Source organism: Streptomyces sp. NPDC048278 (assembly GCF_040652195.1).
Lineage (GTDB): Bacteria > Actinomycetota > Actinomycetes > Streptomycetales > Streptomycetaceae > Streptomyces.
Window position 1 is genome coordinate 57672 of sequence record NZ_JBEZLP010000007.1, and the last position, 55350, is coordinate 113021.

General features: G+C 72.3%; 54 protein-coding genes (1 of these 54 cut by a window edge). 30 read left to right on the forward strand and 24 right to left on the reverse strand.

What is annotated here, in order from left to right; all coding sequences use genetic code 11:
- Nucleotides 1-144: 144 nt before the first annotated feature.
- Nucleotides 145-885 carry a type II CAAX endopeptidase family protein gene (locus AB0D74_RS14805; RefSeq protein WP_362586007.1) on the forward strand — a complete coding sequence of 247 codons (741 nt, stop codon included), beginning with the start codon at nucleotides 145-147 and terminating at the stop codon, nucleotides 883-885.
- Here AB0D74_RS14805 and AB0D74_RS14810 read toward each other — a convergent pair.
- The 3 genes from AB0D74_RS14810 to AB0D74_RS14820 all read right to left on the reverse strand — a co-directional run bounded on the left by AB0D74_RS14810 (nucleotide 875) and on the right by AB0D74_RS14820 (nucleotide 4070).
- Nucleotides 875-1687, reverse strand: a complete 813-nt coding sequence (locus AB0D74_RS14810; protein WP_362585250.1) for a PhzF family phenazine biosynthesis protein — start codon at nucleotides 1685-1687, stop codon at nucleotides 875-877. The two genes, AB0D74_RS14805 and AB0D74_RS14810, sit on opposite strands and share 11 nt — an antisense overlap.
- A gap of 393 nt (nucleotides 1688-2080) precedes the next feature.
- A complete protein-coding gene (argG, locus tag AB0D74_RS14815) occupies nucleotides 2081-3529 on the reverse strand; it encodes an argininosuccinate synthase (protein WP_362585253.1) in 1449 nt (482 codons plus the stop codon).
- Between the two features lie 175 nt (nucleotides 3530-3704).
- The gene (locus AB0D74_RS14820; protein WP_362585256.1) at nucleotides 3705-4070 is read right to left on the reverse strand and encodes a VOC family protein; all 366 of its coding nucleotides are present in this window, start codon (nucleotides 4068-4070) and stop codon (nucleotides 3705-3707) included.
- A 93-nt stretch (nucleotides 4071-4163) separates the two neighbouring features.
- On the opposite strand from AB0D74_RS14820, the gene AB0D74_RS14825 reads away from it, so the two are divergent.
- Complete coding sequence (locus AB0D74_RS14825) at nucleotides 4164-5129, forward strand: WYL domain-containing protein (protein WP_362585259.1); 966 nt, start codon at nucleotides 4164-4166, stop codon at nucleotides 5127-5129.
- Nucleotides 5130-5265: 136 nt separating this feature from the next.
- Nucleotides 5266-5901 (forward strand): PadR family transcriptional regulator, encoded by a 636-nt coding sequence (locus AB0D74_RS14830; protein ID WP_362585262.1) that lies wholly within the window; start codon nucleotides 5266-5268, stop codon nucleotides 5899-5901.
- Nucleotides 5902-5968: 67 nt separating this feature from the next.
- Here AB0D74_RS14830 and AB0D74_RS14835 read toward each other — a convergent pair whose 3' ends face one another.
- Both AB0D74_RS14835 and AB0D74_RS14840 read right to left on the reverse strand, forming a co-directional pair.
- Entirely contained in the window at nucleotides 5969-6397 is a 429-nt protein-coding gene (locus AB0D74_RS14835) for an SRPBCC family protein (protein ID WP_362585265.1), read from the reverse strand.
- Nucleotides 6398-6533: 136 nt separating this feature from the next.
- A complete protein-coding gene (locus AB0D74_RS14840; RefSeq protein ID WP_177233345.1) occupies nucleotides 6534-6728 on the reverse strand; it encodes a hypothetical protein in 195 nt (64 codons plus the stop codon).
- A gap of 198 nt (nucleotides 6729-6926) precedes the next feature.
- Here AB0D74_RS14840 and AB0D74_RS14845 point away from each other — a divergent pair, with 198 nt between their 5' ends.
- Both AB0D74_RS14845 and AB0D74_RS14850 read left to right on the forward strand, forming a co-directional pair.
- On the forward strand, nucleotides 6927-7550 hold the full coding sequence (locus AB0D74_RS14845) for a Clp protease N-terminal domain-containing protein (protein ID WP_362585269.1): 624 nt from the start codon (nucleotides 6927-6929) through the stop codon (nucleotides 7548-7550).
- Between the two features lie 46 nt (nucleotides 7551-7596).
- On the forward strand, nucleotides 7597-8565 hold the full coding sequence (locus tag AB0D74_RS14850) for an EamA family transporter (RefSeq protein ID WP_362585272.1): 969 nt from the start codon (nucleotides 7597-7599) through the stop codon (nucleotides 8563-8565).
- A 119-nt stretch (nucleotides 8566-8684) separates the two neighbouring features.
- On the opposite strand, the gene AB0D74_RS14855 is transcribed toward AB0D74_RS14850, so the two are convergent.
- Nucleotides 8685-9374 (reverse strand): pyridoxamine 5'-phosphate oxidase family protein, encoded by a 690-nt coding sequence (locus AB0D74_RS14855; protein ID WP_362585275.1) that lies wholly within the window; start codon nucleotides 9372-9374, stop codon nucleotides 8685-8687.
- Between the two features lie 36 nt (nucleotides 9375-9410).
- On the opposite strand from AB0D74_RS14855, the gene AB0D74_RS14860 reads away from it, so the two are divergent.
- Nucleotides 9411-10739: an aminotransferase class I/II-fold pyridoxal phosphate-dependent enzyme gene (locus AB0D74_RS14860; protein WP_362585278.1), complete on the forward strand. Its 1329-nt coding sequence runs from the start codon at nucleotides 9411-9413 to the stop codon at nucleotides 10737-10739.
- Between the two features lie 179 nt (nucleotides 10740-10918).
- Here AB0D74_RS14860 and AB0D74_RS14865 read toward each other — a convergent pair whose 3' ends face one another.
- Entirely contained in the window at nucleotides 10919-11863 is a 945-nt protein-coding gene (locus tag AB0D74_RS14865; protein ID WP_362585281.1) for a DMT family transporter, read from the reverse strand.
- 74 nt (nucleotides 11864-11937) lie between these two features.
- Here AB0D74_RS14865 and AB0D74_RS14870 point away from each other — a divergent pair, with 74 nt between their 5' ends.
- Entirely contained in the window at nucleotides 11938-12861 is a 924-nt protein-coding gene (locus AB0D74_RS14870) for a LysR family transcriptional regulator (RefSeq protein ID WP_362585284.1), read from the forward strand.
- A gap of 6 nt (nucleotides 12862-12867) precedes the next feature.
- On the opposite strand, the gene AB0D74_RS14875 is transcribed toward AB0D74_RS14870, so the two are convergent.
- Nucleotides 12868-13335 (reverse strand): pyridoxamine 5'-phosphate oxidase family protein, encoded by a 468-nt coding sequence (locus AB0D74_RS14875; RefSeq protein WP_362585287.1) that lies wholly within the window; start codon nucleotides 13333-13335, stop codon nucleotides 12868-12870.
- A 101-nt stretch (nucleotides 13336-13436) separates the two neighbouring features.
- On the opposite strand from AB0D74_RS14875, the gene AB0D74_RS14880 reads away from it, so the two are divergent.
- A complete protein-coding gene (locus tag AB0D74_RS14880) occupies nucleotides 13437-14084 on the forward strand; it encodes a cysteine hydrolase (protein WP_362585290.1) in 648 nt (215 codons plus the stop codon).
- A gap of 3 nt (nucleotides 14085-14087) precedes the next feature.
- Here AB0D74_RS14880 and AB0D74_RS14885 read toward each other — a convergent pair whose 3' ends face one another.
- Nucleotides 14088-14588: a Rieske (2Fe-2S) protein gene (locus tag AB0D74_RS14885; protein ID WP_362585293.1), complete on the reverse strand. Its 501-nt coding sequence runs from the start codon at nucleotides 14586-14588 to the stop codon at nucleotides 14088-14090.
- A gap of 239 nt (nucleotides 14589-14827) precedes the next feature.
- The gene (locus tag AB0D74_RS14890; RefSeq protein ID WP_362585296.1) at nucleotides 14828-15667 is read right to left on the reverse strand and encodes a helix-turn-helix transcriptional regulator; all 840 of its coding nucleotides are present in this window, start codon (nucleotides 15665-15667) and stop codon (nucleotides 14828-14830) included.
- Between the two features lie 248 nt (nucleotides 15668-15915).
- On the opposite strand from AB0D74_RS14890, the gene AB0D74_RS14895 reads away from it, so the two are divergent.
- The 7 genes from AB0D74_RS14895 to AB0D74_RS14925 all read left to right on the forward strand — a co-directional run bounded on the left by AB0D74_RS14895 (nucleotide 15916) and on the right by AB0D74_RS14925 (nucleotide 22098).
- Complete coding sequence (locus AB0D74_RS14895) at nucleotides 15916-16680, forward strand: HipA family kinase (RefSeq protein WP_362585299.1); 765 nt, start codon at nucleotides 15916-15918, stop codon at nucleotides 16678-16680.
- A complete protein-coding gene (locus tag AB0D74_RS14900; RefSeq protein WP_362585302.1) occupies nucleotides 16677-17126 on the forward strand; it encodes a DUF3037 domain-containing protein in 450 nt (149 codons plus the stop codon). The genes AB0D74_RS14895 and AB0D74_RS14900 overlap by 4 nt, the downstream gene beginning before the upstream one ends.
- Before the next feature lie 158 nt (nucleotides 17127-17284).
- Entirely contained in the window at nucleotides 17285-18046 is a 762-nt protein-coding gene (gene fabG, locus AB0D74_RS14905; protein ID WP_362585305.1) for a 3-oxoacyl-ACP reductase FabG, read from the forward strand.
- A gap of 41 nt (nucleotides 18047-18087) precedes the next feature.
- Nucleotides 18088-18849, forward strand: coding sequence for an SDR family oxidoreductase (locus AB0D74_RS14910; protein ID WP_362585308.1), 762 nt, complete (start codon nucleotides 18088-18090; stop codon nucleotides 18847-18849).
- A 211-nt stretch (nucleotides 18850-19060) separates the two neighbouring features.
- On the forward strand, nucleotides 19061-20638 hold the full coding sequence (locus tag AB0D74_RS14915; RefSeq protein WP_362585311.1) for an ABC transporter substrate-binding protein: 1578 nt from the start codon (nucleotides 19061-19063) through the stop codon (nucleotides 20636-20638).
- Between the two features lie 93 nt (nucleotides 20639-20731).
- Complete coding sequence (gene ung / locus AB0D74_RS14920; protein ID WP_362586010.1) at nucleotides 20732-21427, forward strand: uracil-DNA glycosylase; 696 nt, start codon at nucleotides 20732-20734, stop codon at nucleotides 21425-21427.
- Between the two features lie 170 nt (nucleotides 21428-21597).
- Nucleotides 21598-22098 (forward strand): hypothetical protein, encoded by a 501-nt coding sequence (locus AB0D74_RS14925; protein ID WP_362585314.1) that lies wholly within the window; start codon nucleotides 21598-21600, stop codon nucleotides 22096-22098.
- 15 nt (nucleotides 22099-22113) lie between these two features.
- On the opposite strand, the gene AB0D74_RS14930 is transcribed toward AB0D74_RS14925, so the two are convergent.
- Entirely contained in the window at nucleotides 22114-22587 is a 474-nt protein-coding gene (locus AB0D74_RS14930) for a hypothetical protein (RefSeq protein ID WP_362585317.1), read from the reverse strand.
- 112 nt (nucleotides 22588-22699) lie between these two features.
- Complete coding sequence (locus tag AB0D74_RS14935; protein WP_362585320.1) at nucleotides 22700-23212, reverse strand: DinB family protein; 513 nt, start codon at nucleotides 23210-23212, stop codon at nucleotides 22700-22702.
- 117 nt (nucleotides 23213-23329) lie between these two features.
- Here AB0D74_RS14935 and AB0D74_RS14940 point away from each other — a divergent pair, with 117 nt between their 5' ends.
- The gene (locus AB0D74_RS14940) at nucleotides 23330-24241 is read left to right on the forward strand and encodes a Gfo/Idh/MocA family oxidoreductase (protein ID WP_362585323.1); all 912 of its coding nucleotides are present in this window, start codon (nucleotides 23330-23332) and stop codon (nucleotides 24239-24241) included.
- Here the strand turns inward: AB0D74_RS14940 and lnt are convergent.
- The gene (gene lnt / locus AB0D74_RS14945) at nucleotides 24159-25733 is read right to left on the reverse strand and encodes an apolipoprotein N-acyltransferase (RefSeq protein WP_362585326.1); all 1575 of its coding nucleotides are present in this window, start codon (nucleotides 25731-25733) and stop codon (nucleotides 24159-24161) included. The two genes, AB0D74_RS14940 and lnt, sit on opposite strands and share 83 nt — an antisense overlap.
- 76 nt (nucleotides 25734-25809) lie before the next feature.
- Nucleotides 25810-26295 (reverse strand): nuclear transport factor 2 family protein, encoded by a 486-nt coding sequence (locus AB0D74_RS14950; RefSeq protein WP_362585329.1) that lies wholly within the window; start codon nucleotides 26293-26295, stop codon nucleotides 25810-25812.
- Nucleotides 26296-26629: 334 nt separating this feature from the next.
- On the opposite strand from AB0D74_RS14950, the gene AB0D74_RS14955 reads away from it, so the two are divergent.
- Nucleotides 26630-27370 carry an SDR family oxidoreductase gene (locus AB0D74_RS14955; protein ID WP_362585331.1) on the forward strand — a complete coding sequence of 247 codons (741 nt, stop codon included), beginning with the start codon at nucleotides 26630-26632 and terminating at the stop codon, nucleotides 27368-27370.
- Nucleotides 27371-27392: 22 nt separating this feature from the next.
- Here AB0D74_RS14955 and AB0D74_RS14960 read toward each other — a convergent pair whose 3' ends face one another.
- Nucleotides 27393-27572: a hypothetical protein gene (locus AB0D74_RS14960; protein WP_362585333.1), complete on the reverse strand. Its 180-nt coding sequence runs from the start codon at nucleotides 27570-27572 to the stop codon at nucleotides 27393-27395.
- A gap of 336 nt (nucleotides 27573-27908) precedes the next feature.
- Nucleotides 27909-28733 (reverse strand): helix-turn-helix transcriptional regulator, encoded by an 825-nt coding sequence (locus tag AB0D74_RS14965; RefSeq protein WP_362585335.1) that lies wholly within the window; start codon nucleotides 28731-28733, stop codon nucleotides 27909-27911.
- 133 nt (nucleotides 28734-28866) lie between these two features.
- Between AB0D74_RS14965 and AB0D74_RS14970 the strand changes: the two genes are divergently transcribed.
- Nucleotides 28867-29574: an alpha/beta fold hydrolase gene (locus AB0D74_RS14970; protein WP_362585338.1), complete on the forward strand. Its 708-nt coding sequence runs from the start codon at nucleotides 28867-28869 to the stop codon at nucleotides 29572-29574.
- Between the two features lie 53 nt (nucleotides 29575-29627).
- Nucleotides 29628-30023 (forward strand): DUF4440 domain-containing protein, encoded by a 396-nt coding sequence (locus AB0D74_RS14975; protein WP_362585341.1) that lies wholly within the window; start codon nucleotides 29628-29630, stop codon nucleotides 30021-30023.
- 229 nt (nucleotides 30024-30252) lie between these two features.
- On the opposite strand, the gene AB0D74_RS14980 is transcribed toward AB0D74_RS14975, so the two are convergent.
- The gene (locus tag AB0D74_RS14980; protein ID WP_362585344.1) at nucleotides 30253-31128 is read right to left on the reverse strand and encodes an undecaprenyl-diphosphate phosphatase; all 876 of its coding nucleotides are present in this window, start codon (nucleotides 31126-31128) and stop codon (nucleotides 30253-30255) included.
- A gap of 332 nt (nucleotides 31129-31460) precedes the next feature.
- On the opposite strand from AB0D74_RS14980, the gene AB0D74_RS14985 reads away from it, so the two are divergent.
- Nucleotides 31461-31619: a hypothetical protein gene (locus AB0D74_RS14985; protein WP_362585347.1), complete on the forward strand. Its 159-nt coding sequence runs from the start codon at nucleotides 31461-31463 to the stop codon at nucleotides 31617-31619.
- Nucleotides 31616-32545 carry a PmoA family protein gene (locus AB0D74_RS14990; protein ID WP_362585350.1) on the forward strand — a complete coding sequence of 310 codons (930 nt, stop codon included), beginning with the start codon at nucleotides 31616-31618 and terminating at the stop codon, nucleotides 32543-32545. The genes AB0D74_RS14985 and AB0D74_RS14990 overlap by 4 nt, the downstream gene beginning before the upstream one ends.
- A 47-nt stretch (nucleotides 32546-32592) precedes the next feature.
- Here the strand turns inward: AB0D74_RS14990 and AB0D74_RS14995 are convergent, their stop codons facing one another.
- Nucleotides 32593-33063: a helix-turn-helix domain-containing protein gene (locus AB0D74_RS14995; RefSeq protein WP_362585353.1), complete on the reverse strand. Its 471-nt coding sequence runs from the start codon at nucleotides 33061-33063 to the stop codon at nucleotides 32593-32595.
- 103 nt (nucleotides 33064-33166) lie between these two features.
- On the opposite strand from AB0D74_RS14995, the gene AB0D74_RS15000 reads away from it, so the two are divergent.
- Complete coding sequence (locus tag AB0D74_RS15000; protein WP_362585356.1) at nucleotides 33167-34339, forward strand: thiolase family protein; 1173 nt, start codon at nucleotides 33167-33169, stop codon at nucleotides 34337-34339.
- A 105-nt stretch (nucleotides 34340-34444) separates the two neighbouring features.
- Here the strand turns inward: AB0D74_RS15000 and AB0D74_RS15005 are convergent, their stop codons facing one another.
- Nucleotides 34445-35209 carry a TVP38/TMEM64 family protein gene (locus AB0D74_RS15005; RefSeq protein ID WP_362585359.1) on the reverse strand — a complete coding sequence of 255 codons (765 nt, stop codon included), beginning with the start codon at nucleotides 35207-35209 and terminating at the stop codon, nucleotides 34445-34447.
- A 314-nt stretch (nucleotides 35210-35523) separates the two neighbouring features.
- On the opposite strand from AB0D74_RS15005, the gene tuf reads away from it, so the two are divergent.
- The gene (tuf, locus tag AB0D74_RS15010) at nucleotides 35524-36693 is read left to right on the forward strand and encodes an elongation factor Tu (RefSeq protein ID WP_362585362.1); all 1170 of its coding nucleotides are present in this window, start codon (nucleotides 35524-35526) and stop codon (nucleotides 36691-36693) included.
- Between the two features lie 137 nt (nucleotides 36694-36830).
- Nucleotides 36831-37676 carry a fused MFS/spermidine synthase gene (locus tag AB0D74_RS15015; protein ID WP_362585364.1) on the forward strand — a complete coding sequence of 282 codons (846 nt, stop codon included), beginning with the start codon at nucleotides 36831-36833 and terminating at the stop codon, nucleotides 37674-37676.
- Here the strand turns inward: AB0D74_RS15015 and AB0D74_RS15020 are convergent.
- Together AB0D74_RS15020 and AB0D74_RS15025 are read right to left on the reverse strand one after the other, a co-directional pair.
- On the reverse strand, nucleotides 37638-38966 hold the full coding sequence (locus AB0D74_RS15020) for an MFS transporter (protein WP_362585366.1): 1329 nt from the start codon (nucleotides 38964-38966) through the stop codon (nucleotides 37638-37640). The genes AB0D74_RS15015 and AB0D74_RS15020 overlap by 39 nt on opposite strands.
- 72 nt (nucleotides 38967-39038) lie before the next feature.
- Nucleotides 39039-40049, reverse strand: a complete 1011-nt coding sequence (locus AB0D74_RS15025; protein WP_362585369.1) for a hypothetical protein — start codon at nucleotides 40047-40049, stop codon at nucleotides 39039-39041.
- Nucleotides 40050-40182: 133 nt separating this feature from the next.
- Between AB0D74_RS15025 and AB0D74_RS15030 the strand changes: the two genes are divergently transcribed.
- Nucleotides 40183-40620 (forward strand): DUF4442 domain-containing protein, encoded by a 438-nt coding sequence (locus AB0D74_RS15030; RefSeq protein ID WP_362586013.1) that lies wholly within the window; start codon nucleotides 40183-40185, stop codon nucleotides 40618-40620.
- Between the two features lie 73 nt (nucleotides 40621-40693).
- On the opposite strand, the gene galU is transcribed toward AB0D74_RS15030, so the two are convergent.
- Nucleotides 40694-41644, reverse strand: a complete 951-nt coding sequence (gene galU, locus AB0D74_RS15035) for a UTP--glucose-1-phosphate uridylyltransferase GalU (RefSeq protein WP_362585371.1) — start codon at nucleotides 41642-41644, stop codon at nucleotides 40694-40696.
- Between the two features lie 413 nt (nucleotides 41645-42057).
- Between galU and AB0D74_RS15040 the strand changes: the two genes are divergently transcribed.
- Nucleotides 42058-43953: a ricin-type beta-trefoil lectin domain protein gene (locus AB0D74_RS15040; protein WP_362585374.1), complete on the forward strand. Its 1896-nt coding sequence runs from the start codon at nucleotides 42058-42060 to the stop codon at nucleotides 43951-43953.
- A 174-nt stretch (nucleotides 43954-44127) separates the two neighbouring features.
- A complete protein-coding gene (locus tag AB0D74_RS15045) occupies nucleotides 44128-44805 on the forward strand; it encodes a DUF1707 domain-containing protein (RefSeq protein WP_362585377.1) in 678 nt (225 codons plus the stop codon).
- 35 nt (nucleotides 44806-44840) lie between these two features.
- Here the strand turns inward: AB0D74_RS15045 and AB0D74_RS15050 are convergent, their stop codons facing one another.
- A complete protein-coding gene (locus AB0D74_RS15050; RefSeq protein ID WP_362585380.1) occupies nucleotides 44841-45830 on the reverse strand; it encodes a hypothetical protein in 990 nt (329 codons plus the stop codon).
- Nucleotides 45831-46059: 229 nt separating this feature from the next.
- The gene (locus tag AB0D74_RS15055) at nucleotides 46060-46785 is read right to left on the reverse strand and encodes a flavin reductase family protein (RefSeq protein ID WP_362585383.1); all 726 of its coding nucleotides are present in this window, start codon (nucleotides 46783-46785) and stop codon (nucleotides 46060-46062) included.
- A 234-nt stretch (nucleotides 46786-47019) separates the two neighbouring features.
- Between AB0D74_RS15055 and AB0D74_RS15060 the strand changes: the two genes are divergently transcribed.
- From AB0D74_RS15060 to AB0D74_RS15070, 3 genes are all read left to right on the forward strand, one after another.
- Nucleotides 47020-47718, forward strand: a complete 699-nt coding sequence (locus AB0D74_RS15060; RefSeq protein ID WP_362585386.1) for a CGNR zinc finger domain-containing protein — start codon at nucleotides 47020-47022, stop codon at nucleotides 47716-47718.
- 509 nt (nucleotides 47719-48227) lie between these two features.
- Nucleotides 48228-50708, forward strand: coding sequence for a glycoside hydrolase family 3 N-terminal domain-containing protein (locus AB0D74_RS15065; protein ID WP_362585389.1), 2481 nt, complete (start codon nucleotides 48228-48230; stop codon nucleotides 50706-50708).
- 528 nt (nucleotides 50709-51236) lie between these two features.
- Nucleotides 51237-55350, forward strand: partial view of an SDR family NAD(P)-dependent oxidoreductase gene (locus tag AB0D74_RS15070; protein WP_362585392.1) — the 5' portion only. Its footprint extends 2792 nt past the window's final position; 4114 of the gene's 6906 nt are visible here — the first part of the coding sequence; it begins with the start codon at nucleotides 51237-51239; its stop codon lies off the right edge, out of view.

Here is a 55350-nt window from a genome sequence, read left to right on the forward strand (position 1 = left end):
TCGGTCGTACCTGCCCCGGGTTGATCGGGCAAGCTGTGGTGTCCCATGGCATGGGGTGGTGGGTTTGCCCGACTGGAGGCAGGAGTGCAGGTGGAGGCGGATCAGGTGGCCGGTGCTTATCCACTGGAGCGGCCCTCGCAGCGCATGTTCAGGGACGAGACGCTGCTCGTGCTGGGGCTTTCGCTCGGGGCGAGCGGGGTGTCCGCCCTGATCAGCTTCATCGGATCGGTCACCAAACCGGGCGGCCTGAAGGACCAGGCGGCGACCCTCAACGCGTCGGCCGCGCCGGGCCGCCCCTGGCTGGACCTGGCCTGGCAGCTCTTCGGCATCGCGACGGCGCTCGTCCCCGTCCTCCTCGTCGCCCACCTCCTCCTGCGCGAGGGCGCGAGCCTGCGCACGCTCGGCTTCGACCGCACCCGCCCCTGGCCCGACCTCGGGCGCGGCGCCGGGATCGCCGCGGTGATCGGCAGCACCGGCATCGCCTTCTACCTCGCCGCACGCGGTCTCGGCTTCAACCTCACGGTGGTGCCGGAGGCGCTGCCCGGCGTGTGGTGGAAGTACCCCGTGCTGATCCTCTCCGCGATGCAGAACGCGATCCTCGAAGAGGTCATCGTCGTCGGCTACCTGCTGCGCCGGCTCGACCAGTTGGGCTGGACCGCCGGCACGGCGCTCGTGGCCAGTTCCGTCCTGCGCGGCTCCTACCACCTCTACCAGGGGATCGGCGGCTTCGTCGGCAACATGGTGATGGGCGTGGTCTTCGTCTACCTGTACCGGCGGTGGGGCCGGGTGGGCCCCCTGGTGGTGGCGCATTCGCTGCTCGACATCGGCGCGTTCGTCGGATACGCGCTGCTCGCCGGCAAGGTGGGCTGGCTGCCTACGGCGTGAGCAGTTCGCCGTCGACGACGGTGACGGCGCGTCCGGTCAGCAGGGTGCGGTCACCGCGCAGCGAGGTGCGGACGAGCCCGGTGCGCCGGGAGGCCTGCAGCCCCGTCAGATCGTCCCTGCCGAGCCGCCCGGCCCAGTGCGGCGCGAGCGCGGTGTGGGCACTGCCGGTCACCGGGTCCTCGTCGATCCCGACGTTCGGGAAGAAGCAGCGGGAGACGTAGTCGTACCCCTCGGCCGGGTCCTCGGCGCGGGCGGTGGCGATGATCCCGCGCGTGGAGTGGGCGGTGAGGGCCTTGTGGTCGGGGGAGAGGCCGCGCACGGTCTGCTCGTCGGCGAGTTCGAGGAGCAGGTCGCCGACGTTCGGGCCGGTGTCGAAAGCGGCGGCCGGTTCGGCGCCGAGTGCGCCGGCGACCCCGTCGGGTACGTCGACCCGGGTGAGCGGGGCGGTGGGGAAGTCGAGGGTGACCGATCCGTCGCCGCCCGGCGTCGCGACCAGCACCCCGCTCCGGCTGGCGAACCGCACGGGCCCGGTGTGCGCCCCCGTGGTGTGCAGCACGTGCGCGGTGGCCAGCGTGGCATGCCCGCACATCGCGACCTCGGTGACGGGCGTGAACCACCGCAACGCCCAGTCCGCGTCGCCGCCCCCGGGCAGCGGGTGCGCGAACGCGGTCTCGGCGTGGTTCACCTCCATGGCGACGTTCTGCATCCACCCGTCGTCAGGAAAGGAGTCGAGCAGCACGACCCCGGCCGGGTTCCCGGAGAACGCCCGCTCCGCAAAGGCATCGACAATCCGAATCCGCATGCCCCAGACGCTAGGACGCCCCCGCCGATCCCGACCAAGGCCAATCCCAGAACCCTGGCCCGATTTCCCCAGCCGGAGCCGAGTACCACCCACCAGCACTCGCCAGATGCCGCCCGCCCACCCGCGCCTCCCCACCGGCACGCCTGCCCGCACCTGGCCAGCCCCCCTCAGGGGCGCGGAGAACTGCGCGAAAACCCACGACGGCGCCGCACCGGCTCCCGATTGGCCGGCCCTCGACGGCGCGCCCCTCGGGGGCGCGGGGAACTGCGCGAGAACCCGCGACGGCGTCGCACTCGCCCCCGACCGGTCGTCCCACGGCGCGTAGGCGCCCGGCGCCCCCGGCAAGACGAAAGGGCCGACCCGTCACCAGGTCGGCCCTCCTGAGCGGAACGCTCAGTCCGTGCCGAGTTCCATCGCCGCCCGGTCCAGCAGCTCGTCCGCGTCCTGCGTGGCCTCCCCGCGGGACGCGATCGCCTCGGCGCCGCCCTCCGGCATGCTGCCGATCAGGCCCGTCGCCGCGGCCTGCGCCGCCCCGATCGCCGGGTTGGCGGAGCCGATCAGCCCCAGCCCCGCGTACTGCTCCAGCTTCGCGCGGGAGTCGGCGATGTCGAGGTTGCGCATGGTCAACTGCCCGATCCGGTCCACCGGACCGAACGCCGCGTCCTCGGTGCGCTCCATCGACAGCTTGTCGGGGTGGTAGCTGAAAGCAGGGCCGGTCGTGTCGAGGATCGAGTAGTCCTCGCCGCGCCGCAGCCGCAGCGTCACCTCACCGGTGACGGCCGCGCCGACCCACCGCTGCAGCGACTCCCGGATCATCAGCGCCTGCGGGTCCAGCCACCGGCCCTCGTACATCAGGCGTCCGAGCCGCCGGCCCTCGTTGTGGTACTGCGCGACCGTGTCCTCGTTGTGGATCGCGTTGACCAGCCGCTCGTAGGCCGCGTGCAGCAGCGCCATGCCCGGCGCCTCGTAGATGCCCCGGCTCTTCGCCTCGATGATCCGGTTCTCGATCTGGTCGGACATGCCGAGCCCGTGCCGACCGCCGATCGCGTTGGCCTCCATGACCAGTTCGACGGCGGACTCGAACTCCTTGCCGTTGACGGTCACCGGCCGGCCCTGGTCGAAGCCGATGGTGACGTCCTCGGGCAGGATCTCGACCTCGGGGTCCCAGAACCGCACGCCCATGATCGGCTCGACGGTCTCGATGCCGTTGTCCAGGTGCTCCAGGGTCTTCGCCTCGTGCGTGGCACCCCAGATGTTGGCGTCGGTGGAGTACGCCTTCTCGGTGCTGTCCCGGTACGGCAGCCCGTGGGCCACCAGCCACTCGGACATCTCCTTGCGGCCGCCGAGCTCGGTCACGAAGTCCGCGTCCAGCCAGGGCTTGTAGATCCGCAGGTGCGGGTTGGCAAGCAGCCCGTACCGGTAGAACCGCTCGATGTCGTTGCCCTTGAAGGTCGACCCGTCGCCCCAGATCTGGACGTCGTCCTCCAGCATCGCCCGCACCAGCAGCGTGCCGGTGACGGCACGGCCGAGCGGGGTGGTGTTGAAGTACGCCCTCCCGCCCGAGCGGATGTGGAACGCACCGCAGGTGAGCGCGGCGAGGCCCTCCTCGACCAGCGCGGCCCTGCAGTCCACCAGGCGGGCGATCTCGGCGCCGTAGGTGTGCGCACGGCCGGGCACCGAGGCGATGTCGGGCTCGTCGTACTGGCCGATGTCGGCGGTGTAGGTGCACGGGACGGCGCCCTTGTCGCGCATCCACGCGACCGCGACCGAGGTGTCGAGCCCGCCGGAGAAGGCGATGCCGACGCGCTCGCCGGCGGGAAGGGAGGTGAGGACCTTGGACATAGGAAGATTATGCATGAGACCGCATGGTCATGCAACGTCCCTGTTGGGCTCGCCCGAAGGCGACCTGTCTCGGCGGCGACGGGAGGTGTCCGGCACCGCTTCACGAGCTGCCTACGGGCCTCGATGCTCAGGGCGCATTCGCGTGGAGCACTCGCGCCTGCCGCTCCGCGGCCTTTCAGTCCCGCGGTGCCACGCGGATCCGGTTCCCGTCGGGATCTGCTGCGAGGAAGGTCGGCCCGAACCCCAGATCATGAGGCTCGCGCAGGATCGTGACGCCCTTGGACCGCCACTGCTCGAAGATCGCGTCGATCTCGTCGGGTCCGCTGTCGACGGCCAGGCACACCTCGCTGGTGCGCGGGACGTCCGGTGACAGGTCCTCGAACTGGCCGGACCACAGGGCGAGGCCGGCGCCGGGCCCGAGGTCGAAGGTGATGTAGCCCGGAGTCTCGAACGAGGGGCTCATGCCGAGAAGGCCGCCGTAGAAACGAGCCGCGGCGGGAGCGTCGTTCACGTAGACGATGGACAGGACGGATGTGGTCATGGTTGTTCCCTCGCGCAGGTCGTTGGTGGGCATCCATCAGCCTGGCCGGGATATACGCCGCATCGTGTCGCAATTCCTTGAAAAAATCGGCGTGTGACCCCAGACCGCTTCTTCTCCCTGATGCTGCTCCTCGCATCGAGGGATCCCGTGACCACGCAGGAACTTGCCTCGGCGCTCGGGGTGTCCCTTCGAACCGTCACCCGGGACCTGAACTGGCTCCGCGACGCCGGTCTGCCGGTGACCGCACACCGGGGCCGCCTCGGAGGCGTGACCATGCTGCCCGGGTCCGGGCTCGACCTCACGCGACTCACACCGGGCGAGCGTGATCATCTGTCCCTCACCGGGCTGGACGAGAAGCAACGCGCGGAGCTCGACGCATCCGCCGAAAGCCGACGGGCGCTCTCCAAGATCGCCGCTGCGCGGTCACGTCGGGTTCGTGAACTCCTGCCGCTCACCGACGTGGTGCACGTGGACAGCCGTCCCTGGCTCCAGGCGCCCACTTCCGGTACGACTCCGGCTTCGCTGATCGGCCCGGTACGGCGAGGCCGCCGGCTGCGGATCGAGTACGACAGCTCACGCGAGTCATGCTCACGCGCCCTGGTCGTGGATCCCTACGGGCTGTTCGCCAAGGCCGGCACCTGGTACCTCGTCGCCGACCGGGCCCGAGTGCCACGGATGTACCGACTCGAACGGATCACGGCGTGGAAGGAAGTCGACCAGCCGCGGCGGATCCGCGAGAGCCAGACCCTGGCCACCGTCGCCGCGGCGCTCGTTGATCAGTGGGAACAGCATCATGCGATAGAGGTCAGCGCCACCGTCGACGAGACCCAGATCGAGCGGGCGCGACGGATCTTCGGCCGACGCCTCGTCCGGGACGACCGTGAGGGATCCGCCACCGGCCACAAGGTGACGATCCGCTTCCTGCAACTGGAGGACGTCCGGGCGCTGCTGCCGTTCGGGAGCGCCATCACTGTGCACGGCCCCACCGAAGCCAGGGCTCACCTCCGCGACCTCGCCACCCACCTCGCCCACCACTATGCGCCGTCGCCACCGTCCTGACCCGCAACGACCGACAGGCGATCGGCCGCGGTCGAAGGGGCCTGTTCGGAGGGGCTTGTCATCCGAACGGTTCCGATATATCGTTGAGACATCGCGAAAGATACGCGACAGATCAACGATGGATGGAGTGATTGTTATGCGTTCCCACGGATTCGAGCGTGGACATGGACAGGCCGGCCCTCACCCGCAGGGGCGGGGCGGCTTCGGTGGGCGGGACGGTCGTCGTGCGGCGTTCGGGCCCTTCGGCCCGGGTGGGCCCGGCTTCGGTCCCGGCGGACCCGGTTTCGGACCGGGCCACTGGGGGCCGCGAGGGCGCGGTGGCCCGAGGGGAAGGGCGCGGCGCGGTGACGTGCGGGCCTCGATCCTGGCCCTGCTGAAGGACCGCCCGATGCACGGTTACGAGATGATCCAGGAGATCGCCGAGCGCAGCGGCGGCGCGTGGAAGCCCAGCCCCGGCTCGGTCTACCCGACGCTCCAGCTGCTGGAGGACGAGGGCCTGATCGCCAGCGAGAGCGAGGGCGGCAAGAAGCTGTTCTCCCTGACCGACAGCGGCCGTACCGCCGCCGACGAGGGCCCCGACGCCCCCTGGGAAGAGGCTTCCCGCGGGGTGGACTTCGAGGCCCTGAGCGAGATCCGCCAGGCCGGCTTCGGCCTGATGGAGGCCTTCGGGCAGGTCTGGAAGACCGGCAGCAAGGAGCAGCGCGAGAAGGCGCTGGCCGTCATCAACGAGACCCGCAAGAAGCTGTACCTCATCCTCGCCGACGAGGACTGACCCACGGCGCACAGGGCGCCCCCCGGACCACTCCGGGGGGCGCCCTTCCGTGTGCGGAGGAACGGGCTCAGGCCACCAGGCCGCCCAGCTTGCGCAGCGACTCGTTGAGGGCCGCCGTCGCCGAGTCCTTGAGCTTGCCCGCCATCAGCGACACGGCCGCGCCCGTGAACTCGCCGTCGATCCGCACGCCGGTCGCGTCCGCGTCCGGAGTGAGCGTGTAGCGCGTGGCGACGGTCACCGCCATCGGGCCCTTGCCACGGATCGCCAGCACCCGGGCCGGCTCCAGTTCCTCGATGGTCCACTCGACCTCCGCCGGGAAGCCCATCAGCTTCATGTTCTCCTGGAAGGTGCCGCCCACCGCCAGGGTCTCGGGGCCGCCCTTGGGAAAGTTGGTGTGGGTCGCGTTCCACTCGCCGTACGCCGACCAGTCGGTGAGCTGTGCCCACACCTTCTCGGCCGGTGCCTGGATGCGTGCCTCCGCGCTGACTTCGGCCATCGGGCCACCCCTTCGTGTCGGGCTACGGTGTCGCGGAACGTAGCCGCAGGGCCTCGAACATTCAATACTGATGAACCGTCAGGAAATGTGCGGATCCGTGAGCCGCCGCCCCGGCGGCCGGTCCCGCCCCGGCCGCTCAGCCGACCCGCCGTATCAGCGCCGCGTCGAAAAGGTCCCACGCGCGCGGCAGCGCGCTCTCGTCGTGGCAGTGCCAGGCGTCCCAGAACAGGTCCGCGAGCAGCGCGTCCGCCGGGGCGTAGACCCGGTACACGTACTGCCTGCCGTCGACCGCCGGCAGGGCGACCAGCCAGCAACAGCACCCGCTCTCCATGTCAGGGGGAGACGTACGGCGGGTGTGCGACGGTTGCGTAAGGGGCGCGCGGCAAGACGGCGCGCGCCTGTTGGCCGGAATCAGCCTGATCTCATCCGCAAGGAGGAGATTCCGGCCATCCGCGTCCACTCTGCGTGGGACGCGAAAATGCTTCCCCCTGCCGATGACTCAGGCCTGCGGGATTGATGGGGTAGGGGTGTGCAACCCCGTATTCCCCGCCAGCCCGCCCAGGACCAGGGCGGTATCCACGCGGACGACGATGCCGGGCTCGGTGCCGGGCCGGCAGCGGTGGTCGCCGGTGCCCGCCGCCGGGCCGTGCGGGACGGGGACCGCCAGGTCGACACCGCCCATCTGCTGCACTCGCTGATCGAGTCCGACCCCGACGTGCGCGCCGTCATCGGCGACGCCCCGCAACTCGCCCGCCTGCTCGGCTACCTCGTGCAGCGCAGCATCGGCTACGGCCTGCGCTGGCAGGGCGGGATCGAGGACTCCGGCGCGCTGCCCGCCCTCGCGCACGCCGAGCGCAGGGCCGAGGGCAAGGGCGACGGCGCCTGGTCGCCGGTGGCCGCCGCCGCCCTGGAGTACGCCCGCAGCCGCGCCCGGCGCCGCGGCGCGGCCCACTGCGACGGCATCGACCTGCTCGCGGGCCTGGTCCTCGACCCGGAGTCCCGGGCCGTGGAGGTGCTGGAGCGGGCCGGGGTGGCCGCCCGCGCGCTGGCCGTGCGGATAGACGGCGACGGGGCGGTCGGGCAGGCCGGGGCGGCCGGGCCGGTCGGCGCGGTCCCGGACGCCGAGGCGGAGCGCCGCACGTCCGGCCGTTGAGACAGGTGCCATTGGGGGTGACGGTCATGTCGCCTGCTGGCATCATGTGCCGGTGCACACCACTGACAGCAGCCATGGAAAGGGCCTCGGGCTCTCCCTCGCCGTCGGCTCGGCGCTCGCCTTCGGCGGCTCCGGCGTCGCCGCCAAGCCCCTGATCGAAGCCGGACTCGCGCCGCTGCACGTGGTGTGGCTGCGGGTGGCGGGCGCCGCGCTGGTGATGCTGCCGCTCGCCGTCCGCCACCGCGATCTGCCGCGCCGCCGCCCGGCGCTGCTCGCCGGGTTCGGCCTGCTCGCCGTGGCCGGCGTCCAGGCCTGCTACTTCGCCGCGATCTCCCGGATACCGGTGGGAGTGGCGCTGCTCGTGGAGTACCTCGCTCCCGCGCTGGTGCTCGGCTGGGTCCGGTTCGTGCAGCGGCGGCCGGTCACCCGCGCCGCCGCGCTCGGTGTGGTCCTCGCGGCGGGCGGCCTCGCGTGCGTGGTGGAGGTGTGGTCGGGGCTGCGGTTCGACGCGCTGGGGCTGGTGCTGGCGCTCGCCGCGGCCTGCTGCCAGGTGGGGTACTTCGTGCTCGCCGACCACGGCGGGGGCGAGGAGGCGGATCCGCTCGGGGTGATCGCGTACGGGCTGCTGGTCGGGGCCGGCCTGCTCACGGTGGTGGCCCGGCCGTGGGAGATGGACTGGTCGGTGCTGGGCGGCTCCGTGCGGATGAACGGGGGCACGGTGCCCGCGGGGGCGTTGCTGGCCTGGATCGTGCTGGTGGCGACCGTCATCGCCTACATCACCGGTGTGGTGTCGGTACGCCGGTTGTCTCCGCAGGTGGCGGGGGTGGTGGCCTGCCTGGAGGCGGTGGTGGCGACGGTGCTGGCCTGGGTGCTGCTGGGGGAGCATCTGTCGGCGCCGCAGGTGGTGGGGGGATCCGTGGTCCTGCTGGGCGCGTTCATCGCGCAGTCCTCGACTCCGGCGAAGGAGTCGGTGGTGAGCCGGAGCACGGCGAAGGAGCCGGTCGCCTCGGCCTGAGTGCTCCGCTGCGATGGCCGCGATGGGCCGCGGTTCGTCCGCGGCGCCGTCGTGGCCGGTCGGGCGGTTCCTCGCGTCCCTTCGGGGGTGCTGCCGGCGGGCCCTCGCCGGAACCCGCCTCAGGCACCCGTCAGGTACGGGGGCACCGGGACATCGGCCGCCAGGTCGCCGTTCGGGACCGGGGCCTCGTACCCCTTGCGCAGCGGCAGCACGCCCGCCCAGTGCGGGAGGTCCAGGTCCTCCGGATCGTCGTTCGCGCCGCCCGTACGGGTCTTGGCGGAGACCTCGGTCAGGTCGAGGCGGATCACCGCGGTCGCGGCCAGTTCCTTCTTGTCGGCGGGGCGGGAGTCGGCGGTCCGGCCCGGCACCACGTGGTCGACCAGGGCGTCCAGCGCGCGGCTCTTCTCGGCGGGGTCGGTGACCTGGTGGGCGATGCCGTGCACCACCACGGAGCGGTAGTTGACCGAGTGGTGGAAGGCCGAGCGGGCCAGCACGAGGCCGTCGACATGGGTGACCGTCACGCACACCGCGAGCCCGGGGTCGGCCTGGCCGGTCATCCGCAGCGGGCGCGAGCCCGTCGAACCGTGCAGGTACAGGACCTCGCCGACCCGGCCGTACAGCGTCGGCAGCACCACCGGCGCGCCGTCGCGCACGAATCCGAGGTGGCAGAGGTAGCCCTCGTCGAGGATCGCGTGCACCAGCTCCCTGTCGTACGACGCCCGCTCGGCGGAGCGGGTGGGAACGGTGCGGTCCGTCCTCGGGTAGGCGGCGGGCTGGGCCGGGACGGTCCCCGGTACGGCTGTCTCCATTGCGCATCTCCATTGCACTAGTGCATAATGTTGTTTGTGCTAGGAGAATATCCGATCGAAGGGCGCGGCGCAGCAGAGATTGCGGCCAGCGTCGAGCGCGCGGTGGGTTCCGGGGAGCTGGAGCCGGGGCAACTGCTGCCCCCGATGCGGGAGTTGGCGAGCAGGCTCGGGGTGAACCCCAATACGGTCGCAGCCGCGTACCGCACCCTGCGCGAACGCGGGGTCATCGAGACCGCCGGCCGGCGGGGCAGCCGGGTCCGGCCGAAGCCGGCCACCACCGGGCGGGACCAGCTTCCCGAGGTCCCGGCCGGGGTGCGCGACCTGTCCTCCGGCAACCCCGACCCCGCGCTGCTCCCCGCTCTCGCCCCGGCCCTGGCGGTGGTGGCGGCCGAGTGCGACCGTGCCCCGGTCCTCTACGGCGTCGACCCCGTCGAGCCCGAGCTGGAGCGGATGGCGCGCGCCGAACTGGCCGCGGACGGTGTGCCCGACGGGCCGTTCACCGTCACCTCGGGCTCCCTGGACGCCGCCGAACGCGTCCTGCTGGCGCACCTCAAGCCCGGTGACGCGGTGGCCGTCGAGGACCCCGGCTGGGGCCGCACCCTCGACCTGGTTCCCGCGCTGGGGCTGCGCACCGTCCCGGTGGCCGTCGACGACGAGGGGCCGCGTGCCGACGCCCTGCGCCGGGCGCTGGAGTCCGGGGCGCGCGCCCTGATCGTCACGGCCCGGGCGCACAACCCCACCGGCGCCGCGGTGAGCGCCGCACGCGCGCGTGCCCTGCGGGCCGTCCTGCGCGCCCACCCGCACACCCTGCTGATCGAGGACGACCACGGCCACGGCATCGTCGACCTCCCCCTGCACCCCCTGGCGGGCGTCACCCACCACTGGGCCTTCGTCCGCTCGGTCGCCAAGGCCTACGGCCCCGACCTGCGGCTGGCCACCCTGACCGGCGACGAGGTGACGGTCGACCGGGTGCGGGGGCGCCAGCGCCTGGGCCCGGGCTGGGTGAGCCGCCTGCTGCAACGCACGGTGGTCCGGATGTGGGCCGACGGCGCGGTGACCGGCCCGGAGGTGGCCGCCGCCTACCGGGCCCGTCGCGAGCTCCTGATCGACGCGCTCGCGGACCACGGCGTCGAGGCGCACGGGCGCAGCGGCATGAACGTCTGGGTCCCGGTGCCGGACGAGACGGCCGCGGTCTCCCGCCTGCTGCTCGAAGGGTGGGCGGTGGCGCCGGGGGCGCGTTATCGGCTGTCGACCCCGCCGGCCGTCCGCGTCACCGTCTCGACGCTGACACCCGGGGAGGCCGGTTCGCTGGCGGCGGCGGTGGCGAGAGCGGTGGCGCCGGCGAAGGGCCGGATCCAGGCGTGAGCGCTCCGCCGGGAGCGCCGTGATGTGCCGTGATGTGCCGTGATGTGCCGTCCGCGGCGCCGTTGTGGCTGGTCGCGCAGTTCCCCGCGCCCCTGAAGGGGCGCCTGGGCCGATGCCCCTGAAAGGGGCGCGGGGAACTGCGCGACCAACCCACCGCCACCCGCACCCACCCAGGTGCCTCAGGACGTGCGCCCCCTCGGCCGGACCTGCGTGAGCGCGGCCCCCGCCAGCACCACCGTCGCACCCACCGGCGTGCTCCAGCGCAGCGACTCGCCCAGCACCGCGACGCCCGCCGCCGCGGCGATGACCGGGATGAAGTAGGTGACCATCTGGGCGGTGGTCGGGCCCACCTCCGCCACCAGGCCGTACTGGACGAGGACCGCCAGCCCCGTCCCCAGCGCGCCGAGCGCGGCGATCGCCAGCAGCGGGACCGGGGCGAAGTGCGCCGGGAAGGACGTGAACAACGGGGTCACCACGGCGAGTTGCGCCGTCGCCAGCAGCAGCTGCGCGCCGGTCATCGCCAGATGGGAGTCCCCCGTCCCGGCCAGCGTCCGCCGGACGTAGATCCAACCGATCGGATAGCTCAGCGAGGCCAGCAGCGCCATGACGGTCCCCGTGACGTCCAGGCCGTGAAAGCCCTCCCAGGCGCCCAGCACCGTCAGTACACCGATTAACCCCAGGCCAAGCCCGGCGAACCGGACCCGCGTCGGCCGGTCCTCCGAGAGGGCCACCAGCGACAGCAGCATCCCCCACAGCGGCGAGGTCGCGTTGCAGATCCCGGCCAGGGTCGACGGGATCGTCAGCTCCGCGTAGGCGAAGAGGGAGAACGGCAGCGCGTTGAGCAGGAACGCGGCGACCGCCAGATGCCCCCAGGTACGGGCCCCGTGCGGCAGCCGCTGCCGCTTCACGGCCATCGCCGCCGCGAGGACCGCCGTACCGAACACCAGCCTGCCCAGCGTGACCTGGAACGGTGCGTAGCCCTCCGTCCCCACCTTGATGAAGAGGAAGCTGAAGCCCCAGATCAGCGACAGGGCGCCGAAGCGCAGCCGCCAGTCCAGACGGGGGCGGGAAGGGGCGGCGGCCGGTGCGGACTCGCTGGTCGCGGCGGTGGTCACGGTGCTCATGACCTCCACGATGCGGCAGGCGACCTCGTAGCACAATCGAGACTTCACACCGGGTACCTCTTAGAATCGCTTACATGTTGAACCTGGAGCGCCTGCGCACCCTCGACGCCCTCGCCCGGCACGGCTCGGTCAGCGGCGCCGCCGAGGCCCTGCACGTCACGACGTCGGCGGTGTCCCAGCAGATGGGCAAGCTGGAGCGCGAGGTGGACCAGCAGCTCCTGGCGAAGAACGGCCGGGGCATCCGGCTCACCGACGCCGGGCGGCTGCTCGCCGAGCACGCGGCCCGGATCCTCTCCCAGGTCGAGCTGGCCCAGTCCGACCTGGAGGCGCACCGGGGCCAGGTCGTCGGCGAACTCCGGCTGTCCGCGTTCCCGACGGCCGCCCGCGGCCTGTTCCCGACCGCACTGGCCGCCCTGCGCACCCGGCACCCGGCGCTGCGCGTCCGCTCCAGCGAACTGGAACCGGAGAACGGCGTCGCCGGGGTCGTCCGCGGCGATCTCGACCTCGCCGTCGTCCTGGACTGGTACAACAAGCCGATGCCGGTGCCCGACGGCCTCGTCAAGGCGCCCCTGCTGGACGATCCGGCCGAGGTGGCGCTCCCGGCCGGGCACCGGCTCGCCGGCCGCGAGGAGGTGGACCTCGGGGAGTTCGCCGACGACGAGTGGATCACCTGGGGCGAGGGCGAGTTCTGCCACGAATGGCTGATGTTCACGCTGCGCTCCCGCGGCATCGAGCCCATCGTCGGGCATCGCGCGGCCGAGACGCACACCCAGCTCAACCTGGTGGCAGCCGGGTTGGGGGTCTGCATCGCCCCGTTGCTGGGCCGTCACCCGGTGCCCGAGGGCGTGGTCATGGTGCCGCTGAAGCAGCGGGTGCGCCGCCATGTGTACGTCGTCTGGCGGGCCGACGCCGACCGCCGCCCCTCGATCCGGGCGGCGGTCCAGGCCCTGCGCGGCGCGGCCGACTCGGTCGGCCCGGTCGGCTCGACCGGCTCGTGAACTTCCCTACGCCGAGCCCAGCTTGCGGAAGTCCCAGGAGGCGGTCTTCGTCGGGGTGAGCCGTGCCCAGGCGTGCCGGCCGTCGTGCGGCATCTCGTCCAAACCGAAGTTCTTGCGGGCGAACACCGTCTCGATGTAATCGAGTTCGGCGACCAGTTCGCCGGTGCGCGGCACCTCGCCCACGAACTCGACGGTCCCGCGCAGCTCGACGCCGCGCAACTGGTCGTACTCCTCACCGGAGTCGACGACGACCGCGACCCGCGGATCGCGGCTGAGGTCCTTCCAGCGCTGGCTGCGCACCACCGAGTAGAGCCACAGCGACGTGCCGTCCCAGGCGAACCACAGGGCGCTCACGTGCGGGGCGCCGGACGCCGAGACGGTCGCGACCCGGCAGGTGCGCTGTGTGCTGAGGAATTCGTCCAGTTCGCCGGGCGTCATCATGATCTTCCGGCCCCGGCGCTGAGTGACGGTCATGCGGCCCCCCTTCTTCGGTCTCTCTTCTTCTGTCTCTTCTTCCGTTCCCGCGCGATGGCGGTTAGTGTCACCCGCCCCGCACCAAGGCGGAAGGGGGCGTCATGCCGTCGTCGTACGAACGGCTCGCTGAACTCCTCGACCCGGCGAGCACCGTGCTGCTCACCGTCGAGTGCCAGCAGGGCGTGGTGGGTCCGGAGAGCGCGCTGCCCGAACTCGCCCGTGAGGCACGGACGTCGGGTGCCCTCGGCAACATCGCCCGCCTCGTAGCCGCCGCGCACGACACCGGCGTCCAGGTGATCCACGCGGTCGCCGAACGCCGCCCCGACGGCCGCGGTGCGAACCGCAACGCCCGGCTGTTCCGCGCCGCCGAACGGCTGCCCGTCCAGCAGCTCTCCGGCACCGCGGCGGTCCGCGTCGCGCCCCCCATCGAGGTCTCGGAGGAGGACCTCGTCGTACGACGGCTGCACGGTCTGTCGCCGATCCAGGGCACCGACGTCGACCCGCTGCTGCGCAACCTCGGCTGCCGCACCCTGGTCGTCACCGGTGTCTCGGCCAACGTGGCCGTCCCGAACGCTGTGTTCGACGCGGTCAACCTGGGCTACACGGCCGTCGTCCCGGCCGACGCCATCGCGGGAGTGCCCCCCGAGTACACCCCCGCGATGGTCCGCAACACCCTCGCGTTGGTCGCCACGGTCGCGACCACGGACGAGGTGCTCGGCTGCCTCAAACAACCGCGCCGGCGGTCCTGAGGATCAGGCCAGCGAGATCTGGTCGCCGCTGACCGTGATGTTGGCCGCCGTCAGACCCGTGGTCGCCGGGCCCTGCTTCACGCTGCCGTCGGCTATGGCGAACTTGCTGCCGTGACAGGGGCAGACGATCTCGCCGTCGGCGATGCTGGCCACCGCGCAGCCGGCGTGCGGGCACTTCGTCGAGAACGCCTTGTACGTGCCGGACGTCGGCTGGGTGACGACCACGGCCTGGTCCTTGTAGATGGTGCCGCCGCCCTCGGGGATGTCCGTGGTCTTGGCGAGCGCGGTGCCACCGGCCGCTGCCGTGGAGCCGCCGGCCGAGCCGTTGCTGTCCTGGGTGGTGGAGCCACCGCCCGTGGTGCCGTTCGTGGTGGTCGTGCTCGACGAGTCGTCGTTCGACGACCCACAGGCGGTCAGCGCGGCGGCGAGCCCTGCCGCTCCGGCCGCCGCCATCACGGTGCGGCGAGCCGGGTTGGCCGAGGGGTTGAGCGGTGCGCTGGTCATGTGAGGGGTTCCCTTCCGCGGAGCTTCTCGTTGATCCGTCCAGGGGTACGGTCTTCGGGCACCACCTGTTCAGACGGCATCCAGATAGTGACCACCTGGACATGAGGCTTCGGTAAAAGGGCGCTGTCGGTTCGCTGTCGGTCCTGACCTGCGCCGGAGCGGAGCCGCCGGCTTCCCGCGGCGGCACGCCGGACGGGCCTGGCAGAAGGGCCGGCAGACGACAGCGGGGCCCTCTCCGCCTACTCGTCGCCCACCCGGAATTCTTTACCCGGATTTCCTTGTTCGGAGCCGTCCCTCTCCGCGGGCAGGAGGACGACGAGGGAGAGCTCCTCGTCCTGGGCGTCCGCCAGTCTCAGGCTGTCCACGTCGACGCGCCCGAGCCGCGGGTGCCGGAGTTCCTTCCGGGGGGAGGCGACCCCGCTGACGCTCCGCTCGTCCCACAGCGCGCGGAACGCGTCGGAGGAGTCCAGCAGCGACTCCAGGAGCGCGGGGCCGCGCGGATCGTCGGGGTAGCGGGCGAGGGCCACCCGCAACTGGCCGGCCAGGGAGCGTGCCTCGCCGAGCCAGTCGACGAACAGCCCGGAACCCCGTGACTCGGTGAAGGTGATCCAGAGGATGTTGCGCTCGTCCTCGGGGCGCTGGTCGAGGCCGCCGAGCAACTCGGCGTACGCGTCGTTGTACGCCAGCAGGTCCCACCAGGGGTTCATCACGTAGGCGGGCTTGGGTGACAGCTCCCGCACCAGCCGTTCGAGCAGCGGGTCGACCTTCACGGGTGCCGGACCCGTGGGCGGTGGCTCCAAGGCGGCCAGCGTGAACAGGTGCGTGCGCTGCGGCCCGGAGAGCCGCAGCGCACGGGCCAGGCTCTCGATGACCTGCCTGCTCACGCTGATGTCACGGCCCTGTTCGAGCCACGTGTACCAGGTGGCGCTCAGCCCGGCGAGCTGCGCCAGCTCCTCGCGGCGCAGCCCCGGGGTACGGCGCCGCGGCCCGGACCGGAAGCCTGCCGCCGCCGGGTCGGTCGCCTCCCGCCGGGCGCGGAGAAAGGCGCCGAGTTCGTCGCGCTGGACCAGGTCTGCCATGGGCCGGACTCCTCCTGGACGGTGGTTCCACACCTCACAGTAGGAGCCTCGATGACCATGACGCCAACGAGACTTGGGAACAGGTGGTATGCGCTGGAGTCATGGACGCCGTGTTCCCGTGACCGCCCCCGGTGCGGGGGTGGGGGCGCGCCGCGCCCGCTGTCACGCTCGGTTACTATGCTCACTTCGTGCCGGAGGTCACCCCCGGTCGCCGACTGCCTGGTTGAGAAGCTGGATGGCCTGGGAAAATGCTGCGAGAAGTCACCGCGACCCGCTACATCACGCCTCTGCGGGAGGGCGGCTCGCTACCGGGGCTCGTCGAGGGCGACGACCTCGGGACGTACGTCATGAAGTTCACCGGCGCCGGGCAGGGCCGCAAGACGCTGGTCGCCGAGGTCGTCTGCGGTGAACTCGCGCGCCGGCTCGGGTTCCGGATGCCCCGTCTGGTCACCGTCGCACTGGACCCGGTGCTGGGGCTCGGCGAACCCGAGCAGCAGGTGCAGGACCTGCTGCGGGGCAGCGGCGGCACCAACCTCGGCATGGACTTCCTGTCCGGCGCCCTCGGCTTCGACCCGCTCGCCTTCGCGGTGAGCCCCGAGGAGGCCGGGCGGATCGTCTGGTTCGACGCGCTGGTCAACAACGTCGACCGCTCCTGGCGCAACCCCAACCTGCTGGTCCACCACGGCGACCTGTGGCTCATCGACCACGGCGCCACCATGATCTGGCAGCACAACTGGCCGTCCGCCGAGGCGTCCGCCGCCCGCCCGTACGACGCCGCCGACCACGCGCTCAGCGGGTTCGGCCCCGATGTCCGGGCGGCAGCCGCGGACTTGGCGCCCCGGGTCACCGAGGACCTGCTCGCCGAGGTCACCGCCGAGATCCCGGACGTCTGGCTCATCGCCGAGCCCGGCTTCGACACCCCCGACGACCTGCGGCGCACCTACGCACGGCCGCTGCTCGCCCGGGCCGCCGTCATCCACGAGCGCATCACCGGCATCGAGGGGACCAAGTGAGCGAGACCCACATCAACGTGGCCGGGCAGATGACCGAGCGCCACATCACCCGGGCGGGCCAGGGCGGTGGCCGGGACGTCTTCGAGTACGCCCTGGTGCGCGTCGTACCCCGGGTGGAGCGCGGCGAGTGCATCAACGCCGGCGTGCTGGTGTACTGCCGGGCCAAGGGCTACGTCGGCGCCCGCACCCATCTCGACGAGGCGCGGCTGCTGGCCCTGGACCCGGAGGCGGACGTCGCCGGGGTGCGGGCCGCGCTCGGCGCGGTAGAGCGGGTCTGCGCGGGCGGCGCGGCGGCGGGGCACGCGGCCGGGGACGACCCGGGGCGGCGCTTCCGCTGGCTGGTGGCGCCCCGCTCCACCGTCGTACAGCCGGGACCCGTGCACACCGGGCTCACCCACGACCCGGCCGCCGAGACGGAACGGTTGCTGGGCCTCCTGGTGAGGTAATGGATCACACTGCGCGGCGTGACGTTGACACCGCGTGCCAGGGCTTCTAGCGTCACGTCTGTCGAAGGTACTAAGCGGTCGCTCACCACCGCGGCCGGGTTCTCGATCAGGTGTTCTCAGGTTGAGCCAAGAATTCTCAAGGGCGAGGAGAAACAGCAATGTCCAGCACTGAGCAGCGGGTAGCCGTCGTCACCGGTGCCGCGCGCGGCATCGGCGCCGCCACCGCCGTACGACTGGCCGCCGAGGGCCGCGCGGTCGCCGTGATCGACCTCGACGAGGCCGCCTGCAAGGACACCGTCGAGAAGATCACCGCCGCCGGCGGCAAGGCGATCGCGGTCGGTGCCGACGTCTCCGACGAGGCCCAGGTCGCCGCGGCGATCGCGCGCGTCGTCGAGGAGCTGGGCGCCCCGACCATCCTGGTCAACAACGCCGGCGTGCTCCGCGACAACCTGCTGTTCAAGATGTCCGCGTCCGACTGGGACACGGTCCTCAACGTGCACCTGCGCGGCTCCTTCCTGATGACCAAGGCCGTCCAGCAGCACATGGTCGAGGCCGGCTGGGGACGCGTGGTCAACCTGTCCTCCTCCTCTGCGCTCGGCAACCGCGGCCAGGCCAACTACTCCGCCGCCAAGGCCGGTCTGCAGGGCTTCACCAAGACCCTCGCCATCGAGCTCGGCAAGTTCGGCATCACCGCCAACGCCGTCGCCCCCGGCTTCATCGCCACCGAGATGACCAAGGCCACCGCCGACCGAGTCAAGATGGGCTTCGAGGAGTTCAAGGCCGCCGCGGCCACCCAGATCCCGGTGCAGCGCGTCGGCGAGCCCGAGGACATCGCCAACGCCATCGCCTTCTTCACGAACGAGGCCGCCGGCTTCGTCTCCGGCCAGGTGCTGTACGTGGCCGGCGGACCGCTCGACTAGCAGAACACCGCAGAACACCGGGGAACCTGGGGAACACTGACATGACTGAACTGCCCGAGCTGTCCGGCAAGGTCGCCGTCGTCACCGGCGCGAGCCGCGGCATCGGCTACGGCGTCGCCGAGGCGCTGATCGCCCGCGGCGACCGCGTCGCCATCACCGGCCGCAACGAGGACGCCCTCAAGGAGGCCGTCGAGCGCCTCGGCGCCGAGCGCGTCATCGGCATCGCAGGCAAGGCGCACGACCTGGCCCACCAGACCGAGGTCGTCGAGCGCACCATGGCGGCCTTCGGCCGCGTCGACTACCTGGTCAACAACGCGGGAACCAACCCGGTGTTCGGCCCGATCGCCGACGTCGACCTGGACGTGGCCCGCAAGGTGTTCGAGACCAACGTGGTCTCCGCCCTCGGCTTCGCCCAGAAGACCTGGCACGCCTGGCAGAAGGAGAACGGCGGCGCCATCGTCAACATCGCCTCCGTCGCCGGGCTCTCGGCCTCGCCGTTCATCGGCGCGTACGGCATCAGCAAGGCCGCGATGATCAACCTGACGCAGCAGCTGGCGCACGAGTTCGCCCCCGGCGTCCGGGTGAACGCGATCGCCCCCGCGGTCGTCAAGACCAAGTTCGCGCAGGCCCTTTACGAGGGCCGGGAGGCGGAGGCCGCCGCGGGCTACCCGCTCAAGCGGCTCGGCGTGCCCTCCGACATCGGCGGCGCCGCCGCGTTCCTCACCTCGGAGCAGTCCGACTGGATCACCGGCCAGACGCTCGTCGTCGACGGCGGCATCTTCCTCAACGCCGGCATGGCCTGACGGACCCTCGGGCGTCGTTTTCGTCACAGATATTTGCCGCATGTGTGAGGAAAACGGCGCCCCGGCGGTCATGCGGGATCCGCACAGCCGGATGACAACGTCGTCATAGCACATTCGATCAACGCCCGTGTTTCCGGGGTACTTCAAGGCGCGCAACGCTGCGGTATGGTCTGCCGCCGACCCCTGGTACGGCGGATCGAGGAGCGTGCGCGTGTTCAACCGGAACCGAGGCCTGCGAAGAGTCGCCGCGCTCGCGTCCATCTCCCTGGTCGCCGGATGCGGGGTGCTCTCCGGCAGCAGCTCGGAGAACAGCGGGCCGATCGTCGTCGGTACGACCAGCGCCCCCAGCACCCTTGACCCGGCGGGATCGTGGGACGGCTCCTGGGAGCTGTTCCGGAACATCTACCAGACCCTGCTCGCCTACCCCGACGGCGCCACCACCCCGCAGCCCGACGCCGCGCAGAAGTGCGCCTTCACGGACTCCAGTGACCGCACCTACCGCTGCGAACTGCGCTCGGGACTCAAGTTCGCCGACGGCGACAAGCTCGACGCCGCAGCGGTCAAGTACTCCATCGACCGGATCCGCAGCATCAACGCGCCCAGCGGCCCGGCCGGACTCCTCGGCAGCCTCGACCAAGTGCAGGCGAACGGCGACCGCGAGGTGGTCTTCCACCTCAAGAAGGCGGACGCCACCTTCCCGTTCGTGCTCGCCACCCCGGCCATGTCCGTCGTCGACCCCGACGACTACCCCGCCCACTCGCTGCGCAAGGACGACTCCGTGCACGGCTCCGGGCCGTACACCCTCAAGTCGTACCAGGACGGCAAGCGGGCCGAGCTGGTCCGCAACGACACCTACCAGGGCTTCGCGCAGCGGCAGAACGACGCGGTGACGATCCGCTACTTCCAGGACTCGGCCACCATGGTCAAGGCCCTGCGGTCCGGGGACATCGACGTCACCTACCGCGGTCTCGCCGCCTCCGACATCGTCGCCCTGGAGGCGCACCGCAGCACCGACCTGCAACTGATCGACGGTACCGGCACCGACATCAGCTACCTGGTGTTCAACCCCGAGGACCCGTGGGCCAAGATCCCCGCCGTGCGCAAGGCCGTCGCCCAGCTCGTCGACCGCGCCGCGATCGCCCACACCGTCTACAAGGACACCGTCGACCCGCTGTACTCCATGGTCCCGGCGGGCCTGACCGGCCACACCACCGACTTCTTCGACGACTACGGCGACCCCAGCACCTCCAAGGCCCACAAGATCCTCGCCGACGCCGGCATCACCCGGCGGGTCCCGCTCACCTTCTGGTACACCACCGACCGCTACGGCTCCGAGACCGGCCAGATGTTCCAGGAGCTCAAGCAGCAGCTGGACGACTCCGGGCTGTTCACGATCACCCTCAAGAGCCGGCCCTGGAAGACCTATGTCGTCGGCTACCAGAAGGGCGAGTACCCGGTGTTCGGCCGCGGCTGGTTCCCGGACTTCCCCGACGCGGACAACTTCATCGCGCCCTTCGTCGGCGAGCAGAACGCCCTCGGCACGCCCTACCCGTCCCCCGTGATCACCGGCAAACTGCTGCCGCACTCCCGCGGCGAGAGCGACCGCGGCGAGGTCGTCAAGGACTTCGAGGAGGCGCAGCAGATCCTCGTCGACGACGCCCGGCTGATCCCGCTGTGGCAGGGCCGGCAGTACGTCGCGGCCAGCGACGACGTCTCCGGCGGCGAGAAGGCGCTCGACCCGTCGACGATCATGATGATGTGGGAGCTGCACCGCAAGACCAGCTGGTGAAACCGCCGTCCGGCACCGGTTGTCAGTGGTCGCCTGTAGGTTTTTCGGTATCAGCAGGAACCGCAAGTGACCGCAATTCGTGAGGACGTTGACGTGACCGACATCGCCATGCTGCCCGAGTCCTGGCGCGGGGTTCTGGGCGACGAGCTGCAGCAGCCCTATTTCAAGGAGCTGACCGAGTTCGTCGAGGAGGAGCGGGCGAAGGGTCCCGTCTACCCGCCGCGGGAGGAGGTCTTCGCCGCGCTGGAGGCGACGCCGTTCGACCAGGTCAAGGTGTTCGTCCTCGGCCAGGACCCCTACCACGGCGAGGGCCAGGGCCACGGCCTGTGCTTCTCCGTCCGCCCCGGGGTGCGGATCCCGCCGTCCCTGCGGAACATCTACAAGGAGATGCGCGAGGAGCTGGGCTGGGAGTCCGTGCCGGACAACGGCTACCTGATGCCGTGGGCGCGGCAGGGCGTGCTGCTGCTCAACGCGGTCCTCACGGTCCGCGCCGGTGAGGCCAACTCGCACAAGAACAAGGGCTGGGAGAAGTTCACGGACGCGGTGATCCGCGCGGTCGCCGACCGGCCCGACCCGGCCGTCTTCGTCCTCTGGGGCGGCTACGCGCAGAAGAAGCTCCGGCTGATCGACGAGACCCGGCACGTGGTGATCCAGGGCGCCCACCCGTCCCCGCTCTCCGCAAAGAAGTTCTTCGGCTCCCGCCCCTTCACCCACATCGACGAGGCGGTGGCATCCCAGGGCCACGAGCCGATCGACTGGCGCATCCCGAACCTGGGGGCAACCTCCTAGGGGCGCTGGGGGTACCCCCGGCCGAAGGCTGGGGGAGGAACTGCGCGACAAGCCCCCACCGGCCCGCAGCCGACCACCGGCCCGCGGTCCCACGGCGCCGCCTGCCGATCAAACCCGGCGGCGCCGTTTACCGTCGGCAGCACACAACGGCTGACAGCCCGGAGGGCCCCGTGGCGGAGCGACAGGAGCGGACGGCACCCGATGCCGTGCTCACCCGGATCGGGCAGGTCGTGATGCTGCACCACGCCGGGGACCGCGAGGAGGCCCGTCGGCGCCTGCTCGACCTCTGGGCGGAGCTCGGCGAGCACGGCGAGCCCCTGCACCGCTGCACCCTGGCCCACTACCTCGCCGACACCCAGGACGACCCGTCCGACGAACTCGCCTGGGACCTGCGGGCGTTGTCCGCGGCGGACGAGGCGGAAGGAGACGCGCGGCTGCGCGGCTTCTACCCCTCCCTGCATCTGAACCTCGCCGCCGACTACGCCAAGCTCGGCCGTGCCGAGGCCGCCCGCAGCCACCTGCACCGGGCCCGCGGCACGGCCACCGCACTCGGCGACGACGGGTACGGCCACGGGGTCCGGGCCGCGATCAGCCGGCTGGAACTCCGGCTCGGGGACGACGGCGACCCGGGCGCCGACTCCTGGGGCCCACCGCGCCAGCGGCCGAAGTAGGGCCGGGCCGGCGCCTCAACGCCCGTACGTCTGTTCGCAGATCCGTGCCTGCGGACTGTCCGCGTCCCAGCCGCCGTACTGCTTGCCGAGGGCGCACACGTCCGGGGTCTGCGGGACGGCGGGGGAGCGGCCGGGAAGGTCGGCCCGCGGGCTGTGCGACCGGGGCACGCCGAGGGGGTGCGGAGCGGCGGCGCGCGGGGCTTCCGGTGCGCGGCGGCGGTCCGGGGGAGGGGGCGCTGCGGTGTGGGAGGCGGCCGGTGCGGCCCGGTGCGCCGGGCGGGACGGCCCGACCATCTCCAGGGCCTCCTTGACCGGCGCCTGCACCACCCGCGGCGCGGCACTGCCGTCCGGGCGGGGCACCGAGGGCAGCGAGGGCGCCGTACCCGGCGGCGGGCCCGGCACCGCCGGGCGCTGGACCGTCACACAGCCGGAGAGCGCCGAGACGGTCACGGTGACCAGGAGCGCTGCGATGGTCGTCGTTCGAGGCACCCGCGCAACTCTGCTGGGTCGGCGCGGAGGTTGACACCGGCGACAGGACTTTGGTGCCCCGCACGGGTGATCTCGCACCCCGTACGGGGGACGGGCGGGTGCGAGGCTGACGTCAGGAGCCGGTCGCGCCGTCGATCCGCTCCCGGATCAGGTCGGCGTGCCCGTTGTGCCGGGCGTACTCCTCGATCATGTGGGTGTGGATCCAGCGCAGGTTCATCTCCTTGCCGGTGCGGCGGTGACGGCTCTTGGAGAGATCGTCCAGGCCGAAACCGGCCGCCGCCTGCCGGGCCGCCTCGATCTCGCTCTGCCAGGCCGTGTACGTCTCCTGCCAGGTGTCCGCCTCGGTGAGCCGGAACTCGCCGTCCGGATCCTCGTCGCTCCAGTAGAGCGGCGGTGCCTCCTCGCCGCGCAGGACCCTGCGGTACCAGGACCGCTCCACGTCGGTCATGTGCCGCACCAGCCCCATCAGGGACAGCGGGGAAGGCTCCACGGAGGCGGTCCGCAGCTGGGCATCGGTCAGACCCTCGCACTTCACCGCAAGAGTCTGCCGGTGGAAGTCCAACCAGCCCTCCAGCATGGTGCGTTCGGCGGCGTCCAGGGCGGGCATACGGCGTTCGGTCGTCATGCCCGGCATAGTGGCCCACCCCCGGCCCGTCCCACCACGGATTATCGGCCCGTATGCTGCCCTCCAGGCACGCGCGGTACCGCGGGCAAGTGCGGGCACATCACCAGGGGAGCGTCAGTGAAGGTCGGCTGCATCGGACTCGGCGACATCGCGCAGAAGGCGTACCTGCCGGTGCTGGCCACCCTGCCGGGCCTCGAACTCCACCTCCAGACCCGCAACCCCGCCACCCTCGACCGGATCGCCGACAGCCTCCACCTGCCCGCCGGCCGCCGGCACGCGACCCTCGACGACCTCCTCGCCCAGGACCTCGACGCCGCCTTCGTGCACGCGGCCACCGTTGCCCACCCGGAGATCGTCGCCCGGCTCCTTGAGGCGGGCGTACCGACGTACGTCGACAAGCCCCTCGCCTACCGGTTCGCCGACTCCGAGCGGCTCGTGACGCTCGCCGAGGCGCGGAACGTGTCGCTGGCCGTCGGCTTCAACCGGCGCCACGCCCCCGGCTACGTGCAGTGCGCCGACCACCCGCGCGAGCTGATCCTGATGCAGAAGAACCGCGTCGGGCTGCCCGAGGACCCGCGCACGATGATTCTCGACGACTTCATCCACGTCGTGGACACCCTGCGCTTCCTCGCCCCCGGCCCGGTCGAGGACGTGACGGTCCGCGCCCGGGCCGTCGACGGCCTGCTGCACCACGTCGTCCTCCAGCTCGCCGGCGACGGCTTCACGGCGCTCGGCGTGATGAACAGGCTCAGCGGCTCGGCGGAGGAGATCCTGGAGGTCTCCGGGCAGGACACCAAGCGCCAGGTCCTCAACCTCGCCGAGGTGATCGACCACAAGGGCCAGCCGACGGTCCGGCGGCGCGGCGACTGGGTGCCCGTCGCCCGGCAGCGCGGCATCGAACAGGCCGTGCTCGCCTTCCTGGACGCCGTCCGGGCCGGGAAGGTGCTCAGCGCCCGGGACGCACTGGCGACTCATGAGCTGTGCGAGCAGGTGGTACGAGAGGTGCTGCGGCACTCCGGCGCAGCCTGACCGTCCGCAGCCCCTCGGCCAGGCAGTAGGCGGCCAGCACCAGCAGCGCCCCGTCCACCGGCCAGTCGCCGTACCGCACGAACGGCGTGACCCCGCGGGCGATCGGCACCTCGTAGACCCGGGCGGTGCTCGCGTCGGTGCCGAGCCAGGAGCCGATGCGCTCGCCGCCCGGGCCGTAGACGGCGGAGACCCCGGTCAGCGTGGCGTGGACCATCGTGCGGCCGGTCTCGGCGGCCCGGAGCGCGGCCAGCGAGGCGTGCTGCTCGGGGGCCCAGCTGTCCTGGAAGGACGAGGTCGACGTCTGGCCGATCAGCACCTGCGCGCCGTCCTGGGCGAGATGCCGGCTCATGTCGGGGAACGCCGTCTCGAAGCAGATCATCGGGCCGATCCGCAGCCCGTGGCCGACGTCCATCACCACCTGCTCGGTGCCGCGCCGCCGGTCCTCGCCGGCCGCCTTGCCGACCGAGGTGGCCCAGCCGAGCAGGGAGCGGGCCGGTATGTACTCGCCGAACGGCACCAGCCGCATCTTGTCGTACCGGTCGCCGGTCGGGCCGTCGGCGCCGACCAGTATGGAGCTCTTGTAGATACCGGGCCGGTCGGAACGCCGGGCGTCCACGTTGACCAGGATGTCCGCGCCGGTCTCACGGGAGAGGGCCGCGATCCGTCGCGCGAGGTCGGGCCGGTCCCCGAGGTCGTACCCGACGCTGCTCTCGCCCCAGACGATCAGATCGGGATGCTGCCCGGCCAGCCGCCGGGTGAGCTGCTCCTCCCGGTCGAAGCGCCGGACCCCGCTGTCGGTGCCGTCGACGATGCCGGGCTGTACGACGGCGATCCGGACGTGACCGTCGACGTCCGGGCGCGGTGACCACAGCCAGGCGGCCGAGGTCGCGGCGGCCGTGGCCACCAGCGAGGCCACCGCGGGCACCCGGGCCTCCCGCACGGACACCAGCACGGCGACCGCGACATTGACGGCCACCACCAGGAAGCTCAGCAGCCACACCCCGCCGACCGAGGCCAGCCGCAGCGCCGGCGTCACCTGCCACTGGGTCGCGCCGAGCATGCCCCACGGCCCGCCGAGCCCCTGCCAGGACCGCACCAGCTCCACCATCAGCCAGCCCGAGGGCAGCACCAGCAGCGCGGCGGCGGCCCGCCCCGGCGACGGCACGCCGCCGAGCAGCCGGCGCGTCACCCAGCCCCAGGGCGCCCAGAACACGCTCAGCAGGCCGGCGATCAGGAAGATGAACACGTGCAGGCTCGGCAGCAGCCAGTGGTGGACGGCGACCATGAACCCGAACCCGCCGCACCAGCCGTCGTACGCCGCCCGCCGGCCGGTCGGCGCCGAGCGCGCCAGCAGCAGCCACGGGACCAGCGCGACGTACGCGAACCACCACAGCGACGGCGCGGGAAAGGCAAGCACCGGCAGCGCGCCCGTGAGCGCCCCGACGCAGGAACGCCGCCACGGGGAGGTCAGCCAGCGCTCGACGGTGCTCATCCATCGCCTCCTGCCCGCGGGTCCTTCCAGTGTGCGGGACCGGGCGGGATCTCCGACAGGGGGTACGGGCGCGGGCTCAGTCGGACACGGCCACCGCACGCGGGTCGGGCAGTCGGCGCCACCGCTCCTCGACGACCACCTGACGCAGCCGCCAGCCGTCCCGGGTACGCAGGAACGCGAAGGAGTACCGGCCGCCGCACACGAAGTCCGGGGCGGTGGCGGCGGTGTCGCCGCCGGCGAACCGCATCGGGTTGACGTAGTCGGCCCGGACGTGCGCGGCGTCGCCGATGTCGTGCTCCAGGATCCCGAACCGCACCAGGCGGTTGACGATCAGGTGCTGCCGCATCGAGAAGAGGGTCAGGTTCTCCGCGAGCCACCCGGCCACCTGTCCGACGTCGCCCTCGATCCCGCCGGCGGAGCGGTAGTCGGCCCGCCCGTCCGCGGTGAACAGCCTCCGGTACGCCGCCCAGTCACCGTCGTCGACGGCCACCGCGTACTCGGTGACCATCTCGTCCACGGCCAGCCGGTCCATCACGGTCGCGAGCTCCACACGCTGCGTCATCGGCTCAGTGTTGGGCACGGGGCGGGCGGAGCCAAGGGGCACGGGCGATATTCGGTGATGTTCGAACCGGATTCCTCACCGTTCGCCGTCGAGCCGTGCGGACGAGCCGAGTTGTGCCGACGAGTTCCGCGCGCTCCGGCGGTGCGGGGCAACACCCGCCAGGCCTCCGGTGGCCTGGCGGAGGAGATCGGTGGCGGCATCCCGCTGGAGAGCCGGCGCCGAGAGCCGGCGCCGAGAGCCGGCGCCGAGAGCCGGCGCCGAGAGCCGGTGCGGGCCGGTGCTCGCGCCTGCGGGGTCGTAAGATCGTCGTCCGGTCGAATCGAGGAGGTCTGTGATGTCACGTCCCGTCACGGTGGTCACGGGCGGCAGCAGGGGGATCGGCGCGGCGACCTGTCTGCGGCTCGCGGCCGACGGGCATGACGTGGTGATCGGTTACGTCCGGGACGGGGACGCCGCCGAGACGGTCGCGGAGGAGGCGCGGAAGGCCGGGGCGCGCTGTGCCGTGGTCCGGGTGGACACCTCCGTGGAGGCCGATGTGGAGGGGCTGTTCGACGCGGCGGAGCGGGAGCTGGGGGCCGTCACCGGGCTGGTGAACAACGCCGCCGTGACCGGGCCGTTCGGGCGGCTGGCCGACGCGGAGGCCGTGGATCTCCGCCGGGTGGTGGAGGTCAACCTGCTGGGCGCGCTGCTCTGTTCACGCCGTGCCGCCCGGCTGATGGCGGCGCGGGGGAACGGCGCGATCGTGAACGTGTCCTCGGCGGCGGCCACCCTCGGCAGCCCCGGCGAGTACGTCCACTACGCGGCGACCAAGGCCGCCGTCGACGCCCTCACCGTGGGCCTCGCCAAGGAACTCGGCCCCGACGGCGTGCGGGTCAACGCGGTGGCACCCGGCGTCATCGACACCGAGATCCATGCGGCGATGGGCGACCCGGGCCGAGCCGAACGGGTCGGTCACACCACGCCGTTGGGCCGTGCAGGCCGGCCCGAGGAGATCGCCGCCGCGATCGCCTGGCTGCTGTCGCCTGAGGCCTCCTACACGACCGGCACGGTGCTGCGCGTCTCCGGCGGCCGGTGAACCCCGGTCCGGTCGGGGCCGGTCAGGCCGCCTCGATGATCTGCTCGCGGATCGCCGCGGCCCACTCGACCACCAGCAGCTCGTACTCCGCCCGCTCCTGAGCCGACAGCGTTCCGCCCGCACGCAGCCACAGCGCCCGGATGTGCTCGTTGACCTCGGCAGCAGACCGCACGGAACCAGGGGTTCGGGAATCGGGGGACATGAGAAACAGCGTAGGGGCAAGAACTGACCGTGCGCTACCAGGCCACTACGCAGACCGTATGGGGTTGGTCACGGGCGATACGGCGGGCGGGTGGCCACGCCTTGGCATTTGCCGGGCGGCGCGCCCCGGCTCCGGCCGGGCGGTGCGCCCCTGGGCAGCACTTCGTCCTCGCCGGAGCGGGTGCGGCGGCCCCAAACCCCCGGAAAACAAAGGGAGTCGGGGGTTGGCCGAGATGCGGCGCCCGGCTGTCGTCGCCGCGCCGTTCCCACGCCGTTCTCCCACCGTCCCGCCGCCGTCCTCCCGCCGTCCCCCCGTCCCGCCGTCGTCCCGCCGCCGTCACCCGGTCGGCAGCGCCGAGGCGAGCAGGGCGAGCTTCTCGGCGCTGCCGCTTCCCGGGTCCGGGTGGTAGACGACGAGGGTCTGCCCCGCCGCCCCGCTGACGGCCAGCCGCTCCCGGTTCAGCCGTAGCCGGCCGACCTGGGGGTGGTCCACGACCTTGGCCGCGCCGTCGCAGGACGCCACGTCGTGCCGGGCCCAGAGGCGGCTGAAGTGCGGGCTGGCGAGGGAGAGTTCGCCGACGAGCTCGATGACGCGCGGGTCGTCCGTGTCGGTCCCGACGGAGCTGCGGAAGCCGGCCACCATGCCGGCACCGGCCTCCTCCCAGCCGGGGTGGAGGGCCTGCTCGGCGGGGTCGAGGAAGATGTCCCGCAGCCGGTTGGCGCCGACCGAGAAGCGCGGTGACAGCGCGGTCGCGAGGGCGTTGACGGCGAGGACGTCGAAGTACCTGCCCTCGACCATCGCGGGCAGCGGCAGAGCGGCGACGAGCTGGGCGACGCCCGGCGGGACGGTCTCCTGCCGGGCCCGGCGCCGGCGCCTGCGGGGCCGGTCGGCACCGAGCCGGAGCAGATACGCCGTCGCGTCCTCGTCGAGCCGCAGCACGCGCGCGAGGGACTCCAGGACCTGCACGGAGGGGTTGCGGTCGCGGCCCTGTTCCAGGCGCAGGTAGTAGTCGGCGCTGATGCCGGCCAGCATCGCGACCTCCTCCCGGCGCAGCCCCGGCACCCGCCGGACGCCCTGCACGGGGATGCCGACCTGCTCCGGCGTGACCAGCTCGCGGCGGGCCCGCACGTAAGCGCCCAGCGGGTTCGGTTCGGCGGTCATCCCGCCACCGTAACGCGGCCACCTCGCCCGTGCCTGGCCCTGTCACCCCCAGGATCACCAGGGCGCTGCCCCGTCCGCGGCCGTGCCGCCAGCGTGGACGACGACAACGACGAGCAAGCCGAGGAGCACGATCATGTCGACGTATCTGCTGGTGCACGGTGCCTGGCACAGCGGGGAGTGCTGGGAGCGGGTGGTCCCCCTGCTGGCGGCGGCGGGACACCGGGTGTACGCACCCTCCCTGACCGGTCATGGCGAGAAGGCCCGGCGGCTCGGACCGGACGTCGGTCTCGACACCCACGTGGCCGACGTCGTCGGGCTGATCAGGGACGAGGGCCTCACCGACGTCGTCCTCGTCGGGCACAGCTACGCGGGGCTGGTCGTCTCGGCCGCGGCCAACGAGGTGCCCGACCGCATCGGGCACCTGGTCTACCTCGACGCGATGGTCCCGGAGCACGGCGAGTCCGCGGCCGACGTCCAGCCCGCGACCCGCGGCCTGATCGACCGGGCCCTCGCCTCCGAGAGCGGCTGGCGGGTCCCGCCGCTGCCCGAACTGCCGCCGCCCTTCGGCCTGTTCGGGGTGACCGAGGCGGCGGACGTGGCGTGGCTGCGCGGCATGCTCTCCGACCAGGCGGTGCGCACCCTCCAGCAGCCGGTGCGCCTGGACGATCCCGCCGTGGGCGCGATCCCGCGGACCCACATCCACTGCGCGGCGAACGTCCCGGAGGGCATCGTCCGCCGACCGGTCCCCGCCGGTGAGCAGGTGTGGGAACTGCCCACCGGCCACGACTGCATGATCACGATGCCGGCCGAACTCGTCGGCCTCCTGCTCAAGCTGGGCTGATCCCCGGCGGATATCCGCTGGGCCCGGCAGCGGGTTGTCCGTAGGGTCGGCGCATGACGGACGACGACGAGCGTGCGGCGGACGAGAACCGGCGGGCGGTACAGGCCGCGGTCGACGCGGAGCTGCGGCTCCTCGATCCCGAGGTGCGGGCCCGCCCGGACCTCGTCCTGGAGCTGCTCGACCCGGCCTTCACCGAGGTCGGCGTCTCCGGCCGCCGCTGGGACGCGACGTCCATCCTCACGGTGACCAGCGGCGGATCGGTGTCCCCGGAGTCACCGGTCCAGGTCACCGAGATGTCCGGGACCGTCCTGGCCCCGGGCCTCGTCCACCTGACCTACTTCGCCGACAACCAGGGCCGCCGAGCCTGGCGCAGCTCCCTGTGGCGCCTCACGGAGACGGGCTGGCGCATGTACTACCACCAGGGCACCCTGGCCGCCGACGGCGACTGAGCACGGCCGAAGGCACCGCACCGGCCTGCCGGCCCACCGCGCCGCCGCCGTGGCTGGTCGCGCAGTTCCCCGCGCCCCTTTCGGGGCGCTGCCAAGTGGCCGGGATCGGCTGGGTGTCGGGTTGTCGGTCCTCTGCGGCGCCGTTGTGGCTGGTCGCGCGGTTCCCCGCGCCCCTTTCGGGGCGCTGCCGTGGGCGGAGCGGCGTTGTTCGGGGTCGTCCGCGGAGCGTCTAGCTCGCCGACTCCGCCGCGTGCGGGCTCAGTACGTCTGCCGAGACCAGGGCGATGATCACGATGCCGAGGGCGATGCGGTACCAGACGAACGGCATGAAGCTCTTGTTGGAGATCCACTTCATGAACCATGCGATCACCGCGTACCCCGACACGAACGCGATCACCGTCGCGAACAGGGTCGGGCCCCAGGCCACGTGGCCCTCGCTCACCGAGTCCTTGACCTCGAAGGCGCCGGAGGCCAGCACGGCCGGGATGGCGAGCAGGAAGGAGTAGCGGGCCGCCGCCTCGCGCCGGTAGCCCATGAACAGGCCACCGCTGATGGTGGCGCCGGAGCGGGAGACGCCGGGGATCAGGGCGCAGGCCTGGCAGAGGCCGTAGATCAGGCCGTCCTTCACGCTCAGGTTCTCGAGCGTCTTGCGCTGCTTCGGTGCCCGGTGCCGGCCGCCCGTCTCGTCGCGGGCGGCGAGCCGGTCCGCGATGCCGATGACGACGCCCACGACGATGAGCATGGTCGCGGTGATGCGCAGGTCGCGGAACGGACCCTCGATCTGGTCCTTCAGGGTCACGCCCAGCAGACCGATCGGGATCGAGCCGACGATCACCAGCCAGCCCATCTGGGCGTCGTGGTTGCGCCGCATCGCCTTGTCGGACAGCGACCGGAACCAGGCCGAGAGGATCCGCCCGATGTCCTTGCGGAAGTAGATCAGCACCGCGGTCTCCGTGCCGATCTGGGTGATCGCCGTGAAGGCGGCCCCCGGATCCTTCCAGCCGGAGAAGGCCGCGGTCAGCCGCAGGTGCGCGCTGGAGGAGACGGGCAGGAACTCGGTCAGTCCCTGGACGAGGCCGAGGACCAGCGATTCAAACCAAGACATGAAGGTACGGCGTCCCAGGGGTGAGGAAGGGGCGGGCGGTCGCGCGGGCTCACGTGGTCGTGCGGGAAACACGCGCTCACGCAACCGCGCGCGAGCACACGGGCACGTGATCATGCGCGTCCCACCGCAGCGTATCGGGCCGGGGTGACAAGGAGGACACAGGGGTTCGGCAGGCGGCCGGGAGACCACGGGGTGTTGACCGGTCAAGGTGCCGCCGCTTACGTTTCAGCAGGGGAAAGCGCTTGCTCCGCACATCGGGGTGCGGCTACGGCGCACCTCGGGCGGGAGTTCGCCCATCGCCGGTACACGCCCGAGGAGTGCTGATCACGTCCATGCCCCGCTCCCCCCGCTCCGCGGCCCCCTTCGTCGGCCGCCGCATCCGGCCCGCCGCCGGCGGCGCCGGCGCCATCGGGCGCGGCTTCCGTCCGCCCGCCCTCGCCCGGCCGGCCACGGGCTGGGTGCCGGCCGTGCGCGAGGAGGTGTCCGCGTGAGCGGCGAGCTGCGGATCACGCACACCCACGGCGACCGGATCACGGTGACCGAGCCGGTCACCGGGGTGCAGCTGTTCTCGTACGTCTACCGGCCGGAGACGGCCTGGGAGGCGCCGCGGCCCTATCTGCACCCGATCCGTACCCTCGCCGGGGACGTGGTCACCGACTACCGGCCCAACGACCACCGTTGGCACAAGGGCCTCTCCCTGACCGCCTCCCACCTGTCGGGCGCGAACCTGTGGGGCGGCAACTCCTATGTGCACGGCCGGGGTTACCTGGCCATCCCGGAGCGCGTCGGCTCGATGCGGCACACCGGCTTCGACGAACTGTCCTCGACCGACGGCCGGCTGGTCGTCGCGGAGCGGCTGACCTGGCATCCGTACGACGGGACGCTGTGGGCGGAGGAGCGGCGCCGCATCGAGGTCCATGACGTGGACCCCGGGGCGCGTTCCTGGGCGCTGACCTGGACCAGTGAGATCACCAACCGCCGCAGCGAACCGCTGCTGTTCGGCAGCCCGACCACGGCCGGGCGTGAACAGGCGGGCTACACCGGCCTGTTCTGGCGCGGCCCGCGCGCCTTCCGGGACGGCCGGATCGTCGGCCCCGAGGGTGAGGGTCCGGAGGCCATGGGCTCCCAGTCCCCCTGGCTGGCCCTGTCCGGCGAGCACGACGGCGCCGACGGCCATGCCACCGTCGTCTTCGAACACGCCCCGGAGAACGACCACTTGGGCACCCGCGGCAGCCACCCCGCGCACTGGTTCGTACGCAACGAGCCGTTCGCCGGCATCGCCCCCTCCTGGGCCTTCCACGACGAGCTGGAACTGGCCCCCGGCGACACCCTCCGGCGCCGCTACCGGGTCGTCGTCGCCGACGGCGCCTGGGAGCGCGCGGAGATCGCCGGGTACCTGGGGGCGCATCCGTGGTGAGCGGCGGGCGGCGCAGGCCGGCGGGGCGCTGCTGACGCCTCCGTCCGTCAGGCGGCTTCCGGTCCGTCGACCGTCCAGCCCGGTGCCTGCGGGTGGGCCTTGAGGTCCTCGTGCCGCACCGGGTCGCCGCAGGCCTCGCAGACGACGAGCGCGGCGAGCGTCTTCCCGCAGCTGTGCTCGATCACCATGGGGCGCTCGCCGTCCGGGTGGAGATGGCGGTCGCCCCAGGCCATCAGGGTCATCAGGACCGGCTCCAGTTCGAGGCCCGCCTGGGTGGCCCGGTACTCGAAGCGCTGCGGCCGTTCGCTGTAGACGCGCTTGGTGAGGATCCCGGCGTCGACGAGCCGGCGCAGCCGGGTGGCCAGGATGTCGCGCGGGGCGCCGATGTTGCGCACCAGCCGGTCGAAGCGGCCGTTGCCCAGACACACCTCCCGCAGGACCAGCAGGGAGTACTTCTCGCCGACCAGCGCCAGGGCGTCGGCGATCGAGCATGGGCGGGGGTCCTTGGGGTCGGCCATGGGGTCAGTCTAGTAGAGGGTTGGATTTTCCAACCCTCGGAGTTATGGTGGGTTCGGATTTCCTACTCACCGGTAATCGAGACTGGCAATCGAGGTCCCCGAGATGCGTGACGCAGTCATCGTCGAAGCCGTACGCACCCCCGTCGGGAAGGGCAAGCCGAACGGGTCGCTCGCGCACGTCCACCCCGTCGAACTCCTCGCCCACACCCTGCGCACCCTCGTCGAGCGCTCCGGCGTCGACCCCGCCCTCGTCGACGACGTGATCGGCGGCACCGTCGACCAGGTCGGCGAGCAGGCCATGAACACCACCCGGTACGCCCTCCTGTCCGCGGGCTTCCCCGAGACGGTCCCGGCGACCACCGTGGACCGCCAGTGCGGCTCCTCTCAGCAGGCCGTGCACTTCGCCGCCCAGGGCGTCATGTCCGGGGCCTACGACATCGTGATCGCCTGCGGCGTCGAGTCGATGAGCCGGGTGCCGATGTGGTCCAACGTGCCGGCCGGCAAGGACCCCTTCGGGCCCGGAGTCGCCGCGCGCTACCCGGAGGGCCTGGTCCCGCAGGGCATCAGCGCCGAGCTCATCGCCGCGAAGTGGTCGATCTCGCGGGCGGAGATGGACGCCTTCGCGGTCTCCTCGCACCGGAAGGCGGCGGCAGCGTGGGAGGCGGGGCTGTTCGACGCGCAGGTCGCTCCGCTGGAGGGGGTGAGCCGGGACGAGTCCGTACGGCCCGGCACCACCGCGGAGGTCCTCGCCGGACTCAAGCCCGCCTACTACGACCCCGGGTTCGCCGAGCGGTTCCCGCAGATCGAGTGGAACGTCACCGCGGGCAACGCGAGCCCGGTCAACGACGGGGCGTCCGCGGTGCTCATCACCTCCGGTGAGACCGCGGCGAGGCTCGGGTTGCGGCCACTGGCCCGGCTGCACGAGTTCGCCGTGACCGGCTCCGACCCGTTGCTCATGCTGACCGGCGTGATCCCGGCGACGGAGAAGGTGCTGCGGCGGGCCGGGCTCGGCATCGAGGACATCGACCTGTTCGAGGTGAACGAGGCGTTCTCCAGCGTGGTGCTGGCCTGGCGGCAGGAGACCGGGGCGGATCTCGCCAAGGTGAACGTGCACGGCGGGGCGATCGCGCTGGGGCATCCGCTGGGGGCGAGCGGGACGCGGCTGACGACGACGCTGGTGCATGCGATGCGGGAACGCGGCGCTCGCTTTGGCCTTCAGACGATGTGTGAGGCGGGCGGGTTGGCCAACGCGATGATTCTGGAGGCGGTTCGGTAGGGCTGCGCCCAATGGGGTGCCGGGTGGGGGCGTTGGGCGGCTGACCGCGCGGTGGGGGCTGGGCGCGCAGTTCCCCGCGCCCCTTGCGGGGCGCGGGTGCGGGCGCTAGCGCTTGGGGCGTAGATGGTGGCGCTTGCGCCAGGCGACCACTGCGCCCGCCACCGCCGGGATGACGATGGCCGCCACCGAGATCAGGAAGACCGGGGACGTCGGGGTCGAGGCGCGGGCGCCTGCGACCACGTAGGCGGCGACGTTCGGGATGGAGCCCAGGGCCGTGGCCACCAGGAACGGGGTGCAGCGCATGCGGGAGACGGCGGCGGCGTAGTTCGCGGCCCAGAACGGGACGCCGGGGAACAGGCGTACCGCCAGCATCGAACGGAAGCCGTGCTTGCTGAACTGGTTGTCCGCCGCCTTGAGCAGCCGGCCGCGCAGCAGCGGGCGCAGGGCCTCCTGGCCGAGCATCCGGCCGAGCGCGAAGGAGAGCCACGCCCCGAGCACGGTGCCGGCCATGGCCGCGCCCATGCCCAGGGCCGAACCGAACAGCGCGCCGGCCGCCAGGTTCAGGATCGGGCGGGGCACGAACGCCACCGTGATCAGGCCGTATGCCACGGCGAAGACCACCACCGCGGTGGTGCCCGCCACGTGTGGCGGCCAGCCCTGCGTCATCAGCTTCTGCGGCTCGAAGAGCAGGACCGACGACCCGGCCGCCGCCAGGAGCGCGACGAGCAGGGACAGCCGGGACCACGGCGACAGCAGCACGCGGGTGCAGCGTGCGCCGAAGCTCAGAGGGGTCGGCATGGCGATGGTCAGCTCCTTGGCGGCGGCCCGGGGAGAGGCCGTGGCGGTGCCAGAGCGGTTGGCATCGAGCATTCGGTGACACTAACCGAAGCGGATGTGTGATCGCCGTATGGTTCCCGTCCCTTGGGTGAAATCGGCGCCGCGGAAAACCGTTCGACGTGGGGCGACGCGTCGGACATGATCTGTGTCATGTTCCGGTTCGCCTTCCTCGTCGCAGCATCCGCAGTCGCGGATGCGCCGAAGGCTGCCGTTCCCGTTCTCACGGCCGCTGTCGACGGCGCCCGAAGCTGACCCTCCCCGGAAAGTCCGGCGGACCCCGCAGGGGGAGGGTCGGCCGGTTCCTCGGGGTCCCCGCTCTTCCTTCGGACAAGCTTCGAGGTACAGCCATGCCCAAGACGGCATACGTCCGCACCAAACCGCATCTCAACATCGGCACGATGGGCCACGTCGACCACGGCAAGACCACCCTGACGGCCGCCATCACCAAGGTCCTCGCCGAGCGCGGCACCGGCACGTTCGTGCCGTTCGACCGCATCGACCGGGCCCCCGAGGAGGCGCTCCGCGGCATCACCATCAACATCGCGCACGTCGAGTACGAGACCGACACCCGGCACTACGCCCATGTGGACATGCCGGGTCATGCCGACTACGTCAAGAACATGGTCACCGGGGCCGCGCAGCTGGACGGCGCGATCCTCGTCGTCTCCGCGCTCGACGGGATCATGCCGCAGACCGCCGAACACGTGCTGCTCGCCCGGCAGGTGGGTGTCGACCACATCGTGGTCGCGCTCAACAAGGCCGACGCGGGTGACGAGGAGCTCACCGACCTCGTGGAGCTGGAGGTCCGGGAGCTGCTCACCGCGCAGGGGTACGGCGGTGACTCCGTGCCCGTGGTACGGGTCTCCGGGCTCAAGGCCCTGGAGGGCGACCCGCGGTGGACGGCGTCGATCGAGGCGCTGCTCGACGCGATCGACACCTACGTGCCGATGCCGGAGCGGTACCTGGACGCGCCGTTCCTGCTGCCGGTGGAGAACGTGCTCACCATCACCGGGCGCGGGACCGTCGTGACCGGTGCGGTCGAGCGGGGCACCGTGCGGGTGGGGGACCGGATCGAGGTGCTCGGCGCGGACGTCGAGACCGTCGTCACCGGCCTGGAGACCTTCGGCAAGCCGATGGACGAGGCGCAGGCCGGGGACAACGTGGCGCTGCTGTTGCGGGGCGTGCCCCGGGACGCGGTGCGGCGGGGGCATGTGGTGGCGGCGCCGGGGAGTGTGGTGCCGGCCCGGCGGTTCTCGGCGCGGGTCTACGTCCTGTCGGGGCGCGAAGGGGGTCGTACGACTCCCGTCTCGACGGGGTACCGGCCGCAGTTCTACATCCGTACGGCGGATGTGGTGGGGGACGTCGACCTCGGTGAGACGGCGGTCGCCCGGCCCGGGGACACAGTGGAGATGACCGTGGAGCTGGGGCGGGACGTGCCGCTGGAGGCGGGGCTGGGGTTCGCCATCCGTGAGGGCGGCCGGACCGTGGGGGCGGGGACCGTGACCTCCGTGGAGTGAGGTTGCGGTGTGTGGGGGACTGCGGGCCGGTGCGGGCCGGTCGCGCAGTTCCCCGCGCCCCTTTCGGGGTGCCCTGGTGGCCGCCGGCGAAAGGGCCCCGCGCCTCTTTGCGGGCATGCGCAACGCACAATGGAAGGGTGAACGAAGCCATACCCGTCGTCCGGGTCACCGCCCACGGCACCGCCAAGCTGATGCCGGACGTCGACCGGGAGCGGGCCTGGTTGCTGACCGTCGACGGGGCGCCGCAGTCGTACGTGGATCTCGACGAGCCGACGCATCTCGAATTCGAGTACGCCCGGCGGCTCGGGTACGCGCTGGACGCCGTGGCGGAGGCCGGGGAGCCGCTGGACGTGCTGCATCTCGGCGGGGGTGCCTGCACGCTTCCCCGCTATGTGGCGGCGACCCGGCCCGGGTCCCGGCAGCACGTCGTGGACGCCGACCGGGAGCTGCTGGAGCTGGTCACCGAGCATCTGCCGCTGCCGGAGCGGGCCGGCATCGCGGTGCACGCCGCCGACGCGCGCGGCTGGCTGGAGGCGGCGCCCGCGGATTTGGCGGACGTGCTGGTCGCGGACGTCTTCGGCGGGTCCCGGATCCCCGCGCACCTGACCTCGCTGGGGTACGCACGGGAGGCCGAGCGGGTCCTGCGGGGCGACGGGGTCTACCTCGCGAACCTCGCGGACTCCGCCCCCTTCGGCTTCCTCCGCTCCCAACTCGCCACGTTCGCCGCCGTCTTCGAGGAGCTGGCGCTCATCGCCGAGCCCGGTGTGCTGCGTGGGCGGCGGTTCGGGAACGCGGTGCTCATCGCCTCGCACCGGCCGATCGACGCCGGCGCGCTGGCCCGTCGTACGGCCGCCGACGCCTTTCCGGCGCGGGTCGAACACGGGGCCGCGCTGCGGGAGTTCGTCGGCGCGGCCCGGCCGGTCGGGGACGCGGACGCCGTACCGTCACCCGAGCCCCCCGGCGGAGCGTTCGGGATCGGGTGAGGCGGCCGACGGCTGTGCGGTGACCGGGACCGTGCGGCGGGTGAGGTCGCGGACGTCCGGGACCAGGAGCACCGCGGCCGTGACGGCGACGACGAGGCCCGCACAGCCCCACAGGGCCGGGCCCCGGCCGAGGACCTGTTCGGCGGGGCCCGCCAGCGCCATCGCCAGGGGCAGCAGGGAGACGGAGCCGAACCAGTCGTACGCCGAGACCCGGGAGAGCTTCTCCTCGGGGATCTCCTGGTGCAGCGCGGTCATCCAGGAGACGCCGAAGACCTCGACCGTCGCGCCCGCCACGAACATCACCACGCAGAGCACGCCCACGGGGGCGGGCACCGCGAGCGCCGCGGAGGGGAGCGCGAGCGGGAAGATGCAGAGGGTGCCGACGAACAGGAGCCGGCGGGGTTTCCAGCGGGTCATCAGGAGGGCGCCGGCCACCGTGCCCGCGCCGAACGCGGCCAGTGCCAGGCCCCAGGGGCCCGCTCCGCCCAGGCTGTCGCGGGCGACCAGCGGGCCGTAGACCGCGTCGGCGGCCCCCACCACCGCGTTCGCGATCGAGAACTGCACGACGATCCCCCACAGCCAGGGGCGGCCCGTGAACTCCCGCCAGCCGTCCCGGAGATCGGCCAGCATCCCGTCGCCCGGGGCGCGTGGCGGGATGTGACCGACGTCGAGGAACGAGCGCAGCGCACCGGCGACCGCGAACGCCACCGCGTCCACCGCCAGCACCCAGCCGGGGCCCACCGCCGCCACCAGCGCGCCGCCGAGGGCCGCGCCGCCGAGAGCGGCGCTCTGCATCGCCATCCGGAACACGGCGAACGCACGGCCCGCCTGCTCGCCGCTCACCGAGGACAGCAGCATGCCCTCCGCCGCCGGGCTGAAGAATGCCTGGCCGGTGCCGCCCAGCGCGGTGAGCAGCATCATCTGCCACAGCCGGGGGTCGCCGCTGAGCACGAGGACGGCGAAGGCGCCCTGGGAGAGGAAGTTGAGGGCGTTCGCCGCGACCATCACGCGGTGGCGGGGGAACCGGTCCGCCACGGCGCCGCCGACGAGCAGGAACAGCACCAGCGGGAAGGTGCGGGCGGCGGCCACGAGACCGACGTCCCCGGCGTCGCCGCCCGCGTCCAGCACCGCGAACGCGGCGGCGATCAGGGAGCCGTTGGCGCCGAGGCTCGTCACGATCGTCGCCGCGGTCAGCAGGCTGTAGTTGCGGCCCGCCCAGGCGGGTCTGCGCAGGCGGGAGGCGGTGCCGGGGGCACCCGGGGTACCGGGGGAGTCGGAGGCGGAGGTCACCGACCGACTATCCCCGCCGGGAGGCCACGCTGCCAACCCGATTCCCGGGCATTCCGTCCCCGGCCGTGCAGGTCAGCCTCCGGTCGGGGTGCCGTGCAGCCGGACCGTGCTGAGGATCTTCATGATCGTCGCGGTCGGGACCTCTCCGTTCACGCCCTTGGCGCCGTAGAAGTCCCACGAGACCAGGTCGCCGGCCGAGTTCTCGAAGCCGAAGGTGATCGCCTTGCCGTCGGTCGCGCACTTGCCCTTGGCGGGGGAGTCCGTCGAACGCGCCCAGGCGTAGGCGCCCTTGAGGCCGGAGGCGGTGGTGTAGGCGGTGGCCTTCTGGTCGTAGCTGATGGTCTTCTTGTCCGGATACGTGTATCCGCCGTAGACCCACCAGGGGACCTCCTTGACGGCCGCGTCGCCGGGCGTCTTCGCGCCGCTCTCGCCCTTGGTGCCCACCCCGGCCAGGGCCGTGTCCTCGGTCCTGCCGTCCTTGTCGTCGTCGCTCGTGCACCACTTCGACTTGTACTGGGCGGGCGCCGACATCGTGATGATCGGCTTGCCCTCCTTGTCCTCGAAGCCGATCGACGTCCCCGGGGTGAGGACCTCCCAGTCGGCGGGTACGTCGAAGGCCGTGCCCCACTTGGGGTTCACGACGGTCTTCCAGCCCGCGACCGTCGGCTTCTCGGTCTCCTCGCCGCCGCGCGGGTCGTCGTCCGCCGACGCGGAGGCCGAGACGGAGGCGGTGCCGGTGGGCGCGTGGCTCACCTGCCGGCTCTTGCCGGTGTCCGCCTTGTCGTCCTTCTTGTTGCCGAGGACCAGGAACCCGGTCACCCCGGCCGCCACCACGACGGCCGTCGCCGCGATGATCGCGACCAGCTTCGTGCGGTCGCCGCCCCCGCCCCCGCCCTGCGGTGGCTGCGGAGCCCCGGCGGGCCCGGGCGGGCCCCACTGCGGCTGCTGCCCGTACCCGCCCTGCTGCGGATACTGCTGGTAGCCGGGCTGCTGATACGGATTCGGCTGCTGGTAACCCGGTTGCTGATACGGGTTGCTCTGCGGGTACTGCTCGCCCCCTGGCGGCTGCTGTTCTGGCCACATGGCTCGTAACCCTAGTGCCGGCCGGTCCGGTTCAGGGCGGGGGCCGTCGTCTTCCCGGTGACGAGGGTCACCGCACCGCTCTGGTCAGATTCTGCTACTCGTTAGTAACATATTCGCCATGAGCGCTGACCAGATGTCGATCGGCGAGATGCTCGCCGCCACGGTCCCGATGGTGCGGACCCTCAACCTGGAGTACCTGGAGATCACTCCGGAGCGGGCCGTGCTGTCCCTGCCGGACCAGGGCGACTTCCACAACCACATCGGCGGCCCGCACGCGGGCGCGATGTTCACCCTCGCCGAGTCCGCGAGCGGCGCGATCGTGCTCGCCGCCTTCGGTGACCAGCTCTCCCGCGCCGTGCCGCTCGCCGTCAGCGCCGAGATCGCCTACAAGAAGGTCGCTCTCGGCCCGGTCAAGGCCACCGCGACGCTGGGCCGCCCGATCGCCGACGTCGTCGCCGAACTCGACGAGGGCAGGCGCCCCGAGTTCCCGGTCGCCGTCGCCCTCTCGCGCGAGGACGGCGCGGTCACCGGTGAGATGACCGTTGTCTGGACGCTGCGGCCCAACGGCTGAGCGGGACTTCGTCGTCACATGCCGGACGGGGTGAGGATCGCAGGATCCTCACCCCGTCCGGTGTAGGGGCCGCTCAGGCGGCGCGGCTCTCCTCGCGCCCGGCCCCCGCTTCCTCCAGGCCCGCCACGAACTCCTTGAGCCAGGCCGTGAACTCCGGCCCCAGGTCCGGACGTTCGCAGGCGAGCCGGACCACCGTGCGCAGGTAGTCGGCCTTGTCCCCGGTGTCGTAGCGCAGCCCGTCGAAGACCACCCCGTGGACCGTGCCGGCCGCGGCCAGGTCCTGCAACGCGTCCGTCAGCTGGATCTCGCCGCCGCGGCCGGGCGCGGTCCGCTCCAGGACGTCGAACACCTCGGGGTCCAGGACGTAGCGGCCGATGACCGCGTAGTTGCTGGGCGCGTTCTCCGGAGACGGCTTCTCCACCAGTCCGGTCACCCGGACCACACCGTCCTCGCCGGTCGGCTCGACGGCGGCACAGCCGTAGAGGTGCACCTGGGACGGGTCGACCTCCATGAGCGCGACGACACTGCCCCGGCGGCGGTCGCGGACGTCCAGCATCCGGCTGAGCAGGGTCTCGCGGGCGTCGATCAGGTCGTCGCCGAGGAGCACCGCGAAGGGCTGGTCGCCCACGTGGTGCTTCGCGCACAGCACCGCGTGTCCGAGGCCGAGCGGGTCGCCCTGGCGGATGTGGTGGATGTCGGCGAGCCGCGCGGGATCGCGCACGGCGTCCAGGCGCACGGTGTCGCCCTTGGCGGCCAGCGCCTGCTCCAGCTCGAAGGCGTTGTCGAAGTGGTCCTCGATGGCCCGCTTGTGCCGGCCGGTGACCATGAGGATGTCGTCGAGCCCGGCCTTGGCGGCCTCCTCGACGACGTACTGGATGGCCGGCTTGTCGACGACCGGCAGCATCTCCTTCGGCGTCGCCTTGGTGGCGGGCAGGAACCGGGTGCCGAGCCCGGCGGCCGGGACCACGGCCTTGCGGACCGGCCGGGGGGACGAGGGGGCGGGGGAGGAGTGGGGGGCGATCATGCGGCACATGCTGGCCCACCCGGATGAGAGGGGGCCGGGAGAAACGTGGGAGGCGGCTGTGGAACCCGGCGTTCCGTCAGGGGTGACCCCGGCCGTCCGGAAGTTGAAGATTTCGTGTGCCATCGGCTCCGTACCGCACACAAGTTGAACCTGTGCGACCGCTGAATCCCGGCCGGATGCGGATACCGGCGGTAACTTATCTGAATTCCCGCTTCTTTGAACTTCGGTCACCTCAACTTCTTGTTTCCTGTGAGGCCGGTGTGCAAAGGTGAGCCACCCCGCGGGAGGGTCCACAGAACGGTACGGCCACCATGCCGACCGTTACTGACCCCAAAAGGTACGCACCAATCAGCACTGCATTCCTCAGGGCGCCATTTCGCATGCCGTCCTGCGGCTCGGAAGGAAATGGTCCAGTGCACTCCCCCTACCCCCCACGCCCGCCTTACCCGCCTCGCCCCGGTTCGACCCCTGGGGAGTCCGACCGCAATCTCATCGCCCAGCTCACCGGAAGTCCCACGGCCAGGCATCACGCCGTCGCCCTGCTGCTGGCCCGGCACTGGCGCGCCACCTGCGACTACGCCGTGGTCTGCCTCGCCGCCGCGACCCCCACCGCCCAACTCGTCGCCAGCGCGGCCTTCGAGCGGGTCCTCGGCCGGCTGGCCGGCGGCGCGGTCGGCGGCGCCCTGCGGCCACAGCTCCTCGTGGCGGTTCGGGAGACCGTCCGCGCGTGGGCCGCCGACGAAGCCATTTCGGTGGTCGCACCGGAACTGCGCAAGACCACCGGGGGGCGCGGACTGAGCGCCGCGAAACCCGGCACCCCCGAAAGGCGGCAACTCGCCGAGCGTGCTTTCCAGGCTCTTCCGGGAGCCTCGCAATGTCTCCTCTGGCACACCGAGGTCGAAGCCGAACCCATAAACATACCCGCTGGTCTGCTGGGTGTCGACACCGCTACCGCGACGGCCGCCCTCGACCAGGCCCGCGAACAATTCAGGACCGGATTGGTACGCACCCATCGGGAACTCGCGCCCTCGAAGGAATGCCGCTTCTACAACCGGCTCCTCGACGTCCCCATTCGCCGGGGCGGCGCTCTGCTCCCGGATGTGCAACGGCATCTCACCGACTGCCGGTACTGCCGGCACGCCGCCGAACAACTCAGCCATTTCGACGGCGGCCTCGAGGTGCTGCTCGCCGAGACCGTGCTGGGCTGGGGCGCCCGCCGCTATCTCGACTCGCGGCCCGGACCCGGCGGGACGGCGGAGGCCTGGCAGGCCGGAGCCGACACCGCGAGCACGGCGGCGGTGCCCGGCGGACGGCACCGCATCGTGACCGGGAGCGGACGGCGCAAGGCAGTGCTGGCCGGTGCCGGCCTGGTCTCCCTGGCACTCCTCGCGACCGTGCTCGTGGCCAAGGGCTGGTCCGACGACAAGGGCGTCCCGCATCCCGGCTCCACCACCTGGGGAGCCCCCGTCGGCGGCACCACCACCGGGTCCGGCCCCGCCGCCGACCCGCCCTCTTCGGGCTCCCCGTCCCCGGCCTCCGTGGGCGAGCCCGTCGAGATCGCCCACGGCAGGCTGCGCAGCCTCGACGCCGGGCGCTGCGTCGACGTGCGCGGCGGCCGGGTGCGGAGCGGGGCGGAACTGCGGCTCGGCCCGTGCTCGGACGCCGGGTCCCAGCAGTGGTCGTACCAGGACGACGGCATGCTGCGCAGCGCGTTCGACCCCACCCTCTGCCTCGCCGCGGACCCCGGTGCGCGCCGGGTCGTGGTCTCCGGCTGCCTGGTGCACGCGGGGGAGGTGTCGTACGACCTGACGGTGCGCGGCGAGCTCCTGCTCCGCTGGGACAAGGACCTCGCGCTGGCCGCGGACGGCACACGGGTGGTCGTGGCCGTGCGGAACGGAGCCGTCCGGCAGCAGTGGGCACTGGACCCCGGGAACGGCGGTGCGCCGGTGCAGCCCGGGACGCCGGGCGCCACGCCCCCCGCACCGTCCGGGCCCCGGAAGACCGGACCGACGGGGATCCCCGCGCCCCCGCCCGTCCCGCACGAGCAGTCCGGCGAACCGGGGGAGCCGTACGGCACACGGGTCGCACGGGCCGGGGACCGGCAGCCTCCGGTCGCCGTCACACCGACCGAGCCCGAGGAGTCCGAGAGCCAGGTCGCGGGATCGGCCGACGCGGTGGTCGGCGACGTCCTGGACTCGGTACCGACGACCGTGACGGACCTCGTGGACGCCGTTCCGGACATCGTGAGCGGGGTGCGTGGAGCGGGTGGAATGGGTGGAATGGGTGGAGTGGGCGGACTGCTCGGCTGAGGTCGGTGCCGGTCGCGTCGGATGCGTCGGCCGTTCCGGCTGCCGACTGCCTGTTGCCCGCCGCCGCACGCGGCTTGACCGAGCCGGGACCGGTGTCGCGATAGGGCGTTAGTCTGCTGTGCGCGCCGCTGCCCGCGTCGTGCGGGCCCGTTTCGACAGGACCAGGACGGAACCATGCCGGGAGAGATCTCGCCCACCGGGAAGCAGACCGGCCCCGCCTCGCCGCCCGAGCTGCGGGCCTCGCACGCCGACCGGGACCGGGTGGTGGACGTGCTGCGTATCGCGGCAGGGGACGGCCTGTTGACCGCGGACGAGTTGGACGAGCGCCTGGAAGTCGCCCTGTCGGCCCGGACGCTGAGCGAACTGGCCACGCTCACCGCCGACTTGCCGCCCGTCTCGGCTTCGGTCGGGGCGCTCGGGGCGCTCGGGGCGCTCGGGGCGGAAGTCAAGGACGTGGTCCGGATCGAACAGGTCCACAGCGGTGCGGTCGAGCGGGCGGGACGCTGGGTGGTACCGCGCCGGATGGAACTCGCCGTGACGTACTGCGCGGTGACGCTCGACTTCACGGATGCCGTGATCACGCACGACACCCTGCGGATCGACGTGGCGATGACGGGGAAGGCGCTGACGCTGATCACGCGGCCGGGCATCGTGGTCGACACCGACGGCCTGCACCTGGTGCACACCAAGGTCAAGTACCGTCAGCCGCCCACGAGTCCGGCGGCGCCGCCCGCCCTGCGCGTGGAACTGGTCGGCCAGAAGGCCCACGGTCGCGTGGTGGTGCGGCCCCCGCGACGGACCTTCGGGCAGTGGCTGCTGCGCAGGCCCGCCTTCCGTCCCGAGGGCGCCTGAGGGGTGCCGGTCGCGGGGCGCGTCCAGACGGTTCGCTACGACGGCGCGCCCGCGGACGGGATCGGCGAGACCGTCGGGGGCGGCGAGGGTGTTGAGGGCGGCGCCGGGTTCCGCGCGTGGGTGCGGAAGGCCAGCAGGACCGCGGAACCCGCCGCCCACAGGACGAGTGTCGCCAGCGGGGCGAGGACGTGGGAGCCCCGGAAGTAGCTGAGGTCGGCGATGGCGCGGACGGCGGCGCCGGGCGGCAGCAGCTCCGACAGGGCCCGGGCGCCGCTCGGCATCAGGTTGGTGCCGATGGTCGCGCCGCTGGTGGAGTTTCCGACGGTCAGCAGCAACAGGGTGGCGAGGGGGATGCCCAGGGGGCCGACGTAGGTGGCCAGCATTTTCGTGGTGAAGGCCGCGGCGGCGGCCAGCAGGGCCAGGATGAAGGCGAGGGGAAGATACGGCGCGGGGACGGCTCCCAGGACAGGGCCGGCGAGGGCAGCCGCGACCAGGCCGGACGCCGCGGCGAACGCGGCCAGCAGGGCGAAGCGGTGCCGCAGCTTCAGCAGGCCGCTGAGTCCCACGACGTTCTGGGCGAGGGCGAAGCCGGAGAGGGTCACCCCGAAGGAGACGTAGAACCCGGCGAGGCCGCGGGCGTCGTACCGGGCGAGCGGCACGATGTCGGAGACGCCGAGGTGCCGGTCGGCGCCGTGCGCGTAGGCGGTGGCGAGCTTGGTGACCGCGGTGGTCGTCGACAGGCCGTTCGCGCTCGCCACGTCGAGTTCGAGGTCCTTGCCGTGCGGGCGGCTTTCGAGCACGGCCACGACATCGCGGTGGCGCAGCGCGTCGCGTGCCTCGGCGGCCGAGGGGGCGTGCCGTACGTCGAGCGAGTCGCCCAGCGCCTGCTGGACCTGGTCCGCCAGCTTGGCACTCGTGACCGCCACGGGGATCCGGTGCGGCTGGGGATCGCGCATGAGCCCGATGTAGCAGCTGACGAACGCCGAGACGATGACGAGACCGATCAGGAACGGCTGCAGCCACACCCGTACGCGACGGCGACGCTTGTGCTGGGGTGGATGAGACGTACGGGGCGGGTGGGATTGAGGGGACTGGGGGGACTCGGGGGACTCGGGGTGCACTCCGGGTTTCTCCATGACTGGGGGTGGGTCGACGGCGGCGGGGTCGTGCGATGGGGCCGTGCGGGGTGGCCGTGCAGGGTGGCCGGGGTGGGGCCCGGGACCCGGGGTGGTCAGCGGTCCTCGGTCGGCGGGCTCACTTACCCGGGCCGGTCGTGGCGCCTGAGGGCGACCATTCCTCGGTGTCGATCGGGGACCAGTCGGTGGGCCGGTCGTCCAGGCGCCGCATCCGCCGGCCGCGCCGTGCCGCCAGGAGTTCCTTGTCCAGGGGCGTGGTGAACACGTTCTCGACCAGCGTGTACTCGGCGGCGAGACGTCCCACGGCGGGCAGGGCGGCGGTGTCGATCCGGCCCCGGTCCAGGTAGAGGTCGTCCCGGATGTGGAAGCGCACGACCCGGCCCCACACCACGTGGTCGACCTTCTCGTCGCCGACGGGGATGATCCGGTCGACGACACACTCGAAGGAGATCGGTGCCTCCCCGACCCGGGGAGCGCGGACCACGTCGGACGGCTCCTTGTCCAGGCCGAGCGCCTCGAACTCGTCCACCTCCGCGTCGAACCCGAACGCCGAATCATGCATGGCGTCCGCCTGCGGCAGCGTCACCAGGTTGGTGACGAACTCTCCGGTGTCGCGGATGTTGACGAAGGTGTCCTTGAGCGTGACGCCGTCCGCCTGGGGTTGCAGCGTGAGCGAGACCATGGGCGGCTTCCTGCCGACCGCGGTGAAGAACGAGATGGGCGCGAGGTTGGCCACTCCCTCGGCCGACACCGTGCTGACCCAGGCGACCGGCCGCGGAATGATGCTCCCGATCAGCAGTTTGTACGCGTGGGCGGCGTCCAGTTCCGCAGCGTCAATGATCATCTTCTGGCCTCCATCGAAAACCAACCTGCCGTCGGATGTAACACCCATCCAACAGAGGTGTATGCCCATTGGGTATGTCGATTTGATGTGACACCGGCCTCGATCACGGAATGTGGTGGGTGTGGTGCTGCCAGTGAATGGCATAGGTGTACATGTGTTGAGTATGTTGAAAGCCTGCTGTCCCGGGGCTGGTACATGTGTCCGCAGCCGCCGTTCACCGAAAGAGACTCGCCGATGTTCTGGACCGCCACCGCCCGGTACGGCCTGGAGCCCGCCCCGGGCGGGCTGGCCTTCGTGCAGGACCTGCTGAACACGCTGTCCGCCGGCAAGCAGCGCAAGCCGGACCTGCTGGAGTCCGCCGAGGCCGCCCGTGCCTGGCTCGACCAGGCGTTGCGGAGCTGGAGCGGCGTGACCCACCGGCCCGCACCCGGAATCGAGCTGGCGGCCGAGGATGTCCAGGGGCTGCGCGACTTCCGTGCGGACCTGGTCCGGAGCCTTGACGCCCGGCACGGGGACCCGGTGACGGAGCCGGGCCCGGCGGCTTCCGTGCTGACCCTGCCCGCGGCGCTACGGCTCGACGAGCACGGGGTCGTCCACGCCGAGCCCCGGGGCACGGGCTGGCGACAGGTGGCGTCCCTCGCCCTGGCCGAGGTCTACCAGGCACAGTGCACCGACACGCTGCGCCGCCTGAAGTCCTGCCGCAACCCGCGCTGCCTGACCGCCTTCTACGACCGCTCCCGCAACAACAGCGGCGTCTGGCACGACGTCCACGTCTGCGGCAACGCGGCCAACCTCCGCAACTACCGCGCCCGCAAACGGTCGGGCACCACCCAGCCCAGACGAACGCCGAGGCCCGCCCCGGCAGGCGGCCAACTGTCCCGCCAAGCGGCTTCCCCTCCTGGCGGGCGCTCGACTCTCCCGCTGGACGGCTGACGATCCCGGCGGACGTCGACTTCTCCGACGCACAGCTGTTCATCCCGGCGAACGTCGACTTTTCCGGCGTACGGTCGCTTCTTCCGGCGTACGGTTGACGATCCCGGCGGTCGGCCGACTTTTCCGGCGTGCGTCGCTCCTCCCAGCGTCGGCGCCGGCGTACGCGTACGGCTGGCCATCCCGGCGGCGGTCGGCCGACTTTTTTCGGCGTGCGGACGCTCAATCCCGGCGTACGGCCGCCCCTGCCGGCCAGCGGCTGACCGTCCCGGACCCTGTGGGTGGCTGGGCCCCCGCTTTCGGTTCTTGTCGGTGGTCGGTCCTTTTCTTGTTCAGATCGTTGACACGAGTCACCACTCGATCTACGTTTCCGACGCGCCGGTGGTGAGACTGACGGCTCGTCAAGGCTCTGTGGCGGTTGGTGTGTTCACAGGCCGAACGCGCTCCGGGTCTGCCGTAGGCGTCTTCGCGGTCCACATCGTCGTGCCCGCACACCGAAGGAGTGACGGCTCATGTCCGAAACCGTCTCCCGCCGATCCGCCCTGCGCCTCACGGCCGGTGCCGTCGCGGTGGCCGCCGCGGCCACCGGCGGACTCGCCCCGCTCACGTCCGCCGCGGCGGCGGACAGACCCGATGCCGGAGCCGGCCCCCGCGTCGAGGGGCTGCTCGCCAGACTCACGCTGGACGAGAAGATCTCCCTGCTGCACGGTGCCGACGACCCCGGCTCGCTCGGCCAGGCCGGCTACGTGCCCGGCGTCCCGCGGCTGAACATCCCGCCCCTCAGGCTCGCCGACGGCCCGGCCGGTGTCCGTATCACCGCACACGCCACCGCACTGCCCGCCCCGGTACTGCTCGCCTCCGCCTTCGACCCCGAACTGGCCCGCCGCTACGGGCAGGTGATCGGCCGCGAGGGCCGCGCCCTCGGCCAGGACGTGCTGCTCTCCCCGATGGTCAACCTCATCCGCACCCCGTACGCGGGCCGCAACTTCGAGACGTTCAGCGAGGATCCGCTGCTCGCCTCCGACCTGGTCGCCGCCGAGATCCGGGGCATCCAGGGCGAGGGCCTGATCGCGACCGTCAAGCACTTCGCGCTCAACAACCAGGAGCAGGACCGCAACTCGATCGACGTGCACGCCGGTGAACAGACCATGCACGAACTCGAACTGCGCGGCTTCGAGGCGGCGGTGGAGGCCGGCACCGGCGCGGTCATGGGCGCCTACAACAAGGTCAACGGCACTTTCGCCTGCGAGAACAAGGCGCTGCTCACCGATGTCCTGCGCGACCAGTGGGGTTTCGCGGGCTGGGTGATGACCGACTGGTTCGCCGCCCACAGCACCGTCGCCGCGATCACCGCCGGCCTCGACATGGAGATGCCCGACGGCACGTACTTCGGGGCGGCCCTCAAGTCGGCGGTCCGGAACGGCAGTGTGGCCGAGCGGTACGTCGACCGGGCGGTACGGCGGATCCTCGCGGTGATGGACCGCTTCGGCCTGCTCGACGGCAGCGCCCCGCCGCGCCCCGCCCGTGACGCCGCGGCGGGCGCCGCCGTGGCCCTGGCGGTCGCCAAGGCCGGCGCGACCCTGCTGCGCAACGAGCGCGGCACCCTGCCCCTGGACGGCGGCGGCATCGCGGTGATCGGACCGACCGGCTCGCTGCCCTTCGTCAGCGGCGGCGGCAGCGCTCATGTCGTCCCCGACCACGCCGACAGCCCCCTCGACGCCATCAGGGCCCGGACCCGCGGCCCGGTCACCTATGCCCTCGGCGAGGACCTGTTCGGCAAGGCGCTGCCCGCCGGTGCCCTCAGCCCCGGCTTCACCAGCGAGGGACAGCAGGTGGGCGCCGGGAAGACCTGGGCGTACGACGGCACGCTCACCGTCGCCGAGGAGGACGACTGGACCTTCGTGCTCCACTTCTCCTCCGCGGCCACCGCCCGCCCCAAGGTCCTGCTCGACGGCGAGGAGCTCTTCCCGCTCGCCGCCGGATACGGCGAGTACTTCTCCGGCGGCCTGGTCGCCGCGGCCCCCGACGGCCTGGGCGTCCGCCGCAAGGAACTCCGGCTCGCGCGCGGCGCCCACACGTTGCAGATCAGCGCGGAGGGCGGCGACTCGGGTCTGCTGTTCCGGCTGCGCCGCATCACCGGCGCGACCCGCGCCCAGGACGTCGTCGACGCGGTCGGCGCGGCCCGGGCGGCCCGCCATGTCGTGCTGTTCGCCTACGAGGACGCCACCGAGGGCCTGGACCGCGCCACCGTCGCGCTGCCCGGCCACCAGGAGCAGCTGATCCGCGCGGTGACGGCGGCCAACCCCCGCACCACCGTCGTCCTCAACACCTCGTCGTGCACGTCGATGCCGTGGCTGACGGGGACCGGGGCCGTCCTCCAGATGTACTACCCCGGCCAGGAGGGCGCCACCGCCACCGCCGCCGTCCTCTTCGGCGACAGCGACCCGGGCGGGCGTCTCACCCAGTCCTTCCCGGCCGACGACGACCACCACCCGGTCGCCGACGACCCGCGCCGCTACCCCGGCGCCGACGGTGTAGAGGAGTACTCGGAGGGCATCCACGCCGGGTACCGGTGGTACGACGCGCAGGGCGTGCGGCCCCTGTTCCCCTTCGGGCACGGGCTGTCGTACACCTCCTTCGCCTACTCCGACCCGGAGGCGCGGTGGACGCGTGGCGCACTGGAGGTCACGTTCACCGTGCGCAACACCGGGCGCCGGGCCGGGATATCGGTGCCGCAGGTGTACGTCGGGCCCTCTCCTGACCTCCGACTCGACCAGGCGGTACGGGTGTTGGGCGGCTACCGGCGACTGGCGCTGCGGGCCGGGGAGCGGCGGCGGGTGACCGTGCGGGTCGCCGCGCGCACCCTGTCGTCCTGGGACGCCCGGCACCACCGGTGGACGCTCGGCACCGGGCGGCGGACCGTCTGGGTCGGCGCCTCGGCGGGTGACCTGAAGCTGCGCACCGGTGCCCGGGTGGGCGGCGGCCACCGCTGAATTCATGTCAATGAACGGCCGGCGAGCGGAGGCTCTCCGGCCGTTTACTTCAAGGGTTTACAAGAATTTTCCCCGTCGTGCGTTTCATTTGTAGCGGTGCGGTTGACGGCAGGTTTTTGTCAGGATTGGGTGAGGGTTCGCGCTGCGGCGTTCAGCGCGGGTTTCCGGTGTGCCACGATCGAGCCAGCGGACCGAAGTCATCCCGAATTTACAGAGCTCGGCGCGGCAGCACGGCGCGTTGCGCCGTGGTGAGTGCCGGGTGAATGGCCAGGGTGCTTTGACGGGCTTGTGGCGGTGTGCCGCCAGCGGTCCGGCCGCCGAACGGCCGCCGATCCGCAGTGGATTGCTCTGATTTTCGGCTCTTGCGGTGAATTCCTCCCGCTGGCCGAATCAATGCCACCGGACGTGGTGGGCCCCCTCCGTTATTGACCCGCGAGTAATGAACTCGCTAGTTTCCGGTGGCCTCACCACGAGCTTTCCGCCGCACACATCCCCCACCGTGCTGTCCTCCCGATTATTCGGAGTGTCATGACGTCCCCTGTGCGTGCCGTCGATTTGATCATGTGCATCACGCCTTTCGGAGAACCCGATGCCAGGCTCGCCACAGCGGTCTGTGCCGCAGGCGGACTCGGCGTCCTCGACCTCGGTCGCGGCGACCGAAGAACCCGGGAGGCGCTGGCCCGGCTGAGGCGAGCGGCGCCGGGACCGTACGGCGTGCGGGTAGCCGCCGGCTGCGCCCTCACCCCGGACGAGCTCGGCCCGGCACCCGACACCGTGGTCCGGGCCGCCGACGCACCCTGGACCGTCGCCGAACTCGCCCCGCATACGCGCGTGCTGGCGGAAGTCACCGATCTGGCCGAAGCGCGCGCGGCCGTCGCGGCCGGAGCGCACGGGCTGATCGCCCGGGGTGCCGAGAGCGGCGGCCGGGTCGGCGGGCTGAGCACCTTCGTCCTCCTCCAACAGCTTCTGGAAGCAACGGAGTCGGAGGTCCCGGTCTGGGCCGCGGGTGGCATCGGACCGCACACGGCGGCGGCAGCGGTGGCCGGCGGCGCGGCCGGGGTGGTCCTCGACAGCCAGCTGGCCCTGCTCGCCGAGTCCCGGCTCCCCGAGGCGACGGCGGCGGCACTGCGCTCCCTGGACGGCTCCGAGACGGCCGTCGTGGCCGGGTACCGGATCCTGCACCGCCGCGGCCCGGACGCCGTACGCCCGCCCGACGGCGACCCGGCCGCGGTCGCCGCACTGCTCGGCGCCGAGGACCTGCGCACCCAGCTGCTCCCGGTGGGCCAGGACGGCTTCCTCGCCGCACGGTTCGCCGAGTTGTGGGGCGATGTGCCCCGCACGGTAAGGGAGTTGAGGGCGGCGATACACGGGTACGGCACCGGCGCCGCCGAGGCGCTGCGTCCCGGGACCTCCGCCATGAGCCGTGCCCTCGGCACCCGGCTGCCCGTCGCGCAGGGCCCGATGACCCGGGTGAGCGACCGGGCCGCCTTCGCCGCGGCCGTCGCCGACGACGGAGCCCTGCCGTTCCTGGCGCTGGCCCTCGCCGACGGCACCCGCACCCGGGAGATGCTGACCGAGGCCAAGGCCGCGCTCGCCGGACGGCCCTGGGGCGTCGGCGTGCTGGGCTTCGCGCCCGAGGAGCTCAGGAACGCCCAGCTCGAAGCGGTCCGCGAACTGCGGCCCAGCCACGCCATCGTCGCCGGCGGCCGGCCCGCGCAGGCGGAGGCGCTGGAACGGGCCGGGATCAGCACCTTCCTGCACGTGCCCTCGCCCGGGCTGCTGCGGCAGTTCCTGGAGGCCGGGGCCCGGAAGTTCGTGTTCGAGGGCTCCGAGTGCGGCGGCCACGTCGGACCGCGCGCGAGCTTCCCGCTCTGGGAGGCCCAGCTCGCCGTCCTGGCGGACTTCCCGGACGCCGAGGGCCTGGAGGTCTTCTTCGCCGGCGGCATCCACGACGAACGCTCCGCGGCGATGGTCGCCGCCCTCGCCGCACCGCTCACCGCCCGGGGCGCGGCCGTCGGCCTGCTCATGGGCACCGCCTACCTCTTCACGGAGGAGGCCGTGGACCGGGGCGCGATCCAGCCGCTGTTCCAGCGCCAGGTCATGGCCGCCGCCTCGACCGCCCTCCTGGAGACCGCACCCGGCCACGCCACCCGCTGCGTGCCCAGTCCCTTCACCTTCAACTACCGCCAACGCGAAGCGGAGTTGCGGGACAGCGGAGTGTCCGACCGACAGGTGTGGGAGGAGCTGGAACGGCTCAACGTCGGCCGACTGCGCATCGCCAGCAAGGGCGTCGACCGCCCGGCCGACGGCGAGTTGACGCCCGTGGACGAAGAACGCCAGTTCTCCGACGGGATGTTCATGGCCGGAGAGGTCGCCGTGCTGCGCTCGGAGACCACCACCGTGGCCGCCCTCCATCACGCCGTGACCGACGCAGCCGCCGACTTCCTGACCCGCCGGACGCCGACGGCGGCACAGCCGGACCAGCCGCCCGCCCCCGCCCCGCTCGACATCGCGATCGTCGGCATGGCCTGCATGTTCCCCGAGGCCCCCGACCTCGCCACCTTCTGGGCGAACGTGGTCGCCGGACGCGACGCGGTCACCGAGGTGCCGGTGGAACGCTGGGACCCGGCCGTCCACCACGCCGACGGCTCCACCACCTCGAAGTGGGGCGGTTTCCTGCCGCCGATCCCCTTCGACCCGCTGGGCTACGGCATCCCGCCCGCCTCCCTCGGCCACATCGAGCCCGTCCAGCTGCTCGCCCTGGAGGCCGCCCGGCGCGCCCTCGACGACGCCGGATACGGCGCACGGGGGCGGGAGTTCGACCGGTCGCGCACCTCGGTGGTCTTCGGCGCCGAGGCGGGCAGCGACCTCTCCAACGCGGCCACCCTGCGGGCTGTACTGCCCTCCTACTACGGCAAGGTGCCCGAGGGGCTGGAGGACCAGCTGCCGCAGCTGACGGAGGACTCCTTCCCGGGCATGCTCTCCAACGTCATCTCGGGGCGGATCGCCAACCGCCTCGACCTGGGCGGCGCCAACTACACCGTGGACGCGGCCTGCGCGTCCTCGCTGGCCGCCGTCGACGTCGCCTGCAAGGAACTCACCGCCGGCACCAGCGACGTCGTGCTCTGCGGCGGGGCCGACCTGCACAACGGCATCAACGACTACGTCCTCTTCTCGTCGGTGCACGCCCTGTCCCCGACCGGCCGCTCCCGCGCCTTCGACGGCTCCGCCGACGGCATCGCGCTCGGCGAGGGCGTCGCCTGCCTCGTCCTCAAGCGGCTGGCGGACGCCGAGCGCGACGGCGACCGGATCTACGGCGTCGTCAAGGGACTGGGTTCGTCCAGCGACGGCCGGTCCATGGGCCTGACCGCGCCCCGGCCGGAGGGCCAGCGGGCCGCGCTGCTGCGCGCCTACCGCAACGCGGGCGTCTCCCCGGCCCAGGTCGGCCTGGTGGAGGCGCACGGCACCGGAACCGTCGTCGGCGACCGCACCGAACTCACCATCCTCAGCGAGGTGTTCGCGGAGGCGGGCGCGGCGAACGGCGGTTGCGGGCTCGGGTCGGTCAAGTCCCAGATCGGGCACACCAAGTGCGCCGCCGGTCTCGCCGGGCTGATCAAGACCACCCTCGCCCTGCACACCGGGGTCAAGCCGCCCACCCTGCACGTCGAGCACCCCAACCCGGCCTGGAAGGAGACGGACAGCCCGTTCGCCTTCCACACCGAGGCCCGGCCCTGGGCGGCCCCACCCGCCGAACGGGTCGCCGGGGTCAGCGCGTTCGGGTTCGGCGGCACCAACTTCCACGTGGTGCTGGGCGCGTACGACAGCGCCGTACCGCCGGAGCAGGGGCTGGACGCCTGGCCCGCCGAGCTGTTCGTGTTCCGGGGGCGGGACGAGCAGGCCGCCCACCGGGGTGCCGAGGAGATCCTGAAGGCCGCCGAGACCGGTTCCTGGCGGCTGCGCGACCTGGCGCTCGCCGCGGCCCGCCGCGCGGACGCCTCGCACGAGCCGGTACGGGCCGCGGTCGTCGCGGCCGACGTGGCCGGGCTGTCCGGGCAGCTGCGCCGCGTCCTCGCGGGGGAGCACGACCCGGCCGCCGGCATCCACCTGGCCGACCGGCCGCGGGACGCCGACGCCAAGGTCGCGTTCCTCTTCCCCGGCCAGGGCAGCCAGCGCCCCGGGATGCTCGCCGACGTCCTCATCGCCTTCCCCGAACTCCAGCACTACCTCCAGCTCGGCCGCGCCCACGCCGACACCCTCTACCCGCCCGCCGCCTTCGACGAGGAGACCCGCGAGCGCCGCCGGGCCGCCCTCACCGACACCCGGGCCGCCCAGCCCGCCCTCGGCATCACCGGCCTCGCCGCCCACGCCTTCCTGACGGCGGCCGGCGTCCGTCCCGACATGGCCGCCGGACACAGTTACGGCGAACTCGTCGCCCTCAGCGCGGCCGGTGCCCTCACCCCCGAGACCCTCCTGGAACTGAGCGCCGAACGCGCGGCGGCGATCCTGGCCGCCGCGGGCGACGAACCCGGCACCATGGCCGCGGTGTCCGGCGCGGCGGACGACGTCGAGCGCGCGCTGCGGACAGCCGATGTCCCGGACTCCGTGGTGGTGGCCAACCACAACTCGCCCCGCCAGACGGTCA

What these genes read in the sequence shown, in the direction of transcription:
- AB0D74_RS14950 (WP_362585329.1), bottom strand. Translation starts at nt 26,295, where the DNA reads ATGACGCAGCGTGTGGAGCTCGCGACCGTGATGGACCGGCTGGCCGTG.
- AB0D74_RS14865 (WP_362585281.1), bottom strand. Translation starts at nt 11,863, where the DNA reads ATGAGCACCGTGACCACCGCCGCGACCAGCGAGTCCGCACCGGCCGCC.
- AB0D74_RS14895 (WP_362585299.1), top strand. Translation starts at nt 15,916, where the DNA reads ATGCTGCGAGAAGTCACCGCGACCCGCTACATCACGCCTCTGCGGGAG.
- AB0D74_RS15055 (WP_362585383.1), bottom strand. Translation starts at nt 46,785, where the DNA reads ATGATCATTGACGCTGCGGAACTGGACGCCGCCCACGCGTACAAACTG.
- AB0D74_RS14935 (WP_362585320.1), bottom strand. Translation starts at nt 23,212, where the DNA reads ATGACGACCGAACGCCGTATGCCCGCCCTGGACGCCGCCGAACGCACC.
- AB0D74_RS14980 (WP_362585344.1), bottom strand. Translation starts at nt 31,128, where the DNA reads ATGTCTTGGTTTGAATCGCTGGTCCTCGGCCTCGTCCAGGGACTGACC.
- AB0D74_RS14965 (WP_362585335.1), bottom strand. Translation starts at nt 28,733, where the DNA reads ATGACCGCCGAACCGAACCCGCTGGGCGCTTACGTGCGGGCCCGCCGC.
- AB0D74_RS14890 (WP_362585296.1), bottom strand. Translation starts at nt 15,667, where the DNA reads ATGGCAGACCTGGTCCAGCGCGACGAACTCGGCGCCTTTCTCCGCGCC.
- fabG (WP_362585305.1), top strand. Translation starts at nt 17,285, where the DNA reads ATGTCCAGCACTGAGCAGCGGGTAGCCGTCGTCACCGGTGCCGCGCGC.
- AB0D74_RS14910 (WP_362585308.1), top strand. Translation starts at nt 18,088, where the DNA reads ATGACTGAACTGCCCGAGCTGTCCGGCAAGGTCGCCGTCGTCACCGGC.
- AB0D74_RS15030 (WP_362586013.1), top strand. Translation starts at nt 40,183, where the DNA reads ATGTCGATCGGCGAGATGCTCGCCGCCACGGTCCCGATGGTGCGGACC.
- AB0D74_RS14870 (WP_362585284.1), top strand. Translation starts at nt 11,938, where the DNA reads ATGTTGAACCTGGAGCGCCTGCGCACCCTCGACGCCCTCGCCCGGCAC.
- AB0D74_RS14840 (WP_177233345.1), bottom strand. Translation starts at nt 6,728, where the DNA reads ATGGAGAGCGGGTGCTGTTGCTGGCTGGTCGCCCTGCCGGCGGTCGAC.
- AB0D74_RS14855 (WP_362585275.1), bottom strand. Translation starts at nt 9,374, where the DNA reads ATGGAGACAGCCGTACCGGGGACCGTCCCGGCCCAGCCCGCCGCCTAC.
- AB0D74_RS15000 (WP_362585356.1), top strand. Translation starts at nt 33,167, where the DNA reads ATGCGTGACGCAGTCATCGTCGAAGCCGTACGCACCCCCGTCGGGAAG.
- AB0D74_RS14955 (WP_362585331.1), top strand. Translation starts at nt 26,630, where the DNA reads ATGTCACGTCCCGTCACGGTGGTCACGGGCGGCAGCAGGGGGATCGGC.
- AB0D74_RS14960 (WP_362585333.1), bottom strand. Translation starts at nt 27,572, where the DNA reads ATGTCCCCCGATTCCCGAACCCCTGGTTCCGTGCGGTCTGCTGCCGAG.
- argG (WP_362585253.1), bottom strand. Translation starts at nt 3,529, where the DNA reads ATGTCCAAGGTCCTCACCTCCCTTCCCGCCGGCGAGCGCGTCGGCATC.
- AB0D74_RS14880 (WP_362585290.1), top strand. Translation starts at nt 13,437, where the DNA reads ATGCCGTCGTCGTACGAACGGCTCGCTGAACTCCTCGACCCGGCGAGC.
- AB0D74_RS14830 (WP_362585262.1), top strand. Translation starts at nt 5,266, where the DNA reads ATGCGTTCCCACGGATTCGAGCGTGGACATGGACAGGCCGGCCCTCAC.
- AB0D74_RS15005 (WP_362585359.1), bottom strand. Translation starts at nt 35,209, where the DNA reads ATGCTCGATGCCAACCGCTCTGGCACCGCCACGGCCTCTCCCCGGGCC.
- AB0D74_RS14810 (WP_362585250.1), bottom strand. Translation starts at nt 1,687, where the DNA reads ATGCGGATTCGGATTGTCGATGCCTTTGCGGAGCGGGCGTTCTCCGGG.
- AB0D74_RS14975 (WP_362585341.1), top strand. Translation starts at nt 29,628, where the DNA reads ATGACGGACGACGACGAGCGTGCGGCGGACGAGAACCGGCGGGCGGTA.
- AB0D74_RS14985 (WP_362585347.1), top strand. Translation starts at nt 31,461, where the DNA reads ATGCCCCGCTCCCCCCGCTCCGCGGCCCCCTTCGTCGGCCGCCGCATC.
- AB0D74_RS14885 (WP_362585293.1), bottom strand. Translation starts at nt 14,588, where the DNA reads ATGACCAGCGCACCGCTCAACCCCTCGGCCAACCCGGCTCGCCGCACC.
- lnt (WP_362585326.1), bottom strand. Translation starts at nt 25,733, where the DNA reads ATGAGCACCGTCGAGCGCTGGCTGACCTCCCCGTGGCGGCGTTCCTGC.
- AB0D74_RS14820 (WP_362585256.1), bottom strand. Translation starts at nt 4,070, where the DNA reads ATGACCACATCCGTCCTGTCCATCGTCTACGTGAACGACGCTCCCGCC.
- galU (WP_362585371.1), bottom strand. Translation starts at nt 41,644, where the DNA reads ATGATCGCCCCCCACTCCTCCCCCGCCCCCTCGTCCCCCCGGCCGGTC.
- AB0D74_RS14835 (WP_362585265.1), bottom strand. Translation starts at nt 6,397, where the DNA reads ATGGCCGAAGTCAGCGCGGAGGCACGCATCCAGGCACCGGCCGAGAAG.
- AB0D74_RS15025 (WP_362585369.1), bottom strand. Translation starts at nt 40,049, where the DNA reads ATGTGGCCAGAACAGCAGCCGCCAGGGGGCGAGCAGTACCCGCAGAGC.
- AB0D74_RS14805 (WP_362586007.1), top strand. Translation starts at nt 145, where the DNA reads ATGTTCAGGGACGAGACGCTGCTCGTGCTGGGGCTTTCGCTCGGGGCG.
- AB0D74_RS15060 (WP_362585386.1), top strand. Translation starts at nt 47,020, where the DNA reads ATGTTCTGGACCGCCACCGCCCGGTACGGCCTGGAGCCCGCCCCGGGC.
- AB0D74_RS14970 (WP_362585338.1), top strand. Translation starts at nt 28,867, where the DNA reads ATGTCGACGTATCTGCTGGTGCACGGTGCCTGGCACAGCGGGGAGTGC.
- AB0D74_RS15065 (WP_362585389.1), top strand. Translation starts at nt 48,228, where the DNA reads ATGTCCGAAACCGTCTCCCGCCGATCCGCCCTGCGCCTCACGGCCGGT.
- AB0D74_RS14875 (WP_362585287.1), bottom strand. Translation starts at nt 13,335, where the DNA reads ATGACCGTCACTCAGCGCCGGGGCCGGAAGATCATGATGACGCCCGGC.
- tuf (WP_362585362.1), top strand. Translation starts at nt 35,524, where the DNA reads ATGCCCAAGACGGCATACGTCCGCACCAAACCGCATCTCAACATCGGC.
- AB0D74_RS15045 (WP_362585377.1), top strand. Translation starts at nt 44,128, where the DNA reads ATGCCGGGAGAGATCTCGCCCACCGGGAAGCAGACCGGCCCCGCCTCG.
- AB0D74_RS14995 (WP_362585353.1), bottom strand. Translation starts at nt 33,063, where the DNA reads ATGGCCGACCCCAAGGACCCCCGCCCATGCTCGATCGCCGACGCCCTG.